The 56987-nt window shown below is 64.1% G+C and carries 56 protein-coding genes (2 of these 56 only partly in view); 20 read left to right on the top strand and 36 right to left on the bottom strand.

The window, feature by feature from the left end; translation table 11 throughout:
* Window positions 1–509, top strand: the 3' end of a protein-coding gene (gene gudD, locus CHB96_RS15455; RefSeq protein WP_089247708.1) for a glucarate dehydratase. It extends 838 nt beyond the left edge of the window; 509 of the gene's 1347 nt are visible here — the last part of the coding sequence; its start codon lies beyond the left edge, outside the window; it ends in the stop codon at window positions 507–509.
* Complete coding sequence (locus CHB96_RS15450; protein WP_089247706.1) at window positions 506–1450, top strand: 2-hydroxyacid dehydrogenase; 945 nt, start codon at window positions 506–508, stop codon at window positions 1448–1450. The genes gudD and CHB96_RS15450 overlap by 4 nt, the downstream gene beginning before the upstream one ends.
* 69 nt (window positions 1451–1519) lie before the next feature.
* Here CHB96_RS15450 and CHB96_RS15445 read toward each other — a convergent pair whose 3' ends face one another.
* The 6 genes from CHB96_RS15445 to CHB96_RS15420 form a co-directional block, all read right to left on the bottom strand.
* Window positions 1520–2323: an IclR family transcriptional regulator gene (locus CHB96_RS15445; protein ID WP_089247704.1), complete on the bottom strand. Its 804-nt coding sequence runs from the start codon at window positions 2321–2323 to the stop codon at window positions 1520–1522.
* A 43-nt stretch (window positions 2324–2366) separates the two neighbouring features.
* Window positions 2367–3527 (bottom strand): enolase C-terminal domain-like protein, encoded by a 1161-nt coding sequence (locus tag CHB96_RS15440; protein ID WP_089247702.1) that lies wholly within the window; start codon window positions 3525–3527, stop codon window positions 2367–2369.
* A gap of 13 nt (window positions 3528–3540) precedes the next feature.
* Complete coding sequence (locus CHB96_RS15435) at window positions 3541–4851, bottom strand: ABC transporter substrate-binding protein (RefSeq protein WP_245865735.1); 1311 nt, start codon at window positions 4849–4851, stop codon at window positions 3541–3543.
* Window positions 4852–4865: 14 nt separating this feature from the next.
* Complete coding sequence (locus tag CHB96_RS15430) at window positions 4866–5747, bottom strand: carbohydrate ABC transporter permease (protein ID WP_176444307.1); 882 nt, start codon at window positions 5745–5747, stop codon at window positions 4866–4868.
* 5 nt (window positions 5748–5752) lie between these two features.
* Window positions 5753–6691, bottom strand: coding sequence for a carbohydrate ABC transporter permease (locus CHB96_RS15425; RefSeq protein WP_089247697.1), 939 nt, complete (start codon window positions 6689–6691; stop codon window positions 5753–5755).
* Between the two features lie 211 nt (window positions 6692–6902).
* Complete coding sequence (locus tag CHB96_RS15420; RefSeq protein ID WP_089247695.1) at window positions 6903–7898, bottom strand: hypothetical protein; 996 nt, start codon at window positions 7896–7898, stop codon at window positions 6903–6905.
* A 40-nt stretch (window positions 7899–7938) separates the two neighbouring features.
* Here CHB96_RS15420 and CHB96_RS15415 point away from each other — a divergent pair, with 40 nt between their 5' ends.
* Window positions 7939–9111, top strand: coding sequence for a hypothetical protein (locus CHB96_RS15415; protein WP_089247693.1), 1173 nt, complete (start codon window positions 7939–7941; stop codon window positions 9109–9111).
* Window positions 9112–9169: 58 nt separating this feature from the next.
* Here the strand turns inward: CHB96_RS15415 and CHB96_RS15410 are convergent, their stop codons facing one another.
* Window positions 9170–9979, bottom strand: coding sequence for an NAD-dependent epimerase/dehydratase family protein (locus CHB96_RS15410; protein ID WP_089247691.1), 810 nt, complete (start codon window positions 9977–9979; stop codon window positions 9170–9172).
* A gap of 148 nt (window positions 9980–10127) precedes the next feature.
* On the opposite strand from CHB96_RS15410, the gene CHB96_RS15405 reads away from it, so the two are divergent.
* Together CHB96_RS15405 and CHB96_RS15400 are read left to right on the top strand one after the other, a co-directional pair.
* Complete coding sequence (locus CHB96_RS15405; RefSeq protein WP_089247689.1) at window positions 10128–11207, top strand: ABC transporter ATP-binding protein; 1080 nt, start codon at window positions 10128–10130, stop codon at window positions 11205–11207.
* Window positions 11208–11366: 159 nt separating this feature from the next.
* On the top strand, window positions 11367–12584 hold the full coding sequence (locus CHB96_RS15400) for an L-talarate/galactarate dehydratase (RefSeq protein ID WP_089247687.1): 1218 nt from the start codon (window positions 11367–11369) through the stop codon (window positions 12582–12584).
* A gap of 30 nt (window positions 12585–12614) precedes the next feature.
* On the opposite strand, the gene CHB96_RS15395 is transcribed toward CHB96_RS15400, so the two are convergent.
* Window positions 12615–14102 carry a mannitol dehydrogenase family protein gene (locus CHB96_RS15395; protein WP_089247685.1) on the bottom strand — a complete coding sequence of 496 codons (1488 nt, stop codon included), beginning with the start codon at window positions 14100–14102 and terminating at the stop codon, window positions 12615–12617.
* On the bottom strand, window positions 14099–15121 hold the full coding sequence (locus tag CHB96_RS15390; protein ID WP_089247683.1) for an NAD(P)-dependent alcohol dehydrogenase: 1023 nt from the start codon (window positions 15119–15121) through the stop codon (window positions 14099–14101). Before CHB96_RS15390 ends, CHB96_RS15395 begins: the two co-directional genes overlap by 4 nt.
* A 116-nt stretch (window positions 15122–15237) precedes the next feature.
* On the opposite strand from CHB96_RS15390, the gene CHB96_RS15385 reads away from it, so the two are divergent.
* From CHB96_RS15385 to CHB96_RS15365, 5 genes are read left to right on the top strand one after another with little or no spacing between them, the layout of a single operon-like run.
* Window positions 15238–16245 (top strand): sugar-binding transcriptional regulator, encoded by a 1008-nt coding sequence (locus tag CHB96_RS15385; protein ID WP_371829018.1) that lies wholly within the window; start codon window positions 15238–15240, stop codon window positions 16243–16245.
* Window positions 16242–17594 (top strand): ABC transporter substrate-binding protein, encoded by a 1353-nt coding sequence (locus tag CHB96_RS15380; protein ID WP_442978073.1) that lies wholly within the window; start codon window positions 16242–16244, stop codon window positions 17592–17594. The genes CHB96_RS15385 and CHB96_RS15380 overlap by 4 nt, the downstream gene beginning before the upstream one ends.
* The gene (locus CHB96_RS15375) at window positions 17591–18541 is read left to right on the top strand and encodes a carbohydrate ABC transporter permease (RefSeq protein WP_089247680.1); all 951 of its coding nucleotides are present in this window, start codon (window positions 17591–17593) and stop codon (window positions 18539–18541) included. The genes CHB96_RS15380 and CHB96_RS15375 overlap by 4 nt, the downstream gene beginning before the upstream one ends.
* The gene (locus tag CHB96_RS15370; RefSeq protein WP_089247678.1) at window positions 18541–19395 is read left to right on the top strand and encodes a carbohydrate ABC transporter permease; all 855 of its coding nucleotides are present in this window, start codon (window positions 18541–18543) and stop codon (window positions 19393–19395) included. The genes CHB96_RS15375 and CHB96_RS15370 overlap by 1 nt, the downstream gene beginning before the upstream one ends.
* 12 nt (window positions 19396–19407) lie before the next feature.
* Window positions 19408–20508, top strand: a complete 1101-nt coding sequence (locus CHB96_RS15365) for an ABC transporter ATP-binding protein (RefSeq protein ID WP_089247676.1) — start codon at window positions 19408–19410, stop codon at window positions 20506–20508.
* Here the strand turns inward: CHB96_RS15365 and CHB96_RS15360 are convergent.
* From CHB96_RS15360 to CHB96_RS15280, 17 genes are all read right to left on the bottom strand, one after another.
* On the bottom strand, window positions 20444–21217 hold the full coding sequence (locus CHB96_RS15360; RefSeq protein ID WP_176444306.1) for a DUF6390 family protein: 774 nt from the start codon (window positions 21215–21217) through the stop codon (window positions 20444–20446). The two genes, CHB96_RS15365 and CHB96_RS15360, sit on opposite strands and share 65 nt — an antisense overlap.
* Window positions 21217–22269, bottom strand: a complete 1053-nt coding sequence (gene hypE, locus CHB96_RS15355; protein WP_089247674.1) for a hydrogenase expression/formation protein HypE — start codon at window positions 22267–22269, stop codon at window positions 21217–21219. Before hypE ends, CHB96_RS15360 begins: the two co-directional genes overlap by 1 nt.
* A complete protein-coding gene (hypD, locus tag CHB96_RS15350; protein WP_089247672.1) occupies window positions 22262–23374 on the bottom strand; it encodes a hydrogenase formation protein HypD in 1113 nt (370 codons plus the stop codon). Before hypD ends, hypE begins: the two co-directional genes overlap by 8 nt.
* Window positions 23371–23661 (bottom strand): HypC/HybG/HupF family hydrogenase formation chaperone, encoded by a 291-nt coding sequence (locus tag CHB96_RS15345; RefSeq protein WP_089247670.1) that lies wholly within the window; start codon window positions 23659–23661, stop codon window positions 23371–23373. The genes hypD and CHB96_RS15345 overlap by 4 nt, the downstream gene beginning before the upstream one ends.
* A 19-nt stretch (window positions 23662–23680) precedes the next feature.
* Entirely contained in the window at window positions 23681–25897 is a 2217-nt protein-coding gene (gene hypF, locus CHB96_RS15340) for a carbamoyltransferase HypF (RefSeq protein ID WP_176444305.1), read from the bottom strand.
* The gene (locus CHB96_RS15335; protein ID WP_089247666.1) at window positions 25894–26145 is read right to left on the bottom strand and encodes a HypC/HybG/HupF family hydrogenase formation chaperone; all 252 of its coding nucleotides are present in this window, start codon (window positions 26143–26145) and stop codon (window positions 25894–25896) included. Before CHB96_RS15335 ends, hypF begins: the two co-directional genes overlap by 4 nt.
* Window positions 26146–26595: a hydrogenase maturation protease gene (locus CHB96_RS15330; RefSeq protein WP_089247664.1), complete on the bottom strand. Its 450-nt coding sequence runs from the start codon at window positions 26593–26595 to the stop codon at window positions 26146–26148.
* 12 nt (window positions 26596–26607) lie between these two features.
* A complete protein-coding gene (locus CHB96_RS30395; protein WP_089247855.1) occupies window positions 26608–26727 on the bottom strand; it encodes a DUF6893 family small protein in 120 nt (39 codons plus the stop codon).
* Window positions 26724–28034: a hypothetical protein gene (locus tag CHB96_RS15320; protein ID WP_089247662.1), complete on the bottom strand. Its 1311-nt coding sequence runs from the start codon at window positions 28032–28034 to the stop codon at window positions 26724–26726. The genes CHB96_RS30395 and CHB96_RS15320 overlap by 4 nt, the downstream gene beginning before the upstream one ends.
* Window positions 28035–28673: a DUF6084 family protein gene (locus CHB96_RS15315; protein ID WP_089247660.1), complete on the bottom strand. Its 639-nt coding sequence runs from the start codon at window positions 28671–28673 to the stop codon at window positions 28035–28037.
* Window positions 28670–29305: a DUF5947 family protein gene (locus CHB96_RS15310; protein WP_089247658.1), complete on the bottom strand. Its 636-nt coding sequence runs from the start codon at window positions 29303–29305 to the stop codon at window positions 28670–28672. Before CHB96_RS15310 ends, CHB96_RS15315 begins: the two co-directional genes overlap by 4 nt.
* A complete protein-coding gene (locus tag CHB96_RS15305) occupies window positions 29302–30162 on the bottom strand; it encodes a NifU family protein (RefSeq protein WP_089247656.1) in 861 nt (286 codons plus the stop codon). The genes CHB96_RS15310 and CHB96_RS15305 overlap by 4 nt, the downstream gene beginning before the upstream one ends.
* Entirely contained in the window at window positions 30155–31951 is a 1797-nt protein-coding gene (locus CHB96_RS15300) for a nickel-dependent hydrogenase large subunit (RefSeq protein ID WP_089247654.1), read from the bottom strand. The genes CHB96_RS15305 and CHB96_RS15300 overlap by 8 nt, the downstream gene beginning before the upstream one ends.
* 30 nt (window positions 31952–31981) lie before the next feature.
* Window positions 31982–33055, bottom strand: coding sequence for an NADH-quinone oxidoreductase subunit B family protein (locus CHB96_RS15295; RefSeq protein ID WP_089247652.1), 1074 nt, complete (start codon window positions 33053–33055; stop codon window positions 31982–31984).
* 104 nt (window positions 33056–33159) lie between these two features.
* A complete protein-coding gene (gene hypB / locus CHB96_RS15290) occupies window positions 33160–33885 on the bottom strand; it encodes a hydrogenase nickel incorporation protein HypB (protein WP_089247650.1) in 726 nt (241 codons plus the stop codon).
* A 6-nt stretch (window positions 33886–33891) separates the two neighbouring features.
* The gene (gene hypA, locus CHB96_RS15285) at window positions 33892–34221 is read right to left on the bottom strand and encodes a hydrogenase maturation nickel metallochaperone HypA (RefSeq protein ID WP_089247648.1); all 330 of its coding nucleotides are present in this window, start codon (window positions 34219–34221) and stop codon (window positions 33892–33894) included.
* Window positions 34222–34317: 96 nt separating this feature from the next.
* Window positions 34318–34956, bottom strand: coding sequence for a hemerythrin domain-containing protein (locus tag CHB96_RS15280; RefSeq protein WP_089247646.1), 639 nt, complete (start codon window positions 34954–34956; stop codon window positions 34318–34320).
* Between the two features lie 139 nt (window positions 34957–35095).
* Here CHB96_RS15280 and CHB96_RS15275 point away from each other — a divergent pair, with 139 nt between their 5' ends.
* A complete protein-coding gene (locus CHB96_RS15275) occupies window positions 35096–36763 on the top strand; it encodes an AMP-binding protein (RefSeq protein ID WP_089247644.1) in 1668 nt (555 codons plus the stop codon).
* Window positions 36764–36858: 95 nt separating this feature from the next.
* Here the strand turns inward: CHB96_RS15275 and CHB96_RS15270 are convergent, their stop codons facing one another.
* Entirely contained in the window at window positions 36859–38010 is a 1152-nt protein-coding gene (locus CHB96_RS15270) for an LLM class flavin-dependent oxidoreductase (RefSeq protein ID WP_089247642.1), read from the bottom strand.
* A 101-nt stretch (window positions 38011–38111) separates the two neighbouring features.
* Between CHB96_RS15270 and CHB96_RS15265 the strand changes: the two genes are divergently transcribed.
* On the top strand, window positions 38112–39428 hold the full coding sequence (locus tag CHB96_RS15265; protein WP_089247641.1) for an MFS transporter: 1317 nt from the start codon (window positions 38112–38114) through the stop codon (window positions 39426–39428).
* 95 nt (window positions 39429–39523) lie between these two features.
* Here CHB96_RS15265 and CHB96_RS15260 read toward each other — a convergent pair whose 3' ends face one another.
* The 3 genes from CHB96_RS15260 to abmR form a co-directional block, all read right to left on the bottom strand.
* The gene (locus CHB96_RS15260; RefSeq protein WP_089247639.1) at window positions 39524–40327 is read right to left on the bottom strand and encodes an alpha/beta fold hydrolase; all 804 of its coding nucleotides are present in this window, start codon (window positions 40325–40327) and stop codon (window positions 39524–39526) included.
* 7 nt (window positions 40328–40334) lie between these two features.
* Window positions 40335–41894, bottom strand: a complete 1560-nt coding sequence (locus tag CHB96_RS15255; RefSeq protein ID WP_176444304.1) for an ATP-binding cassette domain-containing protein — start codon at window positions 41892–41894, stop codon at window positions 40335–40337.
* A gap of 160 nt (window positions 41895–42054) precedes the next feature.
* Entirely contained in the window at window positions 42055–42627 is a 573-nt protein-coding gene (gene abmR / locus CHB96_RS15250) for an ATP-binding transcription factor AbmR (RefSeq protein ID WP_089247637.1), read from the bottom strand.
* 73 nt (window positions 42628–42700) lie between these two features.
* On the opposite strand from abmR, the gene CHB96_RS15245 reads away from it, so the two are divergent.
* The 3 genes from CHB96_RS15245 (at window position 42701) to CHB96_RS15235 (ending at window position 47113) form a co-directional block, all read left to right on the top strand.
* On the top strand, window positions 42701–44524 hold the full coding sequence (locus CHB96_RS15245; protein ID WP_089247635.1) for a penicillin-binding transpeptidase domain-containing protein: 1824 nt from the start codon (window positions 42701–42703) through the stop codon (window positions 44522–44524).
* Between the two features lie 177 nt (window positions 44525–44701).
* Window positions 44702–46351 carry a penicillin-binding protein gene (locus tag CHB96_RS15240; protein ID WP_089247633.1) on the top strand — a complete coding sequence of 550 codons (1650 nt, stop codon included), beginning with the start codon at window positions 44702–44704 and terminating at the stop codon, window positions 46349–46351.
* 24 nt (window positions 46352–46375) lie between these two features.
* On the top strand, window positions 46376–47113 hold the full coding sequence (locus CHB96_RS15235; protein ID WP_089247631.1) for a sulfite exporter TauE/SafE family protein: 738 nt from the start codon (window positions 46376–46378) through the stop codon (window positions 47111–47113).
* Here the strand turns inward: CHB96_RS15235 and CHB96_RS15230 are convergent, their stop codons facing one another.
* The 5 genes from CHB96_RS15230 to CHB96_RS15210 all read right to left on the bottom strand — a co-directional run bounded on the left by CHB96_RS15230 (window position 47114) and on the right by CHB96_RS15210 (window position 52569).
* A complete protein-coding gene (locus CHB96_RS15230) occupies window positions 47114–48562 on the bottom strand; it encodes a peptide MFS transporter (RefSeq protein WP_089247629.1) in 1449 nt (482 codons plus the stop codon). It abuts the gene before it with no gap.
* Window positions 48563–48608: 46 nt separating this feature from the next.
* A complete protein-coding gene (locus CHB96_RS15225; RefSeq protein WP_089247851.1) occupies window positions 48609–48986 on the bottom strand; it encodes a DUF3054 domain-containing protein in 378 nt (125 codons plus the stop codon).
* Between the two features lie 49 nt (window positions 48987–49035).
* Complete coding sequence (locus CHB96_RS15220; RefSeq protein ID WP_089247627.1) at window positions 49036–49587, bottom strand: YceI family protein; 552 nt, start codon at window positions 49585–49587, stop codon at window positions 49036–49038.
* Window positions 49588–49935: 348 nt separating this feature from the next.
* Window positions 49936–51090: a lysylphosphatidylglycerol synthase transmembrane domain-containing protein gene (locus CHB96_RS15215; protein WP_089247625.1), complete on the bottom strand. Its 1155-nt coding sequence runs from the start codon at window positions 51088–51090 to the stop codon at window positions 49936–49938.
* A gap of 24 nt (window positions 51091–51114) precedes the next feature.
* Window positions 51115–52569, bottom strand: coding sequence for an adenylate/guanylate cyclase domain-containing protein (locus CHB96_RS15210; RefSeq protein ID WP_089247623.1), 1455 nt, complete (start codon window positions 52567–52569; stop codon window positions 51115–51117).
* Window positions 52570–52642: 73 nt separating this feature from the next.
* On the opposite strand from CHB96_RS15210, the gene CHB96_RS15205 reads away from it, so the two are divergent.
* Genes CHB96_RS15205 through CHB96_RS15190 form a run of 4 tightly spaced genes read left to right on the top strand, consistent with a single transcriptional unit; the run spans window position 52643 to window position 55883 of the window.
* The gene (locus CHB96_RS15205) at window positions 52643–53869 is read left to right on the top strand and encodes an AI-2E family transporter (protein WP_371829016.1); all 1227 of its coding nucleotides are present in this window, start codon (window positions 52643–52645) and stop codon (window positions 53867–53869) included.
* The gene (gene macS / locus CHB96_RS15200) at window positions 53862–54983 is read left to right on the top strand and encodes a MacS family sensor histidine kinase (RefSeq protein ID WP_089247621.1); all 1122 of its coding nucleotides are present in this window, start codon (window positions 53862–53864) and stop codon (window positions 54981–54983) included. Before CHB96_RS15205 ends, macS begins: the two co-directional genes overlap by 8 nt.
* Complete coding sequence (locus CHB96_RS15195; RefSeq protein ID WP_089247620.1) at window positions 54980–55630, top strand: response regulator; 651 nt, start codon at window positions 54980–54982, stop codon at window positions 55628–55630. The genes macS and CHB96_RS15195 overlap by 4 nt, the downstream gene beginning before the upstream one ends.
* Before the next feature lie 28 nt (window positions 55631–55658).
* Window positions 55659–55883 carry an autophagy-related protein 2 gene (locus CHB96_RS15190; RefSeq protein WP_089247618.1) on the top strand — a complete coding sequence of 75 codons (225 nt, stop codon included), beginning with the start codon at window positions 55659–55661 and terminating at the stop codon, window positions 55881–55883.
* 2 nt (window positions 55884–55885) lie between these two features.
* On the opposite strand, the gene CHB96_RS15185 is transcribed toward CHB96_RS15190, so the two are convergent.
* A complete protein-coding gene (locus CHB96_RS15185; RefSeq protein ID WP_089247616.1) occupies window positions 55886–56275 on the bottom strand; it encodes an SRPBCC family protein in 390 nt (129 codons plus the stop codon).
* Window positions 56276–56380: 105 nt separating this feature from the next.
* Between CHB96_RS15185 and CHB96_RS15180 the strand changes: the two genes are divergently transcribed.
* Window positions 56381–56987: the 5' portion of a glycosyltransferase gene (locus CHB96_RS15180; RefSeq protein WP_089247614.1), read on the top strand. It continues 509 nt past the right edge of the window; 607 of the gene's 1116 nt are visible here — the first part of the coding sequence; it begins with the start codon at window positions 56381–56383; the stop codon falls past the right edge of the window.

Genomic DNA, 56987 nt, shown 5'->3' with positions numbered 1-56987 from the left:
AGTTCAAACGTGCCACCGGACTGCCGACCGCGACCAACATGATCGCCACGGACTGGCGCGAAATGGGCCACACCATCCGCTCGGGTGCCGTCGACATTCCGCTTGCCGACCCGCACTTCTGGACGATGAACGGTTCCGTCCGCGTCGCGCAACTGTGCGACGCGTGGGGCCTGACGTGGGGATCGCACTCCAACAACCACTTCGACGTCTCCCTTGCGATGTTCACTCATGTCGCCGCTGCAGCTCCGGGCAACATCACCGCCATCGACACGCACTGGATCTGGCAGGACGGGCAGCGAGTCACGAAGGAGCCCTACGAGATCGAGGGCGGTTACCTCACTGTGCCGGACAAGCCAGGCTTGGGCGTCGAACTCGATTGGGAGAGAGTCGATGCGGCGCACGAGCTGTACCAGCGCGAAGGGCTCGGCGCGCGCGACGACTCGATCGGCATGCGGTACCTGATCGACGGCTGGGCGTTCGACAGCAAGCGTCCTGCGCTCGTGCGATGAAGATCGTCGTAGGTGATCGAAACGTACTGCCGCACAAGGAGCAGTTCCTTCGCGAGCTCCCCGATGATGCCGACGTGGTCTGGGTCGTGCCGTTCGACGAGGCTGCGGTGATCACCGAGTTGGCCGACGCGGACGTCTACGTCGGCGGCAAGTTCAGCGCCGCGATGGGCAAGGCTGCTCCACAGCTGAAGATGGTGCACGTCGTCGGCGCCGGGACGGACAACGTCGACCGATCAGGACTCGGGCCGGATGTTCAGGTCTGCAACACCTTTCACCACGAGCAGTCGATAGCCGAGTACATCGTCGCGGCCACGGTCATGATGCGTCGTAAATTCTTGTCGCAGGACCGGGCCCTGCGGACCGGACTGTTCGAGACGTCGGTCTACGACCCGTCGATCCCGCAGCCGTTGTCGCTGAGCGGCGCTCGAATCGGATTCGTCGGGTTCGGGCACATCGGCCAGAGGGCGTGGGCGTTGTTCGAGGCGTACGGATGCGTCGGGGCTGCGGTGACCGGCAGCGGGAACGCCGACGGTGCACTCGAATGGCACTCCGATATTTCGGATCTCGGAAAGCTGATGGAGTGGTCCGACGTCGTCGTCGTATCGGCGCCGCTGACCGACGCCACGCGAGGGATGATCGGCGCGTCCGAACTGGCGGCTCTCGGGCCGGACGGGGTCCTGGTGAACGTCGGTCGCGGACCGTTGGTTCAGGAGCAGGCACTGTTCGACGCGTTGTCGGACAGGACCATCGCCGCTGCCGCCATCGATGTCTGGTACCGGTACCCGGGGCCTGATGGCGTCGGGAAGCCGAGTTCTCTTGCCTTCGAGGAGCTTCCGAACATCCTGATGACCCCGCACTCGTCGGGCGTCACGCATCACACGTTCGTCGGGCGGGTAGGCGATATCGCGCAGCGCATCCGCCATGTGCACGAAAATACATAGTGCCTTCGGGTCGTTCCGCAGGCTCCACTCCTGCCGCTATGTATTTTCGTGCACATGGGGCGAAGCCCCCTACCGCACGCCTTCGGCCCTGAGCTCCCGGGCCCACGCGTCGGCGTGCTTGGTCAGTACACCCGCGATCCGCTCCAACTCACCCGGGTACGACGCCACCTCCGCCGGCATCGACACGCTCAATGCGTCGGTAGCCGGAATTCGATAGGGCACGACAGTGGCGATACAGACGACACCGGGCGTGCCCTGTTCCTGCTCGAGCGACCACCCGCGCTTGCGAACCTCGGCGAGCTCGGCGATCAGTGCATCCCGGTCGACGATGGTGTTGTCGGTGTACCGCTCGAGCTTCTGGGGGAGCAGCTGCGTGACCTCGTCGGTGGTCAGCTCCGCGAGCAGCGCCTGGCCCAACGCGGTGACGTGACACGGCAACTTGCGGCCGACGCGGTGCATGCGCCTGACCTCGAGCTTCGACCCGCGGCTGGCGAGGTAGATGACCTGGTCCTCGTCACGTCGGGCGAAGTGAACGGTGTGCCGCACATCGGAACGTAGAGCCTCGAGCACGGCCGCAGCACGCCCCACCACCGAATCCTTGTCGAGGTAGGACGTGCCGGTCAGCAGTGCGTGCGTTCCGATGCCGTAGCGCGAACCGGACTCGTCGGCCTCGATCCACCGCAGGTCCTTCAGGGTGCGCAGGAGCGCGTGCAAGCTCGATCGCGGGTACTTGCACGCCTCCTGCAGTTCGCCCAGACTCATGCGCGTCGGCGACGCCGCCAACGTCTCGAGAATGTGGATGGTGCGTTCGGCGGACTTCACCGGGGTAGTGGCCTCTTTGACGTCGTTCACCATGAGGACAGTGTCCCTCATTTCGAACGATGTTTCACCCACGGACGCACTTTTCACGACGAACTCAGTATTCGCCGACGAGATTCGCCGAGATGAACTCGTGGTCGAACTCCTCACCCAGGCCCGGGCGCTCCGGCATCTGCACGATGCCGTTCGAGTCGATGGCGTCGACGATGGACTTCAGGTGCGGCGGAACCCAGTCGTAATCGGTGTGCGGGTGCAGCAGTCCGCGCTCGTACCACTGGATATTCGGAGCGCCGCCGACGAGCGCGAGGTTCGGCGCACCGTTGCCGTGGATCTCGCACTCCAAGCCGAAGCCGTCGGCCATGTGCACCGTCTTGAGGGCAGGTGTGATGCCGCCGCCGTTCATCGCTCCGACGCGGAGGATGTCGCATGCCTCGTTGACGATCCACTCCGACCGTGACTTGTGACGACCGGGCGTCGTCTCGGGCCCGATCACGGGGGTGTCGATCTGATCCGCGAGCCACTTGTACGAGCGCAGCGAGAACTCGTCCATCGGCTCCTCGAACCACGCGAACTTCAGCCGGTCGAGCTCGCGACCGAGCGTGAGTGCCTCGGTCCGCGAGTACCAGTGATAGCCGTCGAGCATCAACGAAAACCCTGGCCCGACGGCATCTCGTACCGCCGCGCATGCATCGATGTCGCGGCTGACGTTCGGTGCTCCCGGCAGCGGCGGCATCCACGTGTGCAGCTTGATCCCTTGGTAACCGCGCGCTTTCAGGTCGATAGCGAAATTCGCATAGTCCTCGGGGGTGGCCAGCCCACCGTCGATGTCGTCGCCGCACATCGTACTGGCGTACGCCTTGACCTCGGACCGAGAGCCGCCCAACAACTTCCACACCGGGGTGTCGAACTTGTTGCCCGCCAGGTCCCACAGAGCCTGGTCGATGTAGCTGAGTGTGTGCTCGGGCAGTTCGACGGCCTTGGTCCGCTGGCGAATCGCGAATTTCTTCTCGATGGCTTCTCGGGCGAGCGGGTCCGTCCCGATCAACACCGAGCGGAACGATTGCTCCACCTGATCCTGACGCAGGTAGTTCGGCTTTCCGAGTGCGTAGCCGCTCACGCCGTCGGAGTCGGTGATTCGCAGCAATGCTTGCGTGGTCTGAATCGACGGTCCTGGATGGCGGTGTCCGTACGAGTCGACCGCAGTGCGTGCCTCCGTCTTGAACACCTGCACGGCAACTTCCGTGATGACGCTGGACATGATGGATGATCCCCTATTTACCCTGGCGGGCATCGTATTTGGCTTTTGCGCGGTCGAGCTTGTCGGCGAAGTCGTCGGCGAAGTCCTGAGCGCTGAGCTGGCCGATCAACACCTTCTGCCATTCGCCCAGCATCTGGACCTGGACGATCTTGCCGAACGCCGCGAGGTAGTCCGGCGGTGTGACGAGCACGGTCTTCGGGTCGTCGAGCACCGCTTGTGCCGCCTGGACCGACGGCATGTTCTGGAACGACGGCGCCGAACGTGCCACAGTGTTGACCGGGATCTGTCCGACGTTCTCGTTCCAGTACGCCTGCGAGTCCGGAGACGTCATGAACTCGAGGAACTTCCACGCTGCGGCCTGATGTTTGCTGCTCTTGAAGATCGTGTACGACGGGAACGGGTCCGTCATGACCGTTCGGACGCCGTTGTCCGCGACGGGGAGTGCGACGGCTCCGACCTTGTCGCCCAATGCTTTCTCGTGGTTGCTCAAGGAGCCGAGATTGTGTTGCATCATCGCAACAGAGCCGCCACCGAAGCTGGCGACCATCTGGGGAAAGCCGTTGTTGACGTCGGCGGTGGGTGTGTCGACGTCGTACAACGCGGCGAAACGCTCGATCGCGTCGACCATGTCGGGCCGGTTGACCGTCGAGGTGTCACCGTCGAAGAAGTTGGTGATGCCGGTGGAGGCGAACATGTACTGCAGCAGTGGGTAGATCGATCCGGCGCCGCCGCGAATGGTGAAGCCGTATCGACCGGCGTCCTTGTCGGTCAGTTCCTGTGCGGCAGAGTAGAACTCGTCCCACGTGTCGGGCGGCGCGATGCCTGCCTCGTCGAACCAGTCGGCGCGGTACCAGAGCGTCGCGTTGTTGCTGGTGTAGGGAAGCCCGTACAGGTTCTGGCCGCCTCCGGACTCCTTCGCGGACTCGATGATCTTGGGGTCGTACTCGTCCTTCTGCGGCGACGCGGCCACGAAATCGTCGAGCGGGATGACGGCGTTCTGCGCGACCAGCGGCGCGAGATAGGCCGTCGACACGATTCCGAGGTCGGGTGCCGAGCCGCCGGCCAGGGCGGTCTGATACTTCTGCTGCGCACTGTCCGACGGCAGTCCGACGTACTCGATGTCGATGCCGGGATTGGCGGCCTCGAACCGTCGAATCAGCTCTTCGTACAACGGAGTTCGATCTGGGCCCGCATTGTTGTCCCAGAACGTGAGTGTGCCGCTGTTCGGGTCGCCGAGTGCGCCGTCGGGCAACGATGTTTCGGAGCTGCATCCGGCGAGAACGACGGCGGCGACGGTGCCGACGAGCAGGGTTCTTCTTGTCAAGTGGTTCAACATGATCAGCCCTTCACTGCGCCGGCGCTGAGGCCCTGGACGAGGTACTTCTGGATGACGGCGAACACGGCGACGACCGGAACCGCAGCGATGAGACCGCCGGCAGCGAGGACGCCGAAGTCGACGTTGTAGGAGCCGATGGTGTAGCTCAATCCGACAGGGAGCGTGAACTTCTCCTGGCTACTGATGAACATCAAGCCGAAGAGGAAGTTGTTCCAGCTGCCGATGAACGCGAACGATCCGACCGCGATGAGCCCCGGGCGCAACAACGGCAGCATGATGATCCGGAACGCACGCATGCGGGAACAGCCGTCGACCATTGCTGCTTCTTCGAGTTCTACGGGGATCTGAGCGATGAAGCCTGCCATCAGCATTGCGGCGAGCGGGAGCTGGAAGACGGTGTCGGCGACGATGAGGCCGAACAGGTTGTTGACCAGACCCATCTCGCGGAAGACCTGGAACAGCGGGATGAGAAGCATGGCGCCCGGGACGAACTGGCTGCACAGCAGCGCCATCACGAGGGGGATCTTGGCGCGGAACTTGAAGCGTGCCAGGGCGTATCCGGTCGCGAGTGCGACGAACGTTGTCAGGACGAGCGACAGTCCGGCGACGATGAGACTGTTCTTGAAGAAGAAGCTGAATCCCAGTGTGTTCCAGACGGTGTCGAAGTGCTCGAACGTGATGGGCCACGGGAGCATCGAGTTCGAGCCTGCGGGCCGGAACGCGAAGACGATCATCCAGTAGAACGGAACGAGGGTGAACAGAAGGTAGAGCGCGAGAGGGAATCCGACGCTGAGAAAGCGCGGCTTCTTCTTGTGTACTCGGAACTCGTCAGCGGATTCGGGCACCGGCGTGTGGATCACCGGTCGATCGGCGGTAGTGGTCATATCTCTCAGGCCTTGTCACTGTTGAACTTGCTGAGGCGCAAGTAGAGGATCGAGCAGAAGAGCAGGATCACGAATGCCACGGTGGTCAGTGCCGAGCCGTATCCGAAGTCCTGTGCGGTGGTGGCGAGTTGGGAAACATATAGCGGCAGTGTCGTCGTGACGTCGGCCGGTCCGCCCGACGTGAGCGTGTAGAGGAGGTCGACATTGTTGAACTCCCACACGCCACGAAGCAGTGTCGACAGGATGATGACTGCCTTCAGGTGGGGAAGGGTGACGAATCGGAAACGCTGCCACCGGTTTGCGCCGTCGACGTTCGCGGCCTCGTACAGATCCTTCGGTGCACTCTGGAGTTCGGCGAGAATCAGAATCGCGAAAAACGGAACACCACGCCACAATTCGGCGACGCTGGTGGCCCAGAATGCGGTGTCGGGATCGGCGATCGGTGCGGCGGTGCCGTCGCCGATGCCCATGGAGCCGAGGAGCTTGAACAACCCGGTTGATGGGTTGTAGATCAGCAGCCAGATGCCGGTGGTGAGAACGCCCGAGACTGCCCACGGCGAGAACACCAATGCACGCGCGAGTCCGCGGCCGCGGAAGACCTCGTTGACGAGCAGTGCCAGTCCGAGTCCGAGGATCAGCTGGAAGACCACCTGCACACCGACCCATTTGGCGGTGACGACGAGGCTGTTCCAGAACGCGTCGTCGGCGAACATCATCTTGAAGTTCTCGAGCCCGGCGAAGCCGTTGTCCCACGGCGTGGTCGGATTGTAGAACTGCAGGCTGTAGTAGAAGACGCTGCCGACCGGGTAGAAGATGAAGACGACGAGCAGCACGACGACCGGTGCAATGAGGATGTACGGCGCGGGGATGCGGCGCCGTCGGCGCGGTCGAGCGGCGGGAGGTGACTGCTTCCCGCTCGATCTGGGTTCGGTGGTGGTGACCATGGTTGACGCTCCGAAGTTTTCGGGGCCGGATGGGGCCGGCGGGTCTGGGTCTGTCGAATCGGCTGTGACGCCGGAAGATTCAGCGTGAAGGGAGTCGCTCTGTGTTCATCTCGATACTTGCCTCGCCGTTCACGTATATGAACTCACGTCTTCTATGTGAATTGCTGGATTCACTATGACGGCAGTCACAAGCCATGTCAAGCGTGACGGCTCAGACTCGTCCGTGTAGCCAGCCTGTGGCCGCGACCTGCATGTCGGTGGAGAACCGGTGGCCGTGTGGGAACCATTGTGTGGTCAGTGCGTCGGTGCCGTCGTACGCGAGCTGGAGGGCTGCTTCGGCGTCGTACATGCCTGTGGCGCTGAAATGGCGGTCGTCCGAGGCGAATTGGACCAGGAGTGGCGTCGGAGCGGCCGATGCGGCGACGTCGGGCCAGTCGCACACCGCGGGGAGTCCCGGGGTGATCATCAGCCACGTTGTGTCGTCGGCGTGCCCGTTCGCGACGTCGGCGAACGTGCTCATCATGGCTGTGACCACGGCGGCCTTCAGGTCGGCGGCCGCCAGAAGATGTACGACGCGTGCACCGCCGCCCGAGAAGCCCGCCGCCGCGATTCGCGTGGGGTCGATGCCCGGTGTGCTGCGTAGAACGGCGAGTGCGGTGAGGTCTTCCCGCAGCGCCTGGCCGGCGAGGGACGTTCCGCTCAGTGCAGCGATCTTGGCCAGGCCGTGCTCGTGTTCGCGCGCGGCGGCTTCGTAGTTCTCCGGGTCTTGGCCTGCGGCTTTCCTTGCTCTGTCTGGGAAATCGTCCCATTCGACGCGGCGGCTACCCCACGGGAAGACGTCGTGGACCAAGACGGCAAAGCCTGCCTGGACCAAGGTTGTGGCCGCCGATCTGCCGTCGTATCCGCGTTTCCGCAGCTCGACGACCTTGTCTGGGATGGGGTCTGGACCGTCGGCGACCTTCTCCTTGCCGTAGAACTTCATGCCGTCGTGGCCGTGGAGGAGAAGGACGGCGGGGAGATCTTGCGTCGTGCCGGCAGGTCGCAGCAGCCACGCGTCGGTGTTGCCCCAGGTCAGTGCGGTGCCCTCGACTCCCTTGTCGGACCAGTTGCGCTGCTCGTGGACGGCCGGCGCGGGGTCTTCTGAGGGCACGCCGAGGGCATCGCGGATCCGGGACCGTAGACATTCGGACTTGTCTTGTGTTCCCATGTGTGAACTCCGTCCTGCATTTTGAACGTTAGGGGCTTTCATGGCCATCGTCGGTCGCGTCGTCGCGCATGCATATCCGTGGGACGTTCTGGGTGATCCTCGGTTCGTCGAACGTGCACTCGAGCTTGGTATACGTGAAATCGCGCTCGCCGCCAGCTACCACTCGACCAGGGCTGCGACGCCGCTGCATCCGTCGCACAAGGTCGTCGACGCGCACCACGCAGCGCTGTACCGGCCCGTCCGTTCGGAGGCGTGGGGTGAGCTGCCGATCAGGGCGCGGACTGCGTCGTGGGCCGGCTCCGACGACGCATTCGCCGACGCGGCCGCGATTCTGAGCGATGCGGGAATCGCCGTGAATGCGTGGATCGTGTTGTCGCACAGCACGGTCCTCGGTCACGCGCATCCCGACGCCACCGTTGTCAACGCGTTCGGCGATCGCTACCCATACGCGTTGGCGCCGGGGCATCCTGACGTCGTCGCCTATGCCCGCACTCTCGCGGTCGAGGCCGTGCGCGGCGTCGACCTGCACGGAGTATCGGTGGAGACCTGTGGGCAAATGGGATTCGCGCACGTGGGGCCGCACGAGAAGACCGACGGCGCGTATCCGGGTATCGGGGACACATTGATGTCGATCAGCTGCACACCACGTGAGTTGTCCCAATGGGCACTCCTTGGAGTCGATTCCGACAAGATCGTCACCAAATTGCGCGACGGTATCGATGCACTGGCGTCGGGAATGCTGTCTCCTGGTGCGTCCATCGGTGAGGTTCTGAGTGACGACGAGGCCGACGCGGTACTGGCGGTGAGGCATGCCGATGCCGATCGTCTGCGCGGGGAGGTGCTCGAGGCTGTCCGTGCGGACAGTCCCGACGTGCGGGTCACGCTGCACGGTCATCCGGATCCATGGAAGACCGGGCCGTCGCCCGCGCTGACCGCCAGCGCCCCGTCCGACGTCGACGCGGTTCTGGTGTCGGCATGGCCGGGAACGGCCGAAACGGTGTCCGTGGTGGAGAGGACTCGCGCGCTCGTCGGCCCGGATGTTGCTGTCGGTGCGTATGTTTCGGTCCTTCCGCCGAAGAAACTCGACGAAGTCGGTGCACACGTGGCCGCGACGGTCGCTGCCGGGGCGGACGAGCTGCACCTCTATCACCTCGGGCTCGTCAACCGTCCGCAGCTCGACGCGCTGGGTTCGATCGTGGCTGAATTTTTCTGACTTTTGCCGGACCGAGGGCGTCATTCGGTCACTCAGAGTGACCGAATGACGCCTTCGCTCACCTCATGCGCTGGCCGAGCGGGTGATCGCAGAACGCACCGCCGACTCGCTGGAGGATCGGGTCGTCGAAGGTCCACTCGTGGTCGGCGAGGAACTCGTCGGCGAATTGTTCGGCGTCGTCCTGCGGTTCGTAGCCGATGGCGGCACCCTCGGCACCCGACCACCATGCCCGCGCGTTCTTCGAAATCCCCCACACCGTGTGAAAGCCCTTGGCGCTGTCGGACAACGACGCCTCGACGAGCCGCGCCGTGTCGGCCGGCGACATCCAGCTGGCCAGACCGCGATAGTTCGGCGGCTTCTCGAAGCTGGACCCGATGCGCAGGTTGACGACGTCGATGCCGAATCGGTCGTGGTACATCCGACCGAGCGCTTCTACGGCAGCCTTCGACCAGCCGTAGAAGCCGTCGGGACGGGGTGGGACGTCTCCGGGCAAATCCGAGCCACCCGCTTCCGCGTGGGTCCAGAAGCCGACGGCGTGATTGCTCGACGCGACCACGACGCGGCTGACGTCGTGCGTGACCGCCGCATCGAAGATCGCCTGCGTGCCGTCGACGTTGACCGACAGAATGTTCGCCCACGAGTCCTCGGTGCTCAGGCCGCCGAGGTGCAGAATCGCGTCGACCCCGTCCACCGCTGCGGACACCGCTGCGCGGTCCGTCACGGAACCTTGGACGAACTCCTCGGAGGCAGAGACGTCGTCGATCGCGGCGATGTCGAACAGTCGTACCGACCGGTCGGGTCGAGCCAGCAACGGGCGCAACATCTTTCCCATGTTCCCGGCGGCGCCGGTGATCAACAGCCGTGTCATCGTCTCTCGTTTCTCTCGAAATCCTTGTGCTGTGCATCACGGTAGTACATACTTCGAAACGAAGTCACTATCTTGACTCACATTCACATACATGAACACTCACTCGGACCGTCCGGCACGTTCCTGCCGGTGAAGGAGTACTTCCATCATGGCTACAGTCGCATTCGAGAACGTCACCAAATTCTTCCCCGGTGGTGACAAGGCCGCAGTCGATCAGCTGGACCTCCAGATCGAGGACGGCGAATTCCTCGTCCTGGTCGGGCCGTCGGGATGCGGTAAGTCCACGTCGCTGCGGATGCTCGCGGGGCTGGAGGACGTCGACCGAGGCGCCATCACCATCGGTGGCAACGACGTCACCGAGTTCCAGCCCAAGGATCGCGACATCGCGATGGTGTTCCAGAACTACGCGCTGTACCCGCACATGACCGTCGGCGAGAACATGGGGTTCGGTCTCCGTATCGCGGGTGAGGACAAGAGCGAGATCAAGCGACGCGTCGAGGATGCCGCCAAGATCCTCGACCTCACCAAGTTTCTCGACCGCAAACCGAAGGCACTGTCGGGTGGTCAGCGTCAGCGCGTCGCGATGGGTCGTGCGATCGTCCGCAAACCGCAGGTTTTCCTCATGGACGAGCCGCTGTCCAACCTCGACGCCAAGCTGCGAGTCCAGACGCGTGCGCAGATTTCCGCGCTGCAGCGCAGGCTCGCGACGACGACGGTCTACGTCACGCACGATCAGGTCGAGGCCATGACGATGGGCGATCGCGTCGCCGTGCTGAAAGACGGTGTGCTGCAACAGTGCGACACACCGCGTCGTATGTACGAGCACCCGAACAACGTGTTCGTCGCAGGCTTCATCGGATCGCCCGCGATGAATCTGCTCGAACTACCGCTGGTCGACGGTGGCGTCAGCTTCGGTGGTGAGGTCGTGCCGGTCCCTCGGTCTGCGATCGCAGGCATCGGTGAAAGTACGGTGACGCTCGGAGTGCGTCCAGAGGACCTCGAGATCACCACGGGCTCGGGGTTGGAGGTGACCATCGACGTCGTCGAAGAACTCGGCGCCGACGCCTACGTGTACGGCCAGACGAGTATCAACGGTACGAAACAGCCGATCGTCGTGCGCGCCGACGGCCGTATCCCTCCCCGTCGCGGTGAGAAGATCACGCTGTCCTACGCGGCCGAGCGGACTCACCTGTTCTCCGCGGTCACCGGGGAGCGGGTGGGCGGCTGACGCCGCACGTGCACGAAAGTACATAGCCCACTATGTACTTTCGTGCACATAGGGCATTGCTGTTATTGAATTGATGGATGCACAAATAGTGTTGGACGTGCATGAATGACCGGTCATAGGCTGTGAGCCAGCACACCATCACCGTTGAAAGAGGTCGCAGTGTCCATCGATGTGGGAACCAGAACAGCGCCGAAGCCGACCAGCGGACTCACCGCACCCGATGCCGCGATCAAGGCCCTGGCCGCCGGGGACGCGACGATCGATCGCATCGCGCACGTGAAGCTGTCGTCGATCACGCTGCCGCTGAAGAACCCGATCAGCGACGCGAAGGTGCTGACCGGCCGCCAGAAGCCGATGACCGAGGTCGCATTCCTGTTCGCCGAGATCCGGACCGAACAGGGCCACGAGGGCATCGGGTTCAGCTACTCCAAAAGAGCCGGCGGCCCAGCGCAATTCGCGCACGCACAAGAGATCGCACCTGTTCTGATCGGTGAGGATCCCAGCGACATCGGCAAGATCTGGACCAAGCTGCAGTGGGCGGGCGCGTCCGTCGGGCGCAGTGGTGTTGCGACGCAGGCGATCGCGGCCATCGACATCGCTCTGTGGGACCTCAAGGCGAAGCGCGCTCAGTTGCCGCTCGCCAAGCTCATCGGCTCGACGCGCGACTCGGTCCAGACCTACAACACGTCCGGCGGTTTCCTGCACACGCCCATCGAAGAGGTGCTCGAGAACGCGACCGCGTCACTGGCGGCCGGCATCGGCGGCATCAAACTCAAAGTCGGCCAGCCTGATTGGCGCACCGACATCGCACGGGTCACGGCCGTCAGGGAACATCTAGGCGACGACGTCCCACTCATGGTCGACGCCAACCAGCAGTGGGATCGGCCGACGGCAAACCGTATGTGCCGCATCCTCGAACAGTTCGACCTCGTGTGGATCGAGGAGCCGCTCGACGCGTACGACGCCGAAGGCCACGCTCAACTCGCCGCCAATTTCGACACCTCCATCGCGACCGGTGAGATGCTCGCCAGCGTCGGCGAGCACGTTCGTCTCATCGAGGCGGGTTCCGTCGACATCATCCAGCCCGACGCCCCGCGCATCGGTGGCATCACGCAGTTCCTCAAGCTCGCCGGCCTGGCCGAGCACCGCAACCTGCAGCTCGCACCGCACTTCGCGATGGAGATCCACCTTCATCTGGCCGCGGTGTACCCGCTGCAGACGTGGGTCGAGCACTTCGACTGGCTGGACCCGCTGTTCAACGAGCACCTCGAAACCCGTGACGGCAGAATGCACCTCTCCGACCGCCCCGGCCTCGGCTTCACTCTCAGCGAGCAGGCCAAGGCCTGGACGATCGGGACCGCGGAATTCGGCGGCTGACGCCCCATGTGCACGAAAATACATAGCCCTCTATGTATTTTCGTGCACATGGGCGCGGAGCGCCTCCAAAGTCCGCCGCGCACCGACCGAGTGCAGCGACGCGAGCTGACGCGTGTACTCGGCGACGAAACGCTCGTCGTCCACGAGGTCACCGAACACCGCACGGTTGGCGATGAACGCCGTCGGATCGTCCTTCTGCGACTGCGCAAGTGGGACGAGCGAGTCCTTCAACTGATCGACGATCTCGATCGGCTGCCCGAGCTCGTCGACGCCCTCGGCGTAGCGCGCCCAACTCGCGACGACGGCCGTCGAGCGGGTGATGTCCCCACCCGTCTCGAGGTTCTTGCGGATGACGGGCAAGAGCCACTTCGGAATTCGGTCCGACGACTCGGCGCACAACCGCGCGACGGTGTCGCGGATCTCCGGATTCGAGAAGCGCTCGATGAGCGTCTTCTTGTACTCGTCGAGATCGATTCCGGGCACCGGCTGGAGCGTCGGCGTGGCCTCGTTGTCCATGTACGCCAACAGGAATTCGGAGAACAGCGAGTCCTGCGCCACCTCGTGCACGAGACGGTAGCCGCTGAGGTAGCCGAAGTACGCGAGCGCCTGATGGCTCGCGTTGAGCAAGCGCAGCTTCATCAGTTCGTAGGGCGTCACGTCGTCGACGACCTGCACTCCGACGTCCTCGAACGGCGGTCGGCCGAGCGTGAACTTGTCCTCGAGCACCCACTGAGTGAACGGTTCGCCGGCGACGGGCCATCTGTCGTCGATCGCGTATCGCTCCGAAAGCTCCTGCACCACTTCGGGAGTGGTGACGGGCGTGATGCGGTCGACCATCGAGTTGGGGAAGGCTCCCTCTGTGGTCAGCCACGATGCGAGCGCCGGATCCTTCAGCTGTCCAAAGGCAGTGAACGTCGACTCCGCGATGTGACCGTTGCCTTCGATGTTGTCGCACGACATGATCGTGAACGGCTTCAGGCCTCGATCCTTGCGGCGCGCCAGAGCTTCGACGACGAGACCGAACGTGGTCGACGGAACAGCACCCGCCTCCAGATCGGCCGTGATGGCCGGATTCTCGGTGTCGAACTCACCCGTCGTCGCAGAGAAGTTGTACCCGCCCTCGGTGATGGTGAGCGACACGATGCGCGTGGTTTCCGCCGCCATCTTCTCGACGACGGCATCCGCGTCGTCGGGCGCGAAGAGGTATTCGACGATGGAGCCGATGATGCGGGTGTCCCACGTTCCGTCGGAATGCTTGAGCGCCAACGTGTACAGGCAGTTCTGGGCGTCCATGACGTCCTTCATCTTCCGGTCTCCCGGAAGGACGCCGACACCACAGATACCCCAGTCCGACGCCTCGCCCTGCTGCAGCAGCCGGTCGACGTACATCGCCTGATGCGCACGGTGGAACCCGCCGACACCGAAGTGCACGATCCCGACCTGCACGTCGGACCGATCGTAGGTGGGTACCGCGACATCTTCGATGAAATCGCCCAACGTGTGCTTGTTCAGCTTCATGCGTCTTTCTCCTTCGAAAGGCCGGGAATCACAACGGCTTTGATGCTGCCGGCCACTCGGTCGGCATCGAGCGCGTCCTCGACGTGCGCCAGATCGAATCGGGCAGTGACCATCGCATCGAGGTCGACCAGACCGGCCAGTACGAGCCGTCGTGCGATGGGCCAGGTGTTCGCGTACCGAAACACGCCCGTCAGAACCAGTTCTCGATTCTGGATCAGTGAGATCGGCAACGCATAATCGGCCGCACCCATACCCACGAGCACCACGGTACCGGCAGGACGAACGGCATGAATTCCGTCGACGACGGCTCGCGGCGCGCCTGATGCATCGATGAACGCGTCGACCTCGAGCGTGGTGACATCCTCGACGGCCGGGTCGATGACCCGCGTCGCTCCGAACGTCGACGCGTTGGTCCGACGCGCGGAGTCGATATCACTGACGATCACCTCGGTCGCGCCGAACGCACGAGCGACCTGGGCGGTGACGAGCCCGACCGGACCCGCGCCTGCGATCAGCACACTCGATCCGGCGGTGATGCCCGCCTTCTGCGCCGACGCGATTCCGACCGACAGCGGCTCGAACAATGCGGCCGCTTCGTCGGAGATCTCGTCCGGAACCTCGTGCGCGAAGACCGACTGGATCAGTACGTACTCGGCGAGCGCGCCGTCGATGGGTGGCGTCGCGAAGAACTCCATGGATGGGCACAGGTTGTATCGGCCGGCGCGGGACTGAGCGCTCGTCGGGTCGGGGCGTTGCGGCTCGATCGACACGCGCTGGCCGACGCGTGTGTCGGCGATCGCGGATCCCACGGCGACGATCACTCCTGCCGCCTCGTGTCCGAGGACGAGCGGCCCGTTGACGACGTGGTCTCCGATGCGGCCTTCGCGGTAGTAGTGAGCATCCGATCCGCACACGCCGACCGCGGTGACGCGGACCAGAACCTCGTCGGCGGCGGGGGTGGGTACCGGCCGCTCCTCCAGCCGGATCTCGTGTGGACCGCTGAGCACGCTGGCCTGCATCGACTGTGGGATCGGCGACTGACTGGCGTCGGGTGTTGTGTAGATCACACCTGAATGTTAGCTTAATGAGCAGAAGAACACACCCTGAGCATTTGCTCACTTAGCGACGAGGAGGGATCGTGACCACAGCGGTACCCGAGCCGCAGCGCTCGTCGAAATCGAACGACGATCTGCGCCTCGCAGTGCGTGCGGCCACGATGTATCACCTCGAAGGTGCGACGCAGGCCGAGATCGCGGCGAAGCTCGGAGTCTCGCGCCCCACCGCGGGTCGTCTCGTCGCGAAAGCGCGGACGCTCGGCCTCGTGACGATCGAAGTGCATGTGCCCGACGACTTGCAGGGCACCGTCCACGCGGATATCGAGCGAGAGCTCGAGAAGCTGTTCGGACTCACCGAGGCGCTCGTCGTTCCCGACGTCGTCGACGGCACCGACACCGGATACGGCTCTCTCGGACGCGCGGCGGCCGCGGTGCTCAGCAGGCGGCTGCAGCCGTCGGACACGCTCGGTTTCACCTGGGGCCCGGAAACCGTGGCGGTCGCGCAGTCGCTCAAGACACGAAGCGCCCGATGTGCGCAGGTCGTGCAGCTCGACGGATCGATGACGTCCGCCGACTACCAGACCGGCGTGGAGTTCACCCTGGGTCGATGCGCGCAGTATTTGCAGGCCAAGCCTGTACGTCTGAATGCTCCGCTGTACGCGGATCATGCGACGGTCACTGCGCTGCACCAGGATTCGGTGATCTCACGCGCCCTCGAGACCGGGACCGGGGCTGATGCGATGATGTACGGCCTCGGTCCCGTTTCCACGTCGACGACGCTGTTCGAAGGGAGCTTCATCGACTCGTCGGTGCTCGACGAACTGCACGGCCTCGGTGCCGTCGGCGAGATCGGTGGGAGATTCTTCGACATCGACGGGCGCGAAACGGCCGGCTCGCTTCCGGCGCGAACGGTGTCTGTGCCACTCGACGCGATCGCGACATGTGAACGTGCGGTGTTGATTTCAGGTGGGAAGAAGAAGCACGACGCGATTCTCGGCGCTCTGCGTGGCGGTTTCGCATCGATTCTGGTGACCGACATCGAGAGCGCGCGTTGGCTGGTCGCCCAAGAAGGGAAGGTACTCAAGTGAAGGCACTACCGAAGGTGGCCGTCGCGGCTTCGCTCGCGACGACCTTGGTCCTGTCCGGCTGTGCCGGCGCGGGCTCGTTCGGTGGCGGTGGTGACGGTACGACCATCACCGTGGCCATCGTCTCGAATTCGCAGATGTCCGACGCCATTTCGCTGGCTCCGGCCTTCGAGGCGGAGAACCCGGGCGTCAACCTGAAATTCGTGTCCTTGTCGGAGAACGAGGCGCGAGCGAAGATCACCGCGTCCGTCGCGACGGGCGGCGGCGAGTTCGACGTCGTCATGATCAGCAACTTCGAGACCCCGCAGTGGGCCGAGAACGGATGGCTCACCAATCTGTCCGACTATGCCGATGCGACACCGGGTTACGACGAGGACGACTTCATTCCGACGCTGAAGGAGTCACTGTCGTACGAAGGCAGCATGTACGCGGTGCCGTTCTACGGTGAGTCGTCGTTCCTGATGTACCGCAAGGATCTCATGGAAGCAGCGGGCATCCAGATGCCCGAGGAGCCGACGTGGCAGCAAGTCGCCGACGCGGCCGCCACGCTCGACAGCCCCGACGTCTCCGGCATCTGCCTCCGCGGAAAGCCCGGCTGGGGTGAGGTTCTCGCGCCGCTCGACACCGTCATCAACGCCTTCGGCGGACGCTGGTACGACGAGGACTGGAACGCGCAGCTCGACAGCCCCGAGGTCGAGAAGGCCGTGCAGTTCTACGTCGACACCGTGCGCGAACACGGCCAAGCAGGCGCTGCGACAAGCGGTTTCAGCGAGTGTGCAACGCAGCTGTCCCAGGGCAACACCGCGATGTGGTACGACGCGACGTCGGCAGTCTCGGTTCTGGAAGACCCGTCGTCCAGCAATGTCGTCGGCAATATCGGCTACGCCAAGGCGCCGAGCGAGGCCAAGGGTGACAACGGCTGGCTCTACTCGTGGGCACTGGGCATTCCGACGACGTCCGAGAACCCCGACGACGCATGGAAGTTCGTCTCCTGGATGACGAGCAAGGAGTACCTGAACAAGGTCGGTAACGAGCTCGGCTGGGAACGTGTACCTCCGGGAAGCCGCCTCAGCACGTACGAGATTCCCGAGTACAAGGAAGCGTCGCAGGCGTACGGGCAACTCACCCTCGACTCGATCGACAGCGCCGATCCCCAGAATCCGACGGTCGATCCGGTGCCGTACACCGGCGTTCAGTTCCTCACGATCCCCGAGTTCCAAGACCTGGGAACCCGTGTCAGTCAACAGATCAGTGCAGCAGTGGCAGGACGAATCAGCGTCCAGGACGCGCTAGCTCAAGCGCAGCAGTACGCCGAAGTGGTCGGCAAGACGTATCAGGAGGGCCAGGGATGACCACGACCGAGGCTCGGGCGACCGAAGCCGAACCCGAGAAGTTCGTTCCACGTCCGCGCACCATCTCGAAAGCGGAAGGCTGGCGCCGACGCGGGCCACTCCTGCCGGCACTGATCTTCGCGATCGTCGTCACGCAGATTCCGTTCCTGTTCACGCTGTATTACTCGACGCAGTCGTGGAACCTGGTCCGCCCGGGTTCGCGAGAGTTCAACTGGCTCAACAACTACGTCGACGTCTTCCGTGACAGCCAGTTCCGCGAGGTGGCCCTCAACACGGTCATCATGATCGTCGGCACCGTCGTCATCTCGGTGATCCTCGGTCTGTTCCTCGCACTACTTCTCGACCGAAAGTTCATCGGCCGCAGCCTGATCCGAACGCTGCTGATCACTCCGTTCCTCGTCACTCCCGTTGCCGGAGCGTTGATCTGGAAGACCACGATGTTCGATCCGGTCTTCGGTCTGATCAACTTCGCGCTCAGCCCGTTCGGCGTCGAGCAGATCGACTGGGTCTCACGCTTTCCGCTCGCGGCGGTCATGGTGAACCTGATCTGGCAGTGGACACCGTTCATGATGCTGCTGATCCTCGCGGGGCTGCAGTCGATGCCCAAGGACATCGCCGAGGCGGCACGCGTCGACGGTGCAAGCGCTGTCGCGCTGTTCCGCGAGCTGACGCTGCCGCACCTGCGACGGTTCATCGAACTCGGTGCGGTGCTCGGTGCGATCTACCTCGTCAACACGTTCGACGCGGTGTACATGATGACGTCCGGTGGCCCTGGCGTCGCGAGCTCGAATCTTCCGTATTACATCTACCAACGCGCGTTCCTCGGCTTCGACATCGGCCAGGCAGCAGCGATGGGCGTGGTGACCGTCGTCGCGACCATCGTCGTCAGCACCCTCGCGCTGCGATTGATCTTCAAGAGTTTCAGCGGGAACGAGGAGGCAGCCTGATGACCACGACAACCGCAACCGCGCCCGTCGTCAAACACAAGAAGAAGCTCGGCGCAGGCACTTTCTGGACCGTCGTCGCGTGGGTCGTCGGGATCGGGTTCTTCTTCCCCGTCCTGTGGATGGTGGTCACCAGTTTCAAGCAGGAAGGTGACGCGTACTCCGATCCGCCGAAGCTGTTCTTCACCCCGACGTTGGATCAGTACAGCGCTGTTCTGTCGAGCGGAATCGGTACGGCGCTGTTGAATTCGGCGTTCGCGACGATCGTGTCGACGCTTCTCGTTCTGCTGCTGGGCATTCCGGCTGCATTCGCGCTGTCGCTGCGCCCGGTCAAGAAGACGAAGGACGTGCTGTTCTTCTTCATCTCCACCAAGATGCTCCCGGTCGTCGCGGCGATCGTGCCGCTGTACGTCATCGTCGGCGACATCGGTCTGCTCGACAACATCTGGGCCCTGATCATCCTGTACACGGCGATGAACCTGCCGATCGCGGTGTGGATGATGCGTTCGTTCTTCCTGGAGGTCCCGAGCGAACTCCTCGAAGCCGCGAGCATGGACGGTGCGTCGCTCTGGACATCGGTCCGCGAGGTGATTCTTCCTCTCGTCTCACCCGGAATCGCCGCGACGGCGCTCATCTGCGTGATCTTCTCGTGGAACGAGTTCTTCTTCGCCGTCAACCTCACTGCTGTTCAGGCACAGACCGTTCCGGTTGCGCTGGTCGGATTCATCACCGGCGAAGGGCTGTACTGGGCCCGCCTGTCCGCCGCTGCGACCCTCGCAGCACTGCCCGTCATCCTCGCCGGCTGGATCGCACAGAACAAGCTCGTGCGCGGTCTGTCCTTCGGTGCCATCAAGTAACAGGAGTTCGCAATGGCTGCAATCAATTACAAGAAGGCTTCCTGCGTCTACGAAGGCGCCGACAAGCTTGCCGTCGACTCGCTCGATCTCGACATCGCCGACGGTGAATTCGTCGTCCTCGTCGGGCCCTCGGGCTCAGGAAAGTCCACCGCCCTGCGGATGCTCGCTGGACTGGAGGACATCGACGGTGGCGCCATCGAGATCGGTGGCAAGAACATGGTCGGCGTTCCGTCGAAGGACCGCGACATCGCGATGGTGTTCCAGAACTACGCGCTGTATCCGAACAAGACCGTCGGGGAGAACATGGGATTCGCGCTCAAGATGCGCGGCGTGTCGCTCGAGGAGCGTAAGAAGAAGGTCGCCGAGGCAGCGAAGATCCTGGATCTGACCGAATACCTCGACCGCAAGCCGGGCAAGCTGTCGGGTGGTCAGCGACAGCGAGTTGCCATGGGACGGGCCATCGTTCGTGAACCTCAGGTGTTCTGCATGGACGAGCCGCTGTCGAACCTCGACGCCAAGCTCCGCGTGCAGACTCGTACGCAGATCGCCGCGTTGCAACGTCGCCTCGGTACCACCACCGTGTACGTCACGCACGACCAGGTCGAGGCCATGACGATGGGCGACCGGGTCGCCGTGCTGCGCGGCGGCAAGCTGCAGCAGTTCGCGTCGCCGACCGATCTGTACGACAACCCGGTCAATGCGTTCGTCGCCGGATTCATCGGATCACCGGCGATGAACCTGATGACGGTGCCGATCGGGTCCGGCGGAGTGCAGATCGGCGACACGTTGCTGCCTCTCGAACGTGACGCGCTGACGAAGCTCGCGAGTGCGGGCCTCGACACCGTCACCGTCGGGCTGCGTCCCGAGCAGCTCGGCATCGACCACGGTGAGGGCTTCGCCGCCAAGGTCGACCTGATCGAGGAACTCGGCAGCGAGTCGTACGTGTACGCGCACCTCGACGACGCCAAGGTCAAGGGTCTCGACGGCGGACCGGTGAATCTCGTTGCGCGCTCGGCTGTCCGCGCTCCTGCGCGCATCGGGGAGAGCGTCAGTCTGACGAAGATCGACGGGCCGGTGCACCTGTTCCACCCGGAGACGGGTGAGCGGATCTGAGCGCTCGGTTGGCCACTGCCAGCGAGCGGTCGGTGAGGCGCTCGAGCTGACCGATGTCGTCGTAGGACAGGCGGTCGCACATCCAGCTCCAGTGCAGTGACACGAGATCTCCTTCGGCGGGGTCGGGCACCAATGCCCGCCCCGCCGATTGCCATCTGACCTGTTCCGGTACCGCGTCACCGAGGTGGAGTTGCGTGCCGTCGAACAACAGCGGGCGGGACAGCACCGTCGCATCGTCGCCGTCGCGATCGACGACGCGGCCCCATCGGATGCGGCACTGCTGCAACATCGACAGAGCGATGGCACCTCCCCGCGGCAGCATCCGCAGCCACGGATACACCGCAAGGACGTGAAAACTGTGGTGCGCCAGACAATCCTGTGGACGGAGCTCGTGGAGAATGCCACCGGGTTGCCCTGCGAATGCGACACGTAGCCGTCGTCGAAGATCGGCGGGATCGATCTCGTCGACCAGGTCGGAGCCGACCCAGTAGGCCTTGACGACGGCCGGATCCAGGCGGTCGGTGTAGCCGCCCGAACGCGCGAGCACATCGAGATATGTCCATGCGCCGTCGAATTCACGCGCCCGACGCCCGACGCCGTCACCGTTGGTGATCGCCTCGAGCAACGCGCCCGCGCCGGGTGGTCCGCAATAGCCCAGCTCGTTCGGCGGAAACGCGTAGCGCCCGAACAGCGCAGGCCCCCGAGACATCAGCAGATCCTCGGAAGTTGCTCTCCCAGAGGAAGATCGACGACGCGTCGAGCGCCGAGACCGGTGCGCGCGACAACGGTACCGCGATGGGCGTCGACACACCGCCCGATGACGGCCGCGGAGACGCCGAGCGGATGCGCACGCATGGCGGCCAGCACCGCGTCGGCATCCGGTTCGGGCACGAATGCGACCAGCTTGCCTTCGTTCGCCACGAACAGCGGATCGAGGCCGAGAACGCCGCACGCATCACGCACCGCGTCGGGAATCGGCAGTGCCTGCTCGACGATGGAGATCCCAACGCTTGCGGCCGTGGCGATCTCGTTGAGAGTCGCTGCGACGCCACCTCGCGTGGGATCGCGCAACGTGTGCACAGTGCCGGCCTCGATCATCGCGGCGACGAGGCCGTTCAACGGAGCGGTGTCGGAGCAGACCGTGGTACCGAACTCCAGACCCTCTCGGCAACTCATGACGGCAATGCCGTGCACGCCGATGTCGCCGCTGACGATGACGACGTCACCGGGTGCAGCGCGCTCGGGTGCGATGTCGACACCGTCGTCGATCACGCCGATACCCGCAGTGTTGACGAAAACGCCGTCCCCGTGACCGGAGTCGACGACTTTGGTATCCCCGGTGACGAGCGCGACACCGGCAGCCAGCGCCGCGGTCCCCATTGCCTCCGCGATGTGCCGAATGTCCCCGAGGGGTGTGCCTTCCTCGAGGATGAAGGCCGTCGACAGGACGAGTGGCCGCGCACCCGACATCGCGAGATCGTTGACCGTGCCGTTGACGGCCAGATCGCCGATGGTCCCGCCGGGAAACACCATGGGTCGCACGACGTACGAATCCGTCGAGAATGCAAGGCGCGCAGCACCGATTTCGACGACGGCCGAATCGCCGAGGCCTGCCGTCGCCGCCGACCCGAACGCGGGGAGGAACAGATGCTCGATCAGTTCGGCCGACAGGGCCCCTCCGCCGCCGTGACCCATGACGACGTTCGGCGAATCTCGCAGCGGTGCAGGACAAGTCCAGGACTCGATGTCGATGTCAGGCATGGCTCACCTGCGCGGGTTGTTCGAGGCGCCGGTAGAGGTAGTAGGCCGCGCACGCACCTTCCGACGACACCATCGTCGCACCGAGTGGGGTGCGCGGTGTGCATTCCTTGCCGAACGCGCCGCATTCGTTCGGCTTGAGCAGTCCTTGCAGGACCTCACCGGATCGGCAGATCGACGACTCGGCAGTGCGGATACCGTCGACGTCGAATCGTGATTCCGCGTCGTACTCCCGGTAGCTGTCGGACAGTCGCCAACCGCTGTTCGGGATCATGCCGATTCCCCTCCACGTCCTGTCGGTGACCTCGAAGACGTCGGCGAGCATCGACTGAGCGGCAACGTTCCCTTCGGCTGTGACAGCGCGCGGATACGCGTTCTCCAGCTCGTGCCGACCCGATTCGAGCTGCAGCACAGTGCGTCTGATGCCTTCGAGGATGTCAAGTGGCTCGAATCCGGTGACGACCATGGGAACGCGGTACTTCTCCGCGAGCGCGGGGTAGTCGCGTGTGCCCATGACGCTGCACACGTGCCCCGCGGCGAGGAACGCCTGTACTCTGCACGTGGGGGATTCCATGATCGCAGCGACGGCCGGAGGCACCAGCACGTGTGACACCAACAGCGAGAAGTTCTCGATGCCTTGCCGTTTCGCCTGGAACACCGTCATCGCATTCGCAGGCGCCGTGGTCTCGAATCCGATACCGAAGAACACCACCTGGCGTGTCGGATTCGCTCGGGCGATCTCGAGTGCATCGAGAGGGGAGTAGACGACGCGAACGTCGCCCCCCTCGCTCTTGACGTGGAACAGGTCCTTCTCGCTTCCTGGCACACGCAGCATGTCTCCGAACGAGCAGAAGATCACCCCGGGTGTCGACGCGATCGCCAGAGCGCGGTCGATGATCTCGAGCGGGGTGACGCACACCGGGCAGCCTGGTCCGTGAATCATCTCGATCTGCTCGGGAAGCAATTGGTCGATACCGTGTCTGATGATCGAATGCGTCTGTCCACCGCACACTTCCATGATTGCCCACGGTCGAGTGGTCGCAGCGTGAATCTGATCGAGCAGCCGTCGGGCCAGCTCGGGGTTGCTGAACTCGTCGAGATACTTCATGGTCCCTCCACCTCGCCTGCTTGTCGTGCCGCACGCTCGAATCCGTCACCGAACTCCTCGTCGAGAACGTTCATGCGTTCGAACTCCGCGAGCGTCGCCTTGGCCGACTCCTCGTCGAGGCGTTGGATCGCGAAACCGACGTGCACGACGACGTACTCACCCTCGGAGGCATCCGGAATGTAGTGCAAGCACACCTGTTTGCGAATACCACCGAAATCGACGTCGGCCATCGTCGTACCGTCGCGGTCGAACACTCGGACGATCTTCCCGGGAACGGCTAGGCACATGGGTTCACTCCTTCGCAGGTCACGAGGTGCTCCCGACGAGCACCTGACCGAATGCGAGCGCACCGTCGTTGACCGGCAGCAGACGTGGGGTCAGAACGGTGAAGTCGCGCAACGCCTCCGTGCACAGCGACAGCACGGTGGGATTCTGGAAGACGCCACCGGTCAGTACCACCGGCATGTCACCGAACATCGCTCGCAAATCCGACGCGACCGCCCCCACCAGGTTCGCGACTGCGCGGTGGAATCGTGCTCCGATGATCGCGGGAGCGACACCTGCATACACGTCGTCGACGATCGCTCGGATGACAGGGCCCGGATCGAGATCCGAGCCGAATCGATAACCGTCACAGGGGATATGACGGGACAGCGCTTCCAGTTCGATCGCAGCCTGGGCCTCGTAGTCGACGGTCTGCCGGACCCCGGCGATCGACGCGACCGCGTCGAACAGTCGGCCCATGCTCGACGTCGGAACGCACCCGAGACCGGTCTGAAGCTGGTGCAGCAGCACTCGGCGTTCCGGCGGAGGGCAGGCCGCCACGCACGGGAGATCCTCGGTCCACGGAACACCCGCGGCGTGCAGATGGGCCAACGCCATGCGATACGGGCGCTGCACGCTGACGTCCCCTCCGGCCAACGACGCGTTCCGCAGATGTCCGACGCGTTCGCATCCCTTGTAGTCGGCGACCAGTACCTCGCCACCCCACACGGACCCGTCGGTCCCGTACCCCGTTCCGTCGAAGGCGAATCCGAGAACCTTCTCGTCGCCGGCGAGACCGTGTTCGGCCATCACGGCCGCGACGTGCGCATGGTGATGCCACGCGTGGTGCACCGCTCGGTGCTCGGAGTGCCGCCGCGCCCAGGCGGCCGATCGATAGCCAGGATGGGCGTCGGACACGAGATGTGTCGGTCGAACACCGGTCAGCACCTCGAGGTGCGCTTCGCTGGCGGTGAACGCGTCGAGGGTCGCGAGATCGTCCATGTCGCCGACGTGCTGGCCCAGCCACGCGTACCGGCCGTCTGCAACGGCGCACGTGTTCTTGAGGTCGCCGCCCACCGCGAGAACGGGTTCCACAGGGAACGGAAGCGCAAGGGGCATAGGCGCATATCCGCGTGAGCGTCGGATGGGACGTTCCACCTCGTCGACGACCCGGACGACCGAGTCGTCGCACGGCACGACGATGTCGCGATCGTGGTCGAGCCAGCCGTCGGCGATGTCGGCGAGCCTGGTGTGTGCGTCGTGGGCGGTATGGGCGATGGGTTCGCCAGCCAGATTGCCCGACGTCATGACCAACGGGCCGTGTTCGAGAAGAAGATGATGAACGGGGCTGTACGGCAACAGTATTCCGACGTCGCGGCTACCCGGTGCGACGGATGACGCGAGGGTGGACGGTAGAGCTTCGAGCACGACGATCGGTCGCTGTGTGCCGGTGAGTACGGCCGCCTCACGCTTGCCGACCCGTGCGTACCGCCGGGCTTCGTTCACATCGCGGGCCATCACGGCGAAAGGCTTGTCGCCGCGCTGTTTCCGCGCGCGAAGTTCGGCCACCGCTGCGTCGTCGGTCGCGTCGCACGCCAGGTGGTAACCGCCGATTCCCTTGACGGCGAGTATCTTTCCCTCGGTCAGTATCCGGTGCGCAGCAGCGATCGCATCCTCCCCCGTCGCGTCGTTCGTTGCGCAGAGCGTCGGGCCGCAGTTCCAGCACGCGATGGTCTGCGCGTGGAACCGGCGGTTCGACGGGTCGCCGTATTCTGCGGCGCATGCGGCGCACATGCGGAACGGGCGCATCGTCGTCGTGGACCTGTCGTAGGGAAGTGATTCGATGATCGTGAACCGCGGACCGCAGTTGGTGCACGAGATGAACGGGTGGCGATAGCGACGGTCGGCCGGGTCGGAGAACTCGTCGACGCAGTCCGCGCACATCGCCAGATCCGGAGACGCGAACGTGCGGCCGGTTCCCGCGACCGTCTCGTCTATGCGAAATCCGCTGCTGCCCCGCACCGCAACCGTGCACGTGGTGACGGACTCGACGACCGACTGCGGCGGCGGTGCCGCGCTGAGCCTGCGTCCGAATTCGGCGACCGACTCGCGCGATCCCTCGACCTCGACGACGACTCCCGCGCTGGTGTTACCGACGAAGCCGGTCAGCGACAGCTCCGTCGCCGTCGCGTAGGCGAACGGGCGGAAGCCGACGCCTTGGACGACGCCGGTGACCGTGTATGCCCGGCGGATGCTCACGACTCCTCCGTCACTGCGCCGCGTCCCATCAATTCCAGGCCGGCCAACGCAGCCTCGGCGCCTTCGGTGTCCGTCTTCTCGACGACGAATCCCATGTGGATGATGACCCAGTCACCCGAGTCGAATGTCTCGTCGGGCATCATTCCGACGTTGACCTTGCGCTGCTCGCCGACGACGTCGACGAGAGCCAATTGACCCTCGTACCCGTCGAGCATCGTCACGATCCTTCCCGGAATGCCGAGGCACATTCAGACCACCTCCTCGAGTACGAGAGCCACCGCGTCGTCGACTGCCGCGGCGACGGGTGCGGACAACCCGATCCCCTCCGCGACGGTGTCCACCTGGCATCCGATGACGACGGTGCGTGGTGGCAGTTGCGCCCCGATCGAGTCCAGAAGCGACAGGACGGTCATCGGGCTCATACCGTGTGGGTCGAAATCGCCGTTGCCGAGATCGGATTCGGTGACCTGAAAGCGTCGAAGTGCACCGGGCTCACCACGATTGGGCACGGCATCGACCAACACCAGGGCATCGGGATTCTCCAGCAGGTCGTATGCCAGATGCAGCCCGCGGATGCCGTAGTCGACGTTGCGCACGCCCGTCGGCAGGTCGGCGAGCGGTATCCGCCTCGACACCTCCGGGCCGAAGCCGTCGTCGCCGAAGAAGATGTTTCCGATCCCTGCGATCAGAACGTGCATGATGTCGACGCGTTACATTCGCCGCATGCGGGCGTAGCGCTTGATGTCGGGGATCGATCTGACCCCGATCACCGCGGCACCGGCGACGGCGACGGCTATCACCACCGTGGTGATGTATCCCAGGACGCTCATGTCCTTCTCTCCCTTCTGCACTCTTCCGGAACAGGCTCCAGTTCGTCCGGAGCGAAGTACAGGTAGCGGCCGTACCACCCGTGGAGATCGGCCGCCGGATCGTCGAGCATCACGACACCGACGTGAGTGTCGCCGTCGACGTCCTCGTGCACGGAGGCCACACGTGCCGTTCGGCCTTCGAAGAACAGGTCCTGTGCGTCCGCACGGCGACTCGGATGCACGCGTACCAGGCTGTCCTTGGCGACCAGGACGCCCTGGACGAGAACGGCGTCCGTCTCGGGTTCGACGAGGCTGTCGGCTTCTGCTTCCCACCAGTCCATTCCGTCGGGAATCTCTGGTACGAGGCGAGTGTCGCCATGCAGGCTCTGCATGGATTCGGCTGATGCGGCGTCGCAACGGTCGATGATCTCCGCCGCCCGTGGATCCGTTGCCCGCGCCTCGGCCTTCTCGGTGTCCGTCATCGTCAAGACGCGAAGGGTGAGGATCTCGTCGATCTCGGTCGAGTCGAACAATGCCCCCTCACTCTGCTCGGCGATCTCGGGATAGTCGTACAGGATGATGGGTGACACCAGCACGTTGTCGGTGCTGCCCGGTTTGCCCGCCAACACGGGAAAACACCTGTGCTGGTGGCAGTCCGAGGCGGGCTGTGCCGCCTGCTCCTCAGGTTCGAGTAGCGACGAGAACGCTGTGCACTCCGCGTGCAGAACCAAATGCGTGCCGATGAACGACGATCGCATCGCCGAATCACGATCGGGTTCCGGCACTCCCGTGTTGCTGACTTCCACGTGCAGTTTCGTGTAGTTGCCCGTCCGGTCGCCGGACAGGTTGATCTCACCGCACAGGGAATGCCGCGAACGTACGATTCGGCCGGCGTCGCCCAAGTCTTCGGTGCGCACGTCGCCTTCGACCGACACAGGGAGGGTTGAACCATTGCTCAGCTCCGACAACGGAATTCGACCCATGTTCAGTTCGACCTCGACAGCCTCTTCCCACGTCAACCAGTGCATGCCGTCGACGGTGAGGTCGTCGACCGGAACGAACTCGGTGCCCACGCGGCGTTCGACCCGCCGATCCTGTAGTTGGAGAAACCGCAGAGTCACGTCGACCGTCGCATCGGGACGGGTCTCGACGAGGCATTCCGTCGACAGCGTCGACTCCTCCCCGACGCCCGTCTCGCTGGCGCGCTCGGGACCGAGAACGCCGAACTGCCAACGCGATCGGTTCTTCAGGGACGTCGAACGGTACGGATAGAGGAGATAGCCCTCGTAGAGGATGGCGTCGGCCACGCTTCTTATGTCTGTGTTCATTCACCTCACCTCGGTCTTCGACAGCAGTCGGGTCAGGGCTTCGTCGAATCCGAGGTACCCTTCCTCGGCCTTGTACCGCGCCAGGGCGGCGAGGGTGTCGTGTCGAAGCCGCAACCAGCCGGAGTTCGGATAGTGCAGCCGCACAAGGGCTTTCCATACGCGCACCGGGAGGTCGTAGTGTGCTTCGAGATCCCACGGGATCTGCTCGACGCCGAATCTGCGGCTGCCGTTCGTGAAGACGGTGCCACTGAACAGCAATGCCAGCGGGATGGTTCCGTCGTCGTGCATCGCGTGGAGGTATCTGCTCGCGGTGACGTCGAAATCGTACGTGCATGGCATCGTGACGTCGACGTCACAGGTTCCGGTGAATCCCTGTACGAGCGTCGAAGTCTGCATCCATTGGAAGGATTTCAGCGTCGACACCCAACGTTCCGGGGTCCCGAACATGTCGACCAGTGCCGCGGCCTCCGTCTCGCTGTACCGGCGGCGGTGTGGTTCGATACGGACCTGAGCCCGCATCGCCATCGCATGAATCGTCGTGTCCGTGTCTTCGGTGATGCGCACGTGGGCAATGAGATTCGGCACCGCAGCATACGTTTCGGGGGTGATGCCGAGAACCTTGAAGGACAAGTGTGTCATGACGCCGGCCTACTTCGTCTCTCGACGACGTCGAAGAAGTCGTCCATCGCTCTCCGTACGTCCTGCCCGCCGTCGAAACCGCGCCACAGCATGCGAATTCGGCCGACGAGTTCGTAGCATGCGTCTATCGGAACGAGGTGGCACGACGCGTCGCCGCGGGTGGGGACACGAATCAGCAGCGCCTCGACGTCGTCGCGTAACAGGTCGAGTTGGGGGACATCGGCGTCCTTCCGGTCGAAGGGCAGTTCGGATTCCGTTGCGCCCGTGGGACTGGGGTAGAACGCGCTCGTCCGACCGGTGCGCGAGCTGCGGAAGAAGAACGCGAGCCCGACCGGGATCTGCAGTGTGTCCCAGGTTCCCGGTACGAGCCGAAACGTCGGGAAGGACAGGTATCGGTCCGGTACCGCGCGGTAGCGCAGCGTCGCGGAGTCGTCGGTGAACAGCAGGTAGCAACCGCGACAGACGCACATCAGCTGCCGTGCCTCGACGTCGACGACGTGCTGATGCTCGCTGTCCCCGCGTGAAGGATCGGGGGCGGTGATCGGCTGCGCGCACATGTCACATCGCTCCGACGCGGGCGCCTGGGGCCGCGATCGGCTGATGCGGGACAGAGAAGACAGGGGGCTGGTCATGACATCGACCCCGTCGGAACGGCGACCGAGGTGACTCCGTCGCGGACGAGGACGGGAAGCGGGTCCAGGTGAAGATCGTCGACGTCCATACATGCCCCGGCCGCGCGGACGTCGTAGTGCACGCGGCACACCGGGCACGTCAATGCCACGCCACCGCCCAGAACCCGGCCGAGACGTGCACCCGCCATGGAGCCGGTGCAGCTGGGACAACGGTCGCGATACGCATAGAGCGTGACGTCGACGCGGCAGACCAGGACCGGCAGTGCAGCGACCTCGAACCCGGCGACGTCACCGTCGGCCAAGGACTCGAGTTCGGGCATGGCGACCCATTCGTGTTCTGCCGCAGCGTGTATCCGCGACATCAGCGAATCGGCGGCGATCAGAGAGGGCTCGTCCGGCTGCACGACCTCGATGGACGTCGTCTCGGGAGCTGCGGCGTGCACGGCGTCGGTCACCGCCAGTTCCAGTGTCACCGACGACGACGGACAACTCTGACAGCTGCCGGTCAGACGAAGCGTCACGACGTCGTTCTCCACCCCGACCAGTTCGACGTCGCCGCCGTGCGAGCCGAGGTACGGACGGACGCCGTCGAGTGCAGTCCGTATGCGGGTTTCGGTGTCGTCCGGGTGAAGTCCGCCGACGAGCAACAGACTCGCGACCAGATCGTCCCGGACGAACCGGTCGACGGCCCGCGCGTCGGACATGCGCAGTATTCGTGCGAGACCCTCGCCGTACAGGTCGACGACCTCTCGCACGAGCTGTTCGGCTCGTTCTCGTGTCGCAGCGCCCCCGACTCCGAACGAATTGACGAGAGTGTCGATCCGCTCTCCAGCGCTACGCCACGTGTCCTCACTCACCGGTCACCGATTGTGTCGGGGAGTGAAGCTTCTCCAGTGTCTTGCCATCGCCGAGATACATGTGCACTCCGCAGGGAAGGCACGGGTCGAAACTCCGGACCGTACGCATGATGTCGATGCCCTTGAAATGATCTCGGTCGTTCTCCTCGAAGATCGGCCCGCCCTGTACCGCATCCTCGTACGGACCGGGAGTGCCGAAGCTGTCGCGTGGATTCGCATTCCACGGGGTGGGCGGGTACGGGTGGTAGTTGGCGATCTTTCCGTCTCGAATCACCATGTGGTGCGACAGAACTCCGCGTACCGCTTCGGTGAAACCGCACCCGATGCCTTCGTCCGGCACCTCGAACGGTTCCCACGTCGCAGTGCGGCCCGCCCGGATCTCGACGAGCGCCTTCTCTGCGAAATGCAGTGCGGCAGCGGCAGCGTAGGCCTGGAAGTAGGTACGCGCTCGATTGCGTTCGAGGGTGTTGCTGCCGTGTTCGGGGATCTTCCACTCCAGCGTGACGGGGCCCTTCAGCGCGGTCTTCGGCAGTTCGATCTGCACGCTGTGACCTGTGGACTTGATGTACCCGACGTCGACGAGACCGGCCAGTGCCGTCGACCACAGCCGTGCAAGTGGTCCACCGCCGGTGTCGAGCGCGAGGTAGTCCTTACCGTCGTACCAGCGTGGGGACATCACCCAGCTGTACTTGTCGTCCAGATCGCGCTTCTGCGGCTTGGGGTTGGTGTGCTGATTCCACGGATGCCGACGGTCGACGGGATTGCCCAACGGGTCCGTCTTCACGAACGTCTCCTGGTCGGTCCAGTCGTCGTAATACGAAGAGCCGAGCAGTATTCGGATGCCGAGATTGATGTCGACGAGGTCCGTCGTGACGAGCTTGCCGTCGACGACGACACCCGGGGTGACGAACATCCGCCGTCCCCACTCCGTCATGTCCTTGTACGCGAAATTGCAGACTTCCGGATCCTGAAACGAACCCCAACAGCCGAGCAGAGTGCGGCGCAGCCCCACCTTCTCGTAGCCGGGAAGCGCGTCGTAGAAGAAATCGAACAGGTCGTCGTGCATCGGGACGACCTTCTTCATGAACTCGACGTAGCGCATGAGTCGAGTCATGTAGTCGGTCATCAGCTGGATGGTCGCGACGGTTCCGACGCCGCCGGGATAGAGCGTCGACGGGTGAACGTGCCGGCCTTCCATGAGGCAGAACATCTCTCGCGTCGATCGGCTGACGAGGAGCGCCTCGCGATAGAACTCGCCCGTGAACGGATTGAGCGAGCGCATGATGTCCGCGATCGTCCGGTAGCCGTGCGCCGCCTCGTTCGGCGCCCGTGTGTTCTCGGCCTTCGCGAGCACTCCCGGATTGGTCTCGGACACCATCTTCTCGCAGTAGTCGACGCCGACGAGGTTCTCCTGAAAGATGTTGTGATCGAACATGTATTCCGCGGCCTCGCCGAGATTGACGATCCACTCACCGAGGTGCGGGGGTTTGACGCCGTACGCCATGTTCTGGGTGTAGCAGGAGCACGTCGCGTGGTTGTCCCCGCAGATGCCGCAGATGCGACTTGTGATGAAGTGCGCGTCGCGAGGATCCTTGCCTTTCATGAAGATCGAATAGCCGCGGAAGATCGACGACGTGCTCTTGCACTCGACCACTTCGTTGTTCGCGAAGTCGATCTTGGTGTAGATCCCGAGGCTGCCGACGATACGTGTGATGGGATCCCATGCCATCTCCACCAAGCCGTCGTCGCCGGACTTCTTGTGAGACGGAGTGGGCATGGTGGCTGTCATGACGGAGCTGCCTCTCTTGCGTGCGAATGTCTACCAGGTTCGGCTGGCTCCGGTATCGAGTTTTTCGCCACGATGACGCCACCGAGGCTCGTGATCGACTGTCTTGCCGGTGATGTGGCGCAGACTCCTGATGACGGACCCGTACATACCCGACGCGGTCGTGGACAGTTTTCCGCCTGGCGGTTGGTCCATGAACGGCATGAACATGTCAGGGAACCCGGGCATGGTGCAACCGATGCAGATGCCACCGACGTTCGGGCATCCTCCGACCCCGTTGATCCAACCACGCTTGGGCACATTGCATTTGACGACCGGACCCCAGCAGCCCAGTTTGACGATGCACTTGGGTGAGCCGTACTCGTCCGCGAAGTCACCCTGTTCGTAGTAGCCTGCGCGGTCACACCCCTCGTGCACTGTCTGACCGAAAAGCCAAGTGGGCCTCAGTGCTTCGTCCAACGGAATCATCGGCGCCTGATCGGTCGCCATGTACAGCAGATACGTCAGCGTCTCGGACAGGTTGTCGGGTTGAATCGGGCAGCCGGGTACACAGACGATCGGTATGCCCGCCTTGGATTTCCAGTCCCAGCCGAGGTAGTCCGGGACGCCCATCGCACCCGTCGGATTTCCCGCCATCGCGTGGATTCCGCCATACGTCGCGCATGTTCCGACGGCGACGACGGCCGTGGCTTTCGGTACGAGTCGATCGAGCCATTCGCTCGTCGTGATGGGCTGATCGGTGGCGGGATCGTTGCCGAATCCGCACCAGTAGCCGTCGTCGTGCAGCTCTTCGTTGGGGATGGACCCCTCGACGACCAGCACGAATGGCTCGAGTTCGCCGCGATCGGCTTTGCGGAACCACTCGAGGAAGTCGTCGGCCCCACCGGCGGGGCCGCATTCGAAGTCGATCAGTGGCCAGTGCACAGCGATCTTGGGTAGGCCGGGCAATGCACCCAACGCGATCTCTTCGATACTCGGCTGTGTGGCGGCGGTGAGTGCCACCGAATCGCCGTCGCAACTGAGTCCGGCGTTGATCCACAGGACGTGAATCAGTGGCTCTTCCGCAGTCCCTGTGTCTTCTGCAGTCTCCGCTGCCGACGTAGGCATGGGTCCCCACCCTCCGGGGCCCACCTTCGCCCCTGTCGTCACCGGAGTCGACCTTCGGCTCGTTTCCGTGACGTATTCCACTTTCTACCCGCGGTGAAAAGTTGTCAATGAACCGCGTGTTGGTTTTGGGTGAGCCAACCGTACCAGTCGTCCAGTCCGTCGCCCGCGGTCGCGGAAGTAGGCAGAATTCGCACATGCGGATTGATCGACTCGGCATGTGCTGCAAAGGTTTCCATGTCGAAGTCGACGTAGGGCAGTAGATCGATCTTGTTGACGATCACCGCGTCGGCCGCGGCGAACATGTGTGGGTATTTCAGTGGCTTGTCGTCGCCCTCGGTCACCGAGATTAGGACAACCTTGCCTTCCTCGCCGAGGTCGAACAGTGCGGGGCACACCAGGTTTCCGACGTTCTCGATGAACAGCAACGATCGAGTGGGCGGGTCGAGAGTCTCGAGTGCGCGTCGGACCATGTCCGCGTCGAGGTGGCAGCCGGTGCCCGTATTGATCTGCACGACAGAACATCCTGTCGCCTCGATGCGATCGGCGTCGAGAGTCGTCTCCTGGTCGCCTTCGATGACGCTGACGGGCGTCGTGCTCGTGAGTTCCTCTATCGTCCGCACGAGCAGCGTCGTCTTGCCTGCTCCCGGTGAACTCATGATGTTGAACGCCGAGATTCTCCGGCCCGCGAGCCAACCGCGGTTACGTTCGGCGAGTAGATCGTTCTTGGCCAGAACTTTCTGTTCGAGGGTGATCACCTCACCGCCGTGTTCGTGGGGATGCTCGTGTGTGTGCTCGTGGGCGTCGTTGCCGCATCCGCATGTTGCGCACATCGAAGGTCACCTCGTTTCCATCGACAGGATTCGTAGATCGCGCCCGGAGAGTACGTCGACGTCGGCACTCCCGCACGGGCACAACAGGATTGCGTCGGGTATCGCGAACTCGCTGTCGCAGGTGCGGCAGCGAGCTCGCGCGGTCTCGGTTTCGATGTCGAGCCGAGCGCCCTCCGCGACCGTGCCCTCGGTGACGAGTTCGAAGCAGAATTGCATCGAATCGGGGATCACAGCGCACAGCTGTCCCACTCGTACCAGCACTCGGCTCACGGACTTCCCGTCGGCACGCTCACAGGCTGCGTCGACGATGCACTGCGTGATCGCAAGTTCGTGCACTGTTCAATAGTGCGCCTCAGGGCTTCGCCATGTGCACGAAAATACATAGTCGGCAGGAGCGGAGCCCGCGGAGCGACCGAGCGGCGCCGTGTACTTCTATGCACGTAGGCCGCAGGCCTTCTCCCGCCGCCGATACTTCCGACGCAAGAACGGCAGCATGATGCGCAGCATCACCCCACCCTCCTTCTTCACCCGCACGAGCTCATCCGGACTCAGGACGTCGATAACACGCGGGAGCTCGAAGTCCACCTTCCCTCCCTTGCGTGCGGCGTTCTCGACGGCTTCCCACTCGGCGAGCGGGAGGTGCTCGGTGATGAGCGGAAAGATCGTCCGCTCCTCGTCCTCGATGTGCTCGTCGAGTTCGTTCTTCAGCTGAACCAACGCGGCCGTCAGACGCGCCAGGCTCTCGGGGAGGCCGTCGGCTGCTGCTCGTAGTTCGTCGAGCAACGGGTCGAGCGCCTCATGGTCCTCGGTGAGGTCGCTCAAGTCGATGTGCGAGCCGACGGATCCGACGATCTTCGGCCACAGGACGTCGTCCTCGGTCGTGTGGTGATGATGGATGCTGTCGGCGAACAGGTGGACGTACTCCGAGATCGCGGTCATCTGTTTCGCGTCGGGACTCTTCAGGCCCTCGCACAGCGTCACGAGCCGTGCGGCGTCGCGTCGCATCGCGCGATGAGCGAGCTGGATTCCCAGGAGGTCGTATTCGGTCGTGATTTTCTGTGTCGTTGTCATGGATCGAAGCCTGCGCTCGATCGCTTGGCGCGCACTTAACGTCGACTGTCGGCCACCCCTGTTCGGGGGTAGCGGCGCTGTTCGGCGCGCGTTTAGCCTGAGGCGGACTGAGACCTGTGCCACACACGAGGAGCTTTCGATGACGGACGGAACGGCATACAAGGCGTTCGAGCAGGCACGGGATGTGCTGCTCGGCGCATACGGGCAGTACGACAAGGCCCTGTCCGACTTCGAGTGGCCGTCGTTCGAAGGCACTTTCAACTGGGCGATCGACTGGTTCGACGCGATCGCCCGTGGCAACGACGGCACCGCGCTGTGGATCGTCGAGGAAGACGGATCCGAGGCGAAATACAGCTTCGACGACATGGCCCGCCGGTCCGACCGAGTAGGCCGCTGGCTCGAATCCCTCGGCATCGGACGCGGTGACTCGGTCATCCTCATGCTCGGCAACCAGGTGGAACTGTGGGAATCGATGCTTGCCGTCATGAAGATCGGCGCAGTGCTGATGCCGACGACGACGGCCGTCGGTTCGGCGGATCTGACCGATCGGATCGAGAGGGGACGGGCGAAAGCTGTCATCGCCAACCCGTCGGACACCGCGAAGTTCGACGACGTACCCGGCGACTATCTGCGGATCGCAACGAGCGAGGTCGACGGGTGGAGCGACTATCGCGCCGCCTACGATCTCGAGGATCCGGCACCGTTCGAGTCGGTCACCGCGCCGTCGGACCGTCTGCTCATGTATTTCACGTCGGGTACGACGAGCAAGCCGAAGCTCGTCGAGCACACGCAGGTGTCGTACCCCGTGGGGCATCTGACGACGATGTACTTCCTCGGCGTCAAGCCCGGCGACGTGCATCTCAACATCAGTTCGCCCGGGTGGGCCAAGCACGCGTGGAGTTGTTTCTTCGCTCCGTGGATCGCCGAGGCGACCATCTTCATCTACAACTACAGCAGGTTCGACGCGACAGCACTGCTCGAGCAGATTCGACGCGCAGAGGTCACCACGTTCTGCGCGCCACCGACGGTGTGGCGCATGCTGATTCAGGCGGACATCTCCGGCGGCAAGGGGAATCTGCGTGAGGCGATCGGTGCGGGTGAGCCCCTGAACCCCGAAGTGATCTCGCACGTGCAGAAGCAGTGGGGGCTCAGTATTCGCGACGGCTTCGGGCAGACGGAAACCACTGCGCTCGTGGGTAATACGCCCGGGGCGGACCTGAAATCGGGGTCGATGGGACGTCCGCTGCCAGGAGTTCCGGTCGTCATCGTCGACCCGGTGACCGGTGAGAAGGCGGACGAGGGTGAGATCTGCCTCGATCTCGCGGCGTCACCGTTCAATCTGATGACCGGCTACCTGGGTGATGCGGCGCGCAACGACGAGGTCATGTCCGGCGGTTACTACCACACGGGCGACGTCGCATCCCGTGACTCCGACGGCTACATCACGTACGTCGGCCGGACCGACGACGTCTTCAAAGCGTCGGATTACAAGGTGTCGCCGTTCGAGCTCGAGAGCGTGCTGATCGAGCATCCTGCGGTAGCGGAAGCGGCTGTCGTGCCCGCGCCCGACGAGACCCGTCTGGCGGTGCCGAAGGCGTACGTCTCGCTCGCGGCCGGGTGGGAACCCAACGAGGACACCGCATCTCAGATCCTGAAGTACGCCCGTGAGAACCTGGCGCCGTACCTGCGCATCCGCCGGATCGAGTTCTTCGAGCTGCCGAAGACCATCTCGGGCAAGATCCGGCGCGTCGAACTGCGGGCGCGGGAGAATTCGGGTGAGGTGTTGTCGGGGGAGTTCCGCGAGTAGGCGCCTTCGGCGCACGTGCACGAAAATACACTGTGCCTGCGGGTCATTCCGCAGGCTCCACTCCTGCCCCGCTATGTATTTTCGTGCACATGGGGTTAGCGGAACGGCGTCCCGGTGACGGCATTCTCCCGGACCCGCGACTGCACGAGCCCGCGCTTCTCGAGGATCGGGCGCACCCCTTCGCCGAAGTGGAACGCCTCCTCGAGATGCGGGTAACCCGACAGAACGAAGTGATCGAGCCCGATCGACGCGTATTCCGCGATCCGGTCGGCCACTTCCTCGTGCGATCCGACGAGGGCAGTGCCCGCGCCACCGCGAACCAGCCCGACACCTGTCCATAGGTTGGGTGCGATCTCGAGGCTTCTGGCATCTGCACCTTGCTTGTAAGCCTCACCGCCGCCGTGCAATTCGCGCATGCGGCGCTGGCCTTCGGACACCGAGCGCGACAGGCTCGCCTGCGCTGCTTCGACGGTCGCAGGGTCGAGATTGGCCAGCAGTCGATCCGCCTCGGCCCACGCCTGCTCCGACGTGTCACGCGAGATCACGTGCAGGCGGATGCCGTAATCCAGTGTGCGGCCCTGTACTTCGGCGAGGTCTCGAATCCACGCGATCTTCGACGCCACGGACGCGGGCGGTTCACCCCACGTCAGATAGGTATCGGCGAACTGCGACGCGACGGTGCCTGCCGCAGGTGACGACCCGCCGAAGAAGATCGGCGGTGTCGGTTCGGGATGGCGCTGCAGCGACGCGTCCTCGACCTTGATGTACTTGCCGTCGAAGGTGACCGGGCCGTCGTTGGCCCACAGTCGACGCGTCACGTCGAGGAATTCCCCGCAGCGCGCGTAACGCTCGTTTTTGTCGAGGAAGTCGCCGAACCGTCGTTGCTCGTGATCCTCGCCGCCGGTGACGACGTTGAGCAGAAGTCGACCGCCGGATTGCCACTGGAACGTCGCAGCCATCTGTGCGGCAAGTGTCGGTGCGATCAAACCGGGCCGGAGCGCGACGAGAAACTTGAGGGTCTCTGTTGTGTCGATCATCATGGCCGTCGTCAGCCATGCGTCCTCGCACCACGCACCGGTCGGAGTGAGGACCGCCTCGAACCCGTTGCTCTCGGCCGCAGCGCCGATCTGATTGAGATACCTCAATGTCGCCGGCCGATCACCGGACATCGACGACCCGTGGCCACCTGCCATCAGGTTGCGGGAATCCCCGTACGTGGGCAGGAACCAGTGAAAGCGCAAAGACATATCGCCCGATTGTGGCAGTGGCGTCGGCGATGCGCCAGACTTCGAATCACCGTGATTTCAATTGGTGACCTGCAGAAGGTGCGTACTTACTCTGGTTTCACATGACTTCAATCGCCGAGCCCGCCCCGGTCGAATCGGACCCGGCCAGACGAAAGCGCCTGCGTACCGTCGTCGCTGCGAGTCTTCTCGGAACCACCGTCGAATGGTACGACTTCTTCCTCTACGCCACCGCCGCAAGCCTGGTGTTCAACCAACTGTTCTTCCCCGACCAGAGCTCGTTCGTCGGCACGATGCTGTCCTTCGCGACGTTCGCCGTCGGATTCGTCGTCCGCCCGATCGGCGGCGTCGTCTTCGGGCACTTCGGCGACCGCATCGGGCGTAAGAAGACGCTCGCGCTGACGATGTTCATCATGGGCATCGCCACCGCGCTGATGGGTGCACTTCCGACCGCCGAGCAGATCGGTGTCCTCGCCCCGATTCTGTTGCTGCTCCTGCGAATTCTGCAAGGTTTCGCGCTCGGCGGGGAATGGGCCGGAGCAGTGCTCCTGGCCGTCGAACACAGCCCGGCGAAGAAGCGCGGACTGTTCGGCAGCATCCCGCAAATCGGTCTCGCGCTCGGATTGGCCTTGGGCACAGCAGTGTTCGCGCTACTGCAAACAGTGTTCGACGACGCCGCCTTCCTGGCGTACGGATGGCGCATCGCGTTCCTCCTCAGCCTCGTTCTCGTCGCCGTCGGACTGATCGTGCGGCTCAAGGTCGAGGAGACCCCTGCGTTCCAAGAAGTCACCGATCTCAAGCAACGGTCGTCGGCGCCGGTTCGAGAGGTGTTCGCGCGCAAGTCGATTCGTGCGACCGTTCTCGGACTGCTGTCGCGTTGGGGTGAGGGCGCGGCATTCAACACGTGGGGTGTCTTCGCCATCACGTACGCGACCACCGAGCTCGACTTCGAGAAGGTCCCCGTGCTGCTCGTCGTCACCGTCGCCGCGGTGGTCATGGCACTGCTGCTCCCGCTCTCCGGACTCCTCGTCGACCGATACGGCGCCCAGCGGATCTATATCATCGGCATCGCCCTGTACGGACTCGCCGTGTTCCCGGTGTTCGCGCTCTTCGGAACCGGCAGCCTCTGGTTCTTCGGACTCGGGCTCGTCTTGGTGTTCGGATTCGTGCACGCACTGTTCTACGGAGCGCAGGGCACTCTGTACGCGAGTCTGTACCCCACGGAAATCCGCTACACCGGACTGTCGATCGTCTACCAGTTCTCCGGCATCTACGCGTCCGGAATCACTCCGCTGATCCTGACGGCCCTCATCGCCGCGGGCAGCGGATCGCCCTGGCTGGCGTGCGGATTCCTCGTCGGCACCTCGGTGGTCAGCGTCATCGCCACCGGGCTCATCCGTAAGCGGGATCTGTTCCTCTGATCTCCCAGGGGTGACCGAATGAGTGACCGAATGTCACCCTCGCTCACTCAGAGTGACCGAATGCCGCCCTCGCTCACCCCCGAGCGGCCCAAGGTTCAGGTGACCGAAGGTGACATTCGCTCCAGAAACGGCTCCACCACACCCAAGACCTCCGCACCCGCTGCGGGCGTCGTCGAGTGATCGAAACCGTCGATCAGGTGAAACTCCGCATCAGGGACCAGCGCGGCAGCGGAACGGGAGTCCACGAGACGCGTCGTATCCTCCGAGCCGACGTAGAACAACGACGGGATGTCGAAGCCGCGCAGAACGTCGTCGGCCAGTCCGGGTTCGGCGTCGGACGCGCGGAAGTATGCGGCCAGGGCGTCGGAATCGTTGGCGGTGAACACGGCCCGGGTCGCCGGATCCACCGGAAACAGTCGATGCTTGTTCCACTCCTCGATGAACCCGTCCATCCCTCGCGTCGCGAGGACGTCGGCGCAACCCGGGAAGAACAGCCGATCGAACGCACCCTTCTGCGGACCGTGCGACCCACCTCCCGCCACGAGAGCGCCGACGCGGTCGGGTGCCCGCGCTGCCAGCGTCAGTCCGGCGCGGGCACCGTACGAATAGCCCCAGTAGTCGGCCTTGTCGACACCCACCTCGTCGAGCACCGCAACGAGATCGCCGACGATCGAGTCCATGCGATACGCGTCGACGTCGTGCGGCTTGTCGCTTCGACCGTGCCCTCGCATGTCGAGCAGGATCAACGACCTTCTCGGACGCAGCGCTTTGACATAGCCGAACGTGCGCCAGATGGTGTGCGTGAGCAGGCTGCCGTGCACCATCAGCAATGGCGGACCGGACCCTACGACGGTGTAGGCGATCCGGGTTCCGTCCGACGGGTTGGTAGCGAAGTCCACCGGTCCATCATGCACGCTCCAATTCCACCCACCTCGTCGGCTCGAGATCGCGCAGGAACGGCAGGTCGTGGCTCGCGACGATCAGCGCGCCCTGGTAGCTCGCCAACGCCTCCGCCAGATGCGCTCTACTGGCGAGGTCGAGGTTGTTGGTCGGCTCGTCGAGCATCAGCAACTTCGGCGCCGGTTCGGCCAGCAGGATGCGGGCAAGTGCAGCTCGCAGGCGCTCGCCACCGGACAACGTCTCGACGACGGCATCTGCATCACTCCCGCGAAACAGGAAGCGCGCCAACTGCGCTCGAATCTGCTCGTTCGACGCGTGTGCCGCGACGGAGGCGACGTTCTCGGCGACGGTGCGTGACTCGTCGAACACGTCGAGCCGTTGCGGCAGGTACCGCCACGGCACCACGGGTTCCGCGGCCTCGAGCTCACGCAACAGGGTCGTCTTGCCGCTTCCGTTCGGCCCGATCAGTGCGATTCGTTCCGGGCCGACGATGTCCAACGAGTCTATCGAGACGATCTGCTGTCCCGCATGGACTTTCGTCGCCGGAAGGTCGACGCGTACCTCTCGGTCGTCGCGTAACCGATCCTCGGCAGATGCCAGCACGGCGTGGGCGTCGCTCACCTTCTCGATGTGATTGTTGCGCAACTTACCGGCCGACACCTGCGCTGCCCGTTTGCGATTGCCCATGACGATCTTCGGCTCGCGCTTCTGCTCCGCCATCTTCTTGCCGTAACGGAGCCGACGGTCGAGTTTGGTTCTGGCCTCCACCAATTCGCGTTCCTGCTTGCGGACGTCGTTCTTCGCGTCGTGCAACGCTGCACGCGCTGCCTCCTGTTCCGCGTCGACGACGGCTCGATAATGGCTGTAGTTCCCGCCGAACATGCGCAGCCGGCTCACACCGTCGCGCTCGGTGCGCACTTCCGCTGTGCCGTCCATGATCTCGAGCAGATCGAGGTCGTGGCTCGTTACGACCATGACGCCTTGGAACGACTGAACGGCCTGGTAGAGGTGCGCTCGGGCATCGAGGTCGAGGTTGTTGGTCGGCTCGTCGAGTAAGAGCACGTCGGGCTCGGCGAGCAGTTCCGCGGTGAGCGCCAACAGCATCGACTCACCACCGGAGAGCGTCCCGACGACGCGATCCAGATCGTCCGGGCGAGCGACGATGTGGCCCAACCCCAACTTGTCCAGCAGGGCCACGGCGCGTTCCTCGGCGTCCCATCGGGTGCCGACCACTGCGAAATCGTCGTCGTCGAAGTTGCCGGACTCGATGCGGTGCAACGACTCTCGCAGATCACGCATGCGCAGGATGTCGTCGATGCGTCGCCCTGCGCGCAGCGTGATGTCCTGTGGGAGGTAACCGAGTGTGCCGGGGGCGGTGATCGAACCGCGTTGCGCGGTCAGCTCGCCCGTGATCAGTTTCAGCAGTGTGGACTTTCCGGCGCCGTTGGAACCGGCGAGACCTGTTCTGCCGGTAAGGAATACAGCGTCCAGGCCGTCGAAGACCTGGTCGCCGTCGGGCCAGGCGAAACCGACGTCGGATATGCGCAGAGAAGAGGGGGTAGACATGATTGCTCCAGAGGTGTGCGTGCGTACATGCAGGCGTATGAACCTCTAGAAGAGCAACGGCCTCTCCAGTTCTGTCGGTGACAAGGCGAGAGTCAGGTTAGACCCGGTGCCGTAGGGAGCGCAAGGGGATTGCCTCACGTGCACGAAAATACATAGAGGGCTATGTATTTTCGGGCACATGCGGCGAAGCCGCCCCTGGTCCTTTCTTACGCAGATCATCCACCGTGCTCATCGCCTGACGCAGCTCGCCGAGCCACTCTTCGGTGTGCTCCCCGACGAGCTTGACCGCCCACGACAACGCATCCGCACGCGACCGCGCGACCCCGGCGTCGACGAGCGTGTCGAGCACCTTGCGCTCCGGCTGGCGCAGCCGAGTCATCACCGGCACAGCAAGATTGGTGAACAGCACTGCTTCGCCGTCGACCGCGACGCCCCACGCGACCTTGCGGCCGTAGCGCGCCTCGGCTTCGTCGGCGATCTGCATGCGGTCCTGACGCGTCGTCTCGCGGAATCGCGCGATGCGGCCCTCCGTCGACGCGGTCGATGCGTCGTCGGGTGTGGGGAGTTCTCCGATGACGACGATCTCTTCGCGATCCACCTCGACCGTCGCGTCCCCGGCGAACCAGCTCTCGGGCAGTCTCCCGCCGAACCAGTCGGATGCGTCGCCCGCATCGGGGGTGTCGGCCTGCTGCCAACCGCCTGGCCGTCCGAACTTTCTTCCATGGTGTCTCATGACGTCTCCTCTGAAGTCCGATTACACACTTACATGATTACACCGTTACACGGATATCCGCCACGTGTCAGGCATGATCAAGTGCGTGCGCACATCGAAGAAGACGGTTTCCGCCCTCGTCGCCGTCACGGCGCTGGTCCTCGCGGGGTGTGGTGACGACGGTCCGCCCGAGCCCCAGACCACCGCTCAGCAGTTCGTCGACGCGATCAACAGCGGCGCTGCCGATGCCGCCGCGCAGCTCACGACGGACCCCGCAGCCGCGTCGGCCGCACTCACAGGCCTGTACGACGGCTTGGCAGCAGGGGGCGTCGTGACCGCGACGCCGGACTTCACCGTCGAATCGGCGTCCGAGGACGGTGGTGCGGTCACGCTCGACGCGACTTGGAGGTTCTCGACGACGACCGATGGCACCGAGGAGCCCGACGGCGAGCCCAAGCAGTGGCAGTACGACACCCAGGCGACGGCGACGGAGACCGATCAGGGATGGAAGATCCAGTGGGATCCCTCCGTTCTCGCACCGGGACTGACTGCCGAGAACTCCATTCGCTACACACCGACCGACGCACTCGTCACCCCCAGGGTGTTCGACCGCACGGGCGCCGAACTCATGTCCCAGCAGGTCGTCACGCTCGTCAACATCGATGCGACGGCCGATGCCGCGGCCGTCGCGTCGTACATATCTCCGATCGTGCCCACGATCACGGCCGAGTCGATCACCGCTGATAGGGCTGCGGCACAGGGTAATTCGCTGACCGTGGTGTCGCTCCGTCAATCCGACATCGACCCGATCGCGGCCCCGCTCGCAGCGATCCCCGGCGTCACACTGGCTCCGCAGACCCGCTTGTTGACGACCGATCGCGCGTTGGCCTCTCCCGCATTGACGGGAGTGTCCGAGCTCTGGCAGCAGCAGCTCGACGACAACAAGGGCTGGTCGATCCAAGAACTACAGGCCGACGGGACCGTCGAACAACTGGCAGGCATCGACGCGACACCCGCACCCGACATCGCGACGACGCTCGATGCCGGACTGCAAGTGAAAGCCGAGAACGCACTCACCGCACTGCCGCAGCAGGCGGCGATCGTGGCTCTTCAGCCCTCGACGGGCAATGTTCTCGCTGTCGCACAGAATGCGGCCGCGGACCTGGAAGGGCCTATCGCGTTGACCGGGCTGTACCCGCCGGGATCGACGTTCAAGACGGTGACGACGTCGGCCGCACTCGAGGCAGGCACCGCGACACCCGACACGATCCTTCCGTGCCCCGGCACCGAGAACATCGAGGGGCGGCAGATCCCGAACGACGACAACTTCGATCTCGGTGACGTTCCGCTGCACACGGCGTTCGCGCGCTCGTGCAACACGACGATGGGACGCCTCGGCGTCGGACTTCCCGCAGACGGCCTGCAGCAGACTGCGTTGCAGTACGGTCTCGGCGTCGACTACGTGACGCCAGGACTGACGACCGTCACCGGGAACGTTCCGCTCGCGGACACACCCGCGGCACGCGTCGAATCGGCCATCGGCCAGGGTCAGGTGACCGCGTCGCCGTTCGGGATGGCGCTGGTGGCGTCGTCGATCGCGGGTGGGGCGCTGAAGGCGCCGACGCTCGTCACGGGTCAACCGGGTGTTGCGGATTCGACACCTCCGCCCGTCGACGGCGTGGTCGCCGATCAGATCAGGACCATGATGCGTGAGACCGTGACGGGAGGAACCGCAACCCAGCTGCAGGACATCCCGGGTCTTCTCGGCAAGACCGGAACCGCGGAGTTCGGGCCGAACAACGAAGGCGCACATGGCTGGTTCGTCGGTATCCAGGGGGATCTGGCGTTCGCGGTGTTCGTCGCCGGGGGCCAGAGTTCGGCTCCTGCACTCGAGGCTGCCGGACGGTTCCTGCGCTGAACCCACGTTTGCCGGTTGTTTGCACATTGTGACGGTTTTCAGGCTTGTAATGGGCGTCACGATTCGCCACGATGAGTGCAGACGGGAGTACACGGGGGAGGCGTGTAGCGAATTCGTGACCAGAGCGTGTGAATCCCGTGCTTGTTACGTATGTGACTGAAGTGAATAGAATGAAGCATGGGTTCAGGGAGGGCGGCGCGCGTGAGCGCGATACGGGGTCGTTACGTAGTAGCAGTGGGGGCAACGCTTGTTCTCACGTCCACGGCAGCGGTGTGGCTGCTCGATCAGCCGGAGAGCGAAGGCGAAGTAGCAGTCGGTGACTTCGTCGACGCGCTCAACGCCCGAGATGTGCAGGCAGCGGCGAACCTGACGTCGTATCCCAACGCCGCGGCCGCCAGCATCTCCCAGATGTTCGACGGCCTCGCCGCCGGTGGACCCCCGACCGGCGACTTCGAACTCTCGCAGTTCATCGGTCTCGACGACAGCTCCGGCTTCTTCACGATGGCCTCGGACTGGAACTTCGGCGACGGCAAGGACTGGGCGTACTCCACGCGAGGCACCGCCAAGAAACTGAGCGTCGGATGGCGCATCACGTGGGAACCGGACATCCTCGCGCCGGACATGCCGGGAGGCGGCAACGTCCGCTACGTCCGCACCGACGCACCTGCGCCACTGGTGTTCGACTCCGCGCAGAACGTCCTCATGAACGAGCGCACCATCAACGCGGTCTTGCTCGATCCGTCGCGCATGCCCGATCCTGTCGCGTCGACGTCCCGATTGGCCGACGTCATCGACGTCGTCGCACCGCTCATCACGGCGGACAGTCTGCAGCGCGACCTCGCGGCCACCCCCGGTAGCCCGATCCTTGCGGTCAATCTGCGCGACGACGATTTCGCAGTGCTCGAGGACGACCTGCGTGCCATCGAGGGTGTCGTCGTAGCGCCGACGCCCAAGCTGATCGCCGGGGATCGTCGGATCACGTCTCCGTTGCTCGACTCGCTGCGCAAGGCGTGGCAGGACAACCGCGACGCCAGCTCGGGCTGGGCCGTCGACGTCACCGGTCCCGACGGGGTCGTGACGCGTCAGGCCGGGTTCCAGGGCCCTGCCGGACCTGACCTACATGCGACGCTCGACCCGCGGATCCAGCTCGCGGCCGAGGAAGCCGTCGTCAGCGTCGGAACGGCGGCGTCGATCGTCGCAATCCAGCCGTCGACCGGCGCGATCGTCGCGACGGCCCAGAACAGCTACGCGAACGAGCAGGGACAGATCGCGTTCTCGGGCATGTATCCGCTGGGTTCGGCGTCGCGTCTCGTCGATGCCGTGACGTCGGGTGACGATTCCAACGCGACGCAACTCGGTCTCGGCGTCAACTATTCGATGCCGGGTCTCGACGCGTACACCGGGCAGGTGCCGTCGGGTAACAATTCGATCGACCGGATTCGCACGGTCGGCAACGAGACGTCGGACGTGTCGGTGACGCCGTTCGGCCTCGCGCAGATCGGCGCGGCCATCGCACGCGGTGCCGCGCCGCTGCCGTCGATCGTCGTCGGCCAGCCTGCCGTGTCGGATCACGAGACCGCGTCGATCGCGCCGGACGCGTTGGGCAAACTCCGTGACATGTTGCGCACGTCCGCACACGACGCCGGTCTCGACTCGTACGGCGGACTCACCGGGTTCGCAGGCAACAGCGGCGACGACCGTTGGTTCATCGCCAACCGCGGTGACCTGGCGTTTGCGGTCTACATCGAGAACGCGGACGGTACCGATCAGGCAGTGAAGATGAGCACGATGCTGCTGCGCGAAATGGACTCGGGCAAAGCGGAGTAATTAGCCGGAGTAGCTTTATCGTTCGTGACTCTGCTCGAATTCGGACTGCTCGTCGTCGCGGGCTTCTTCGCGGGACTCGTCGGATTCGTGACCGGACTCGCCTCGCTCGTGTCCTATCCCGCCCTGCTCGCCGTCGGCCTCCCGCCGGTCGCAGCGAACGTCACCAACACAGTGGCGCTCGTTGCCGTCGGCGTCGGCGCTACTGCGAATGCGTCGTCGGAACTTGCGAAGGACGGCAAGCAGCTGGCACGCTACGCCGCGTACTCGGCGCTCGGCGGGTTGGTGGGTGCAGTGATTCTGCTGTGGGCGCCGGAAGGGTCGTTCGAACGCGTCGTTCCGTTCCTCGTCGCGTTCGCCGCACTTGCGTTGTTGTTGCAGCCGAAGCTGCGAAAACTCTCGGGACACAGAGAATTCCCGACGCTGTATCCCGTCGCCCTGTTCGTCGTCGCGATCTACGGCGGCTATTTCGGGGCGGGTGCCGGGGTGATCTTCTTGGCGCTCGCGCTGCTGTGTACGTCCGATTCGATCTGGCGCGCAAGCATTCTGAAGAGCTTCTTCCTCGGTGTCGCGAACCTCGTCGCCGCGGTGATCTTCGCATTCTCCGGTGAAGTGAATTGGCTTGCCGCACTGGCGTTGGCGATCGGTGCATTCGCAGGCGGCTACTCGGGACCGCCGGTGGTGAAGATCATTCCACCGACGATCCTGCGCATAGCCGTCGCACTGTGCGGGTTGGGTCTTGCGGCGTGGCTGATGTGGAAGTAGTTACTGCACTCCGCTCATCATCTTCTTGATCCACGGCGTCAACGCGACGAGGACGACGCCGACAGCGATCGAAGCGCCGCCGACGGTGAGGAAGAACGGATTCGGATTGTCCTGGTCGTAGTAGCCGGCGAGCGTGCCCGCCATCGCGGAACCGAGTGCGACGGACAGGAAGAACAACGCCACCATCTGAGTGTGGAAGTTCTCCGGAGCCAGCTTCGTCGACAGCGACAACCCGACCGGGGACAGGAACAGTTCGGCGAACGTGAACAGCAACAGAATGCCGACGAGAGCCAGTAGTGGCATGTTATCGCCGGCGAGCGACGGCACGAACGCGAGGAACGCCAGTCCCATGATCGACACGCCTGCAGCGAATTTCAGCGGCGTCGACGGCTGCCGGTCGCCGAGTTTCGTCCACATCGCCGCGAACACGCCCGCGAAGATGATGATGAACACCGGGTTGATGGACTGCACCCACGACGGTGGGAAGTCCCAGCCGAACAAGTTGCGGTCGAGCTCGGTGTCCGCGATGAGCGGCACCGTCGTGAACTGCTGTTGGAACAGCGACCAGAACGCGGCGCTCGCGATGAACATCGGAATGAACGAGATGACGCGTCGACGCTCGATCTGGGTGATCTTCTTGCTGGACAGGATGATTGCGAAGTAACCGACGGCGGCGACGATGGTGACACCGACGACGACGTCGGACAAATTCGACGCCTTGATGGCGCCGAAGATCGACAGCAGAGCGACGACGACGATCGCGGTGACGCCGATGGCGCTCCACTTGATTCGATCTGTGGCCGGGAGTGGGTTGGGAGGCGTCGCGCCGATTCCGTGCAGGTGCTTGCGGCCGAGGGTGTACTGAATCAGGCCGAGCGCCATACCGATTGCGGCAAGACCGAATCCGGCGTGGAATCCGAGCTTGTCCCACGCGAGGCCGGTGAGGAGTGGTCCGATGAACGCGCCGATGTTGATGCCCATGTAGAACAGGGAGAAGCCGGCGTCGCGACGAGTGTCGTGCTCGTCGTACAGATCACCGACCAACGACGTCGCGTTGGCCTTGAGGCCGCCGCTGCCGAATGCGACGAGAATCAAACCGACTCCGACGCCGAGGAATCCGGGCAGAACAGCCAGCGCGATATGGCCGAACATGATCAGAACAGCGCTGTAGAACAGCGTGCGTTCGGATCCGAGGAGTCTGTCGGCTATCCACGCGCCGAGAATCGTCGACAGGTAAACGGTTCCGCCGTATGCGCCGACGATGGATGTCGCGGACGACTCCGGAATGCCGAGGCCGCCGTCGGACACCGAGTAGTACAAGTAATAGATGAGGATGCCTTGCATCCCGTAGAAAGAGAACCGCTCCCACATCTCGACGCCGAACAAGTTGGCCAGCGCGAACGGTTGTCCGAAGAACCCGGTGTCTTTCTTGTCGTGTACATCGGTCATATGTGAACTGTCCCATGTTCACCAGGCATTGGGGGCTTTCCGCAGCTCAGTTTTTCAGGACTGGTACCAATTTTGCGAGAGCCCGCCATCCCAGCAGGAACACCGCGAGAACAGTCGACGCCACGATGACGAAACTGAACGCGGTTCCTTGGCCGCTGATCACACGCAGAATCATGCCGAACAGGACCGTCGAGACCCACACGACGATGCCCGTCGGGAGGATCAGGAAAGCGTCGAACTTGTCGCGGTAGAGGGCGATCGTGAGTACCCAACCGATCACCGCCGCGATCACGAACGGCCAGGCGGTGTGGAACAGTCCCGCGAGTGCGTTCGCTTCGTCGTGGCTGCGTCGGCCGATCGCACAGAACACGAGAACGAGAACGAGGTCGACGACGGCGGCGATGATCGGGCTGCGCTTGCTCACCCGATACACCCTAGGGTGCCGCCGTCGTCCTACGTTTCTCCGCGTCGAATCAGGAAGCCAGGCCGGCTTCGATGTCGAGGCTCAGGGTGATCTTGTCGCCGACGACAGCGCCTCCACCCTCGAGCGGCATGTCGATGCTGATGCCGAAGTCCTTGCGGTTGATGACGGTGGTGGCTTCGAAGCCTGCGACCGGGCCGTTGCCCATGCCGGGGTTGATGCCGTTGAACTCGAGCTTCAGGTCGATCGACTTCGTGACGCCGTGCAGCGTGAAGTCACCGGTCACGACGAAGTCGCCACCGTCGGGTTTGACGGACGTCGAGGTGAACGTGGCGGTCGGGAACTTCTCGACCTCGAAGAAGTCGGCGGTCTTGAGGTGGCCGTCGCGCTGCTCGTTGTCGGTGGTGATGGAGGTGACGTCGATCTCCGCGTTGACGGACGGGGTGCCGTCGGCGGCGACGGTGACTGCGCCGCTGAAGTTCTGGAAACGGCCGCGGACCTTGCTCACCATCAGGTGGCGGACGGTGAACCCGACTGTCGAGTGGGTAGCGTCGATGTTCCAGGTGCCTGCGGACAGTTCGGGCAAAGCGATCGAGGCGGTCATGTCTGCTCCTAAAGGTTGAAGTTTCAAGTTCGTATACTACACAAGCGGACCGGGGTCCGCATCTATTCCCGGGAGAATTTTCGGAGGCGGCCGGGTGACCGAATGGCGCCCTCGCTTCGGACAGTGAGCGAATGTGACATTCGGTCACTCTGAGTGACCGAATGAGGCCCTCGCTCACCTGAGGGCGGTCGGGTGACCGAATGGCGCCCTCGCTCCGGACAGTGAGCGAATGTGACATCCGGTCACTCTGAGTGACCGAATGAGGCCCTCGCTCACCTGAGGGAGGCGGGTGGGTGACCGAATGGCGCCCTCGCTCACCGTGGGGCGGCCTAGCTGGGGGCCCGCGAATCAGGCCGACTCCGGATCCGCCCGGTTCGGCTTGGGATGAGTCTCGCGGGCGACGCGGGCGTCCTTCTGGAGTTGCTTGGTCTCGCGCTGTTCCATTTCGAGGTCGTACTCGAGGTCCTCGTGCTGGTGGTTGCGGAAGAGGATGAGGAAGACGATCCATCCGACGATCGCGACGAGGATGAAGCTGACGCCTCGGTAGACGAAGGCAGCCGCGACGGCTTGTGACGCGCTGATGCTGGCCGCGCTGGTGAGGAAGGCGATGAGGGTGGCGTCGACGACGACGAGTCCACCGGGCGCGAGAGGGACCGATCCGACGGCCTTGCCCGCGGCGAAAGCGATGAGCAGCCCGGACAACCTCGGATCCGCGCCGACGGCGTAACACGCGAAGCCGAGACAGGCGACGTCGGCGAGACGGTGAACCGCGGACCACGACAGCGTCAGAGCCCCGTCGCGTTTGCCGAGCTGAACGGAACCGACTTGCTCGATGACCTCGTCGATGCGGTCCTGCCCGGCGTCGCGCGGCTGGTTACGGAAGTCGTTGACCTTGTGCAGAACCCATCCTGCCGAGCTGCGGATGGACTGTGGGTGAGCCGAGACCCACCGGACGCCTGCGACGATCGCGACGACGCCCGCTATCGGCAGAACGAGCGTGAACGTGTTGACGGAACCGCCGACGAGCAACGCACCGCCGACGCCGAGTACAGCCAGTCCTGCCGCGGCGATCACACCGGAAATCGCGAGTTGCCACGACGCGACGACGGGACTCGCGCCCCAGCGTCGGGTCTCGCGGTAGGTGAATGCCGTCGAGAAGACCTGGCCCGCGGGCAGCGTCAAGGCCATCGCGGTACTGCCGTAGATGACGGACACCGACTTGGCCTGCCGGACGCGAACGCCGCCGGCCTGCAGGAGTTGCTTCTGTACCCGCCCGAACGCGCTGAGCGAGAGCGCCTGCATGAAGATGCACGCCGCGAGCCAGCCCCAATGGATTTCGGTGAGGGCCTTCCACGATTCGTGCAGACGAGGCCAGAGGTAGATCCCCTCGCCGATCAGCAATCCGACGAGGGCGAAGGCGGCCACCCATTTGAGCCACCGAAGCCGGTTCCGGCGTCGCGGACTCGCGGCCGCGGCCTCTGGTGTCGGTTCGGGCACCCTCACAGCGTAACCACTCCGACGTAGTGATCAGGGATGCTCGACGGGCCACGCAAGGTGAGTAGGTCGACCACGGCCACGTAGTTGAACTTGATCTCCGAGCTCCCAATGTTCTTGTTCCTCGTCGCTGGCGAAATACAGCGCCGACGTCGATGCCAGCACGCGGCCCGGGCGTAGCTTGGCCAATTCGGTCAAACGAGACGCTTCGTTGACCGGGTCGCCGATGACCGTGTACTCGAATCGTTCCTTCGCTCCGATGTTTCCGGCGACCGCGAGGCCCGCCGAGACGCCGATGCCGATGTCGAGTCCGACGATGTCGTTGAGGGCGAACCGCAGGTCACGGGCCGCAGCCAGGGCGGCGGTCGGTGCGTCGGGGCGATCCAGCGGCGCACCGAAGATGGCGAGTGCCGCGTCACCCATGAATTTGTTGACGAATCCGTGGTGATCGTCGATGACGTCGACCACGACGCGAAAGAACTCGTTGAGAAGTACGACGACCTCACCCGGCGGACGCTCGGATGCGGTTGCCGTCGAACCGACCATGTCGACGAACAGCACCGCGACGAAGCGCGTCTCGCCGCCCAATTCGGTACCGAATTGCAATGCGCGTCGGGCCACGTCCTCGCCGACGTGCTGGCCGAACAGCTCCCGCAGTACGCGTCGTTCGGCGGATTCCTCCATCATTCGGTTGAAGCCGACCTGCAGCCGGCCGATCTCGCTGCCGTCGAACACGTCGACCTCGACGTCGTTGTCGCCGCGCTGAACACGCTCGATGGCGCGCCGGAGCTGGCGGATCGGATCGGAAATCTGGCTGGCTGTCAGCATCGACAGAATGAACGCCTGTCCGATGGCGAGCACGCTGAGCAGGATGATGGCGATCGCGAGTGCATCGGTCGAGAACACGAGGTCGGTGGTCAGCTGGGTCGCGCACAGCAGGATGATGCCGATGACGGGCATCAACGTGCCGAGACCCCACGTCATCGCCATGCGGGTCCCGACGCCCGGAGCCATGGTCCGGTCGAAACGTCCCTCACTGAGTGCCATCGCCGCAACAGGCCGCAGGATGCGTTCACCGAGCATGTACGTGAATCCGAACGTCACCGTCGCGGCCATGATCACGGTGACGATGACGGCCACCGACAACGACGGCATCTCGGACACCGTCAGCAGGACGAAGAGGACACCGCCGATGACCCAGAGAATCAGGTGGACGATGGCCTGACGCAACGGTGCATGCAGCGTCGTCATCTGTTCCGCGCGCGTCGGCGGCCCGCCGCGCAGTTGCCATCGGACGACCGTGCGCAACATACGTGCTGCGTAATAGAGGCTGATGGCACCGGCGAACGCCAGGTAGGCGCCGAACACGTAGACGTTGCGCACACGGTCGGCGACGATCGACTGCGTCTCCGAGATCGGCAAGCCGTATCGGACGAAAGCGAATACGAGCACCGCGCCGAACAGATTCGACAGCAGCATCGACAACATATAGAGAGGCCAGCGACTCTTCAGGGTGAGCGAGACCGCTCTGAAAGATGCCAGCACAGGTTAAATTTACCGGGTGACCGATGACGAGCCGCGGGCAGAAGCGTCGAACGCAATCAGAGCCGGTTCCAGTGCGGCCGATTCGGTGCATCCGCTCGTCCGCGTCGGGGCCGAATGGACCTGGCGGCTACTGGTCCTTTTCGCCGGATTGGTCACGCTCGTCTACGTCGTCGGGCGGCTGGACACAGTGCTCATTCCGGTGGCGTTGGCGCTGCTGGCGTCGGCGATGCTCGTGCCGATCGTCGACTGGATGCAACGACGAGGTGTGCCGCGCGCAGCCGCCGTCGTCATCGTCATCATCGCGAGTATCGGCGTCGTCGCAGGGGTGATGACGTTCATCATCGAGCAGTTCGTCGAGGGGCTGCCTGCGCTGGGCGATCAGTTCACCACGTCGATCAACGACGTCCAGCGGTGGTTGGCCGAGGGGCCGTTGCACATCAGTCAGGATCAGATTCGGCAAGCGAGCGACAACGTCGTCAAGGTCATCCAGGACAACCAGTCGGCCGTCACGAGCGGTGCGTTGACGACGGCGACGGTGATCGGTGAAATTCTCACCGGCGCGTTGCTGACGCTGTTCACGCTCATCTTCTTCCTGTACGGCGGCGATCAGATCTGGGAGTTCGTCACGCGTCTGGCGCCGACGGCATCGCGTCGTCGAATTCGCTTGGCAGGCAGCCAGGGATTCGGATCACTCGTCGGGTACGTGCGCGCGACGGTCGCGGTCGCGGCGGCCGACGCCATCGGAATCGGCGCGGGTCTTGCGATTCTCGGAGTGCCGCTGGCGCTTCCGCTGGCGTCGCTCGTCTTCATCGGTGCATTCGTCCCGATCGTCGGTGCGTTCCTGACCGGGTTCGTCGCCGTGTTCATCGCCCTCGTCACCAAGGGCCTGCTGACTGCGTTGATCACGCTCGGCATCGTCGTCGCCGTGATGCAGCTCGAAGGTCATGTGCTGCAACCGCTTCTGCTCGGACGCGCGGTGCGGATCCACCCGCTCGCGGTGGTCCTCGCCATCACCGTCGGCATCTTGCTGGCGGGCATCGTCGGAGGTCTGTTGGCGGTACCGATCGTCGCGGTCCTCAACACCGCGATCCGGTCGCTGCTCGCCGACGACCCGGACGAGGTGTACGAGGAACTGGAGGAGAACGACCCGTCGACGCCGAGATTCCCGGCGTTACCGGACTCGCCCCACGCGCAGAACAGGGAACTCGATCCAGGATCGCTGAAGAAGCCCGACGATGACTGATGCCGTCGGGCCGCTCTGGCGGGCGTCGCAGGCGTTCCGTCTGATCACCCTCGTCTACGCGGTCAGCTATCAGGTCGCGTCGGTGCCGTACTACTCGAACGGGCGCCTGAGCTGGTTCTTCGTCGCATCGATGGCGGTGTGGACGGGCATCTCGGCGATGCTGTTGTCGCGACCGACCGTCGCACGGTGGAAGGTGGTTCTCGCGGACCAGGTGGTCGTCATCGCGTTGATGGCGTCGACGCGGCTCGTCACCGATCATGACTGGTACAGCACACACCAGACGTTGCCGACGACGCTGTGGGCGACCAACGCCGTCATCTCCGCCGCAATTCTGTTCGGGCCCAAGGGCGGAATAGCGTCGGGCATCCTGCTGTCGGTGGTCAGTGCCGTCGTACGTGATCAAGTCGATCTCGATCTGTGGACCGATGCGACTGCTCCCGTGCTGGTGTCGGTCGGCTTGGCACTCGGATTGGCAAGCAACACAGCTACTCGCGCCCATGCCGAACTCGAGCGGGCAGCCCGCCTCGCTGCGATCACCGAGGAACGCGAACGCCTCGCCCGGCAGGTGCACGACGGCGTACTTCAGGTCCTCGCGCTCGTCCGCCGCCGTGGTCGCGAAATAGGCGGAGCTGCAGGAGAACTCGCCGAGTTGGCCGGTGAACAGGAAGTCGCACTGCGCATGTTGATCTCGGAGCAGGGTGTACCGACCCCGTCGGGCGAGGACGTCGATCTGCGTAGCCTGATCGGAAAACAGGTGTCGGCGACGGTATCGTTGTCGGCGCCGGGTGAGCCCGTTCTCGTGAATCATGATGTCGCCGACGAGCTTTCCGCAGCGGTATCCACGGCGCTGTCCAACGTCTCGCTGCATGCAGGAGAGGGCGCGCGTGCGTACGTGTTGCTCGAGGATCTCGGCGACGTGGTCGTCGTCTCGGTCCGCGACGACGGATGCGGAATACCGGTGGGCAGACTCGCCGAAGCGGAGGCCGAGGGCCGGATGGGAGTGTCCAAGTCCATCGTCGGACGCATCCGAACACTCGGTGGCACAGTGGAACTCGACACGGGAGAGGGATCGGGAACCGAATGGGAGATTCGCGTACCGAAGGGGACGGCATGACGGACGAGCAGATCACGGTGATGGTCGTCGACGATCATCCGATGTGGCGGGACGGAGTCGCCCGCGATCTCGAAGCCGCGGGTTTCGCGGTCGTCGCCACGGCAGACGGCGTCGGCGCCGCGGGGCGACGGGCCACGGCGACGCGCCCCGACGTCGTACTCATGGACATGCATCTGCCCGACGGCAACGGTGCAGACGCGACAGCGCAGGTGCTGGCGGGATCACCCGGCAGCAGCATCCTGGTGCTGTCCGCGTCGGCCGAGCGTGACGACGTGCTCGACGCCATCAAAGCCGGTGCCACCGGATATCTCGTCAAGAGCGCGTCGGCCGACGAGCTGTTCGACGCCGTCCGTGCCACAGCCGCAGGTCAGGCGGTGTTCACTCCTGGTCTTGCGGGGTTGGTTCTCGGCGAATATCGACGGATGTCCACGTCCCCGGTGACAGAAGCAGAGCCGCATCCGACGCTCACCGAACGGGAGACCGAGGTGCTTCGGCTCGTCGCAAAAGGCCTCAGCGCCAAACAGATTGCCACCAAGCTGACGTTGAGTCACCGGACCGTCGAGAATCACGTGCAGGCGACGTTGCGTAAGCTGCATCTGGCCAACCGCGTCGAGCTGACGCGCTACGTGATCGAGAAGGGTTTGTGACGCACGGAGGTGGGGCACCCTCGTCGGTATGACCGACACAGACAAGCCCGTGGACACCACCGTCGACCCGACCGAGAAGTCACGCGGTACCGACGCGGATACCGGTCAAAGCGCAGACGAGCGCGGTGAAGCGATCCACGAATTCGACGACCACCTGGACGGATCCGGTGACACGCCGTCGTTGCCGACGCCCGATCCCGAGGACGTCACGGACACCCCGACGGACCCGAAGACGACGACCCGGACCGAGTGAGGTCAGTCCCGGACGAGGTTCATCAGGGCCAGTTTGGTGACCGGTGCGTAGGGGATCACGAGTGCCGGTGATCCGCTGATCGTCAGCCACGTGCGTGAGCCGTTCGGACGTGACGCGACTCCATGGGTGAGCGTCAGTGCGAGCAATCGGTATTGCCACCACGCCTTCCATGTCCACGTCCAGTGATCCTCGTCCACGGCGAGCACCTCGAAGTCGATGCGCACGCAGAGTGGACCTTCGACTCGGCCCGAGGTCTCGGCTCGTAGCCTGGGCTCGCCGTACTGAACTCCGCTGATCTGCGGCGCCCACGAAGGCCATCGGTCGGGGTTCATGTAGCGCTCCCACACCACGTCCGCGGGGGCCGAGCCGGATGCCTGGACAGTTGTCTGCACGAGTGAAGGCCTACCCCGCGCAGCGGCAGCGAAACGCCGGACAATTCGTCGACAATTGGTGTAACGGTCATCTTCCCGACGGCAGAGCCGTCGACACTGGACCCAGTGCGCATCGTGCAGCTCGCGAATTTCTACGGCCCGCGTTCGGGAGGTCTACGAACGGCCGTCGACCAGCTGGGTGCGGGATACTCCGCGCGTGGACACGAAGTGGTGCTGGTGGTCCCGGGCGCCGATCGGAGAGAAGAAGTGCTTTCGACGGGTGTCCTCCGGATAACCGTTCCAGCACTGAGGCTTCCGCTCACCGGTGGGTACCGAGCCGTCCATCCCAGTGCGGTCACCGACATCACCGCCGGACTGCGACCCGACGTCCTCGAAGTGTCCGATCGGCTGACGCTGCGGGGCATGGGTGCCTGGGCGTCGCGTCGCGGCGTCGGGAGCGTCATGATTTCGCATGAACGGCTGGATCGGCTTCTCGCGCAGGTGATGCCACGTCGGACCGCGCGTGCCTTGGCCGATGTCGCCAATCGACGCACCGCCGAATCCTACGACGCAGTGGTCTGCACAACGGGTTTCGCGCGCAGGGAATTCGAACGCATCGGTGTTCGCAACATTTCCGAGGTGCCACTGGGCGTCGACCTGGATCTCTTTCATCCAGCGCGGCGAACTGCTGCACGCTCACCATGGCACCGCGATGCCGATGCGTTGCTCGTGC

Origin of the sequence: Rhodococcoides kyotonense, assembly GCF_900188125.1 — a bacterium.
Classification (GTDB): domain Bacteria; phylum Actinomycetota; class Actinomycetes; order Mycobacteriales; family Mycobacteriaceae; genus Rhodococcoides; species Rhodococcoides kyotonense.
The sequence above is the reverse complement of the archived record's forward strand: the minus strand, read 5'-3'. Positions and strand labels throughout refer to the sequence as shown.

What these genes read in the sequence shown, in the direction of transcription:
- CHB96_RS15450 (WP_089247706.1), top strand. Translation starts at nt 506, where the DNA reads ATGAAGATCGTCGTAGGTGATCGAAACGTACTGCCGCACAAGGAGCAG.
- CHB96_RS15445 (WP_089247704.1), bottom strand. Translation starts at nt 2,323, where the DNA reads ATGAGGGACACTGTCCTCATGGTGAACGACGTCAAAGAGGCCACTACC.
- CHB96_RS15440 (WP_089247702.1), bottom strand. Translation starts at nt 3,527, where the DNA reads ATGTCCAGCGTCATCACGGAAGTTGCCGTGCAGGTGTTCAAGACGGAG.
- CHB96_RS15430 (WP_176444307.1), bottom strand. Translation starts at nt 5,747, where the DNA reads ATGACCACTACCGCCGATCGACCGGTGATCCACACGCCGGTGCCCGAA.
- CHB96_RS15425 (WP_089247697.1), bottom strand. Translation starts at nt 6,691, where the DNA reads ATGGTCACCACCACCGAACCCAGATCGAGCGGGAAGCAGTCACCTCCC.
- CHB96_RS15420 (WP_089247695.1), bottom strand. Translation starts at nt 7,898, where the DNA reads ATGGGAACACAAGACAAGTCCGAATGTCTACGGTCCCGGATCCGCGAT.
- CHB96_RS15415 (WP_089247693.1), top strand. Translation starts at nt 7,939, where the DNA reads ATGGCCATCGTCGGTCGCGTCGTCGCGCATGCATATCCGTGGGACGTT.
- CHB96_RS15410 (WP_089247691.1), bottom strand. Translation starts at nt 9,979, where the DNA reads ATGACACGGCTGTTGATCACCGGCGCCGCCGGGAACATGGGAAAGATG.
- CHB96_RS15405 (WP_089247689.1), top strand. Translation starts at nt 10,128, where the DNA reads ATGGCTACAGTCGCATTCGAGAACGTCACCAAATTCTTCCCCGGTGGT.
- CHB96_RS15395 (WP_089247685.1), bottom strand. Translation starts at nt 14,102, where the DNA reads ATGAAGCTGAACAAGCACACGTTGGGCGATTTCATCGAAGATGTCGCG.
- CHB96_RS15390 (WP_089247683.1), bottom strand. Translation starts at nt 15,121, where the DNA reads ATGCAGGCCAGCGTGCTCAGCGGTCCACACGAGATCCGGCTGGAGGAG.
- CHB96_RS15375 (WP_089247680.1), top strand. Translation starts at nt 17,591, where the DNA reads ATGACCACGACCGAGGCTCGGGCGACCGAAGCCGAACCCGAGAAGTTC.
- CHB96_RS15370 (WP_089247678.1), top strand. Translation starts at nt 18,541, where the DNA reads ATGACCACGACAACCGCAACCGCGCCCGTCGTCAAACACAAGAAGAAG.
- CHB96_RS15365 (WP_089247676.1), top strand. Translation starts at nt 19,408, where the DNA reads ATGGCTGCAATCAATTACAAGAAGGCTTCCTGCGTCTACGAAGGCGCC.
- CHB96_RS15360 (WP_176444306.1), bottom strand. Translation starts at nt 21,217, where the DNA reads ATGTCTCGGGGGCCTGCGCTGTTCGGGCGCTACGCGTTTCCGCCGAAC.
- hypE (WP_089247674.1), bottom strand. Translation starts at nt 22,269, where the DNA reads ATGCCTGACATCGACATCGAGTCCTGGACTTGTCCTGCACCGCTGCGA.
- hypD (WP_089247672.1), bottom strand. Translation starts at nt 23,374, where the DNA reads ATGAAGTATCTCGACGAGTTCAGCAACCCCGAGCTGGCCCGACGGCTG.
- CHB96_RS15345 (WP_089247670.1), bottom strand. Translation starts at nt 23,661, where the DNA reads ATGTGCCTAGCCGTTCCCGGGAAGATCGTCCGAGTGTTCGACCGCGAC.
- CHB96_RS15335 (WP_089247666.1), bottom strand. Translation starts at nt 26,145, where the DNA reads ATGTGCCTCGGCATTCCGGGAAGGATCGTGACGATGCTCGACGGGTAC.
- CHB96_RS15330 (WP_089247664.1), bottom strand. Translation starts at nt 26,595, where the DNA reads ATGCACGTTCTGATCGCAGGGATCGGAAACATCTTCTTCGGCGACGAC.
- CHB96_RS30395 (WP_089247855.1), bottom strand. Translation starts at nt 26,727, where the DNA reads ATGAGCGTCCTGGGATACATCACCACGGTGGTGATAGCCGTCGCCGTC.
- CHB96_RS15320 (WP_089247662.1), bottom strand. Translation starts at nt 28,034, where the DNA reads ATGAACACAGACATAAGAAGCGTGGCCGACGCCATCCTCTACGAGGGC.
- CHB96_RS15315 (WP_089247660.1), bottom strand. Translation starts at nt 28,673, where the DNA reads ATGACACACTTGTCCTTCAAGGTTCTCGGCATCACCCCCGAAACGTAT.
- CHB96_RS15310 (WP_089247658.1), bottom strand. Translation starts at nt 29,305, where the DNA reads ATGACCAGCCCCCTGTCTTCTCTGTCCCGCATCAGCCGATCGCGGCCC.
- CHB96_RS15300 (WP_089247654.1), bottom strand. Translation starts at nt 31,951, where the DNA reads ATGACAGCCACCATGCCCACTCCGTCTCACAAGAAGTCCGGCGACGAC.
- CHB96_RS15295 (WP_089247652.1), bottom strand. Translation starts at nt 33,055, where the DNA reads ATGCCTACGTCGGCAGCGGAGACTGCAGAAGACACAGGGACTGCGGAA.
- hypB (WP_089247650.1), bottom strand. Translation starts at nt 33,885, where the DNA reads ATGTGCGCAACATGCGGATGCGGCAACGACGCCCACGAGCACACACAC.
- CHB96_RS15280 (WP_089247646.1), bottom strand. Translation starts at nt 34,956, where the DNA reads ATGACAACGACACAGAAAATCACGACCGAATACGACCTCCTGGGAATC.
- CHB96_RS15275 (WP_089247644.1), top strand. Translation starts at nt 35,096, where the DNA reads ATGACGGACGGAACGGCATACAAGGCGTTCGAGCAGGCACGGGATGTG.
- CHB96_RS15270 (WP_089247642.1), bottom strand. Translation starts at nt 38,010, where the DNA reads ATGTCTTTGCGCTTTCACTGGTTCCTGCCCACGTACGGGGATTCCCGC.
- CHB96_RS15265 (WP_089247641.1), top strand. Translation starts at nt 38,112, where the DNA reads ATGACTTCAATCGCCGAGCCCGCCCCGGTCGAATCGGACCCGGCCAGA.
- CHB96_RS15255 (WP_176444304.1), bottom strand. Translation starts at nt 41,894, where the DNA reads ATGTCTACCCCCTCTTCTCTGCGCATATCCGACGTCGGTTTCGCCTGG.
- abmR (WP_089247637.1), bottom strand. Translation starts at nt 42,627, where the DNA reads ATGAGACACCATGGAAGAAAGTTCGGACGGCCAGGCGGTTGGCAGCAG.
- CHB96_RS15245 (WP_089247635.1), top strand. Translation starts at nt 42,701, where the DNA reads ATGATCAAGTGCGTGCGCACATCGAAGAAGACGGTTTCCGCCCTCGTC.
- CHB96_RS15240 (WP_089247633.1), top strand. Translation starts at nt 44,702, where the DNA reads ATGGGTTCAGGGAGGGCGGCGCGCGTGAGCGCGATACGGGGTCGTTAC.
- CHB96_RS15230 (WP_089247629.1), bottom strand. Translation starts at nt 48,562, where the DNA reads ATGACCGATGTACACGACAAGAAAGACACCGGGTTCTTCGGACAACCG.
- CHB96_RS15220 (WP_089247627.1), bottom strand. Translation starts at nt 49,587, where the DNA reads ATGACCGCCTCGATCGCTTTGCCCGAACTGTCCGCAGGCACCTGGAAC.
- CHB96_RS15210 (WP_089247623.1), bottom strand. Translation starts at nt 52,569, where the DNA reads ATGTTGTCGATGCTGCTGTCGAATCTGTTCGGCGCGGTGCTCGTATTC.
- macS (WP_089247621.1), top strand. Translation starts at nt 53,862, where the DNA reads ATGACTGATGCCGTCGGGCCGCTCTGGCGGGCGTCGCAGGCGTTCCGT.
- CHB96_RS15195 (WP_089247620.1), top strand. Translation starts at nt 54,980, where the DNA reads ATGACGGACGAGCAGATCACGGTGATGGTCGTCGACGATCATCCGATG.
- CHB96_RS15190 (WP_089247618.1), top strand. Translation starts at nt 55,659, where the DNA reads ATGACCGACACAGACAAGCCCGTGGACACCACCGTCGACCCGACCGAG.